Genomic DNA, 57,671 nt, shown 5'->3' on the forward strand with positions numbered 1-57,671 from the left:
GCTGAACCATTGGGTTTCTGTAAGAATGATAGCAACTTGGACAAATTTCGTCGGTTGGAAAAACAACCGGTCACCGACTATTACGAGGACTGTGCCGTGATCGACTCAGACGGTTTCAGACCCAACGTCGGAATCATTCTGGCCAACCACAGGGGTGAGGTTCTCTGGGCGAGGCGAATAGGGCAGGACTCCTGGCAATTTCCGCAAGGCGGCATTAATCCGAATGAGTCGCCTGAAGAGGCCTTGTACCGGGAGCTGGAAGAGGAAATTGGCCTCAGTGCTAATGATGTGGAAATCATCACGTGCACAAGAGGGTGGCTAAGGTATCGGCTGCCCAGAAGGATGGTACGCCACAATTCGCACCCGGTATGTGTGGGGCAAAAACAGAAATGGTTCCTGCTGCGGATGTTGTCACCAGATGCGCATGTTCGCGTAGATGGTACAGAGTCACCTGAATTCGACGGTTGGCAGTGGGTGAGCTACTGGTACCCGTTGGGACAAGTGATTGCGTTCAAAAGAGAAGTGTACAGGCGCGCGCTGAGAGAACTGGCCCCCAGACTGTTTCACAATATGGAACAGTGGCAGAAAGGAGAGTCAAACCGGCGTTTGAAGGAACATCAATAATTATGGACTAGTCCAATGCTCGGCATCTTGCGAAGTATCGTACAAGAGGTAAACAGCGCCCGTGATCTGAACGAGGCACTCGATATCATTGTTTCGCGAGTGCAGAAAGCCATGGGAACCGAAGTCTGTTCGGTTTACCTGCTGGACCCCGCCTCGAATCGTTACATTTTGATGGCCACCGAAGGTCTGTATAAAGACGCGGTGGGCCATGTCAGTCTGGCCCATTCCGAGGGCCTTGTCGGGCTTGTAGGCTCCCGAGAGGAGCCGATCAACCTCGAAGATGCGCCCTCTCATCCCCGTTATCGTTACTTTCCGGAAACCGGTGAAGAGCGATTCAGTTCGTTCCTTGGGGTGCCTATCATTCACCACCGTGTCGTATTGGGTGTTTTGGTGGTGCAGCAACGCGAAAATTCCCGCTGTTTCGATGAGGGCGAAGAAGCCTTTTTGGTGACGATTTCAGCCCAATTGGCGGGTGTTATTGCGCACAGTGAGGCGACCGGAGCGATCAGTGGTTTATCGTTAACCGGTGAAGAGACCCATGACGTTTGCTTTAACGGGGTGCCAGGTGCGCCCGGTGTCGCCATCGGCACCGGTACGGTGGTCTATCCATCAGCGGATCTTGATGTTGTACCAGAGAAGCCCGCTGACGATATAGATCGCGAGCTGGAGCTCTTTTGGAGCGCGGTTCAAGCTGTAAAAGAAGACATCGAGCGTGTTGCCAATCGCTTGGCTTCACAGCTTCGGCCAGAAGAGCAAGCGCTGTTTGACGTATACCTGCGGATGCTGGATGAAAGCGCGCTTCCTGGCGAAGTGGTCAGTAAAATTCAGGAAGGCACTTGGGCACAGGGTGCCTTGAAGCAGGTGATTCAGCAGTACATTCGTCATTTTGAGTTGATGGACGATTTGTACCTGCAGGAACGTGTCGTCGATATCCGGGATCTGGGCCGCCGCCTGTTGTCGCACATGCAGGAAGGTGAGCAGAAGCATCTGGAATACCCAGAGCGCACGGTTCTGGTGAGTGAAGAACTTACGCCGGCCATGTTGGGCGAAGTGCCGAAAGGGCAGTTGGTGGGGCTGGTCTCGGTAAAAGGCTCCAGTAACTCTCACGTCGCCATTCTGGCACGGGCCATGGGCGTCCCGACTGTAATGGGGCTGGTGGATATACCCGTCAACCAGCTGGGTGGTCGTGAGCTGGTGGTGGATGGCTTCGAAGGTCAAATTTTTGCGTCGCCTTCCGCCGATCTTCGGGCGTTTTATCAGGCCATATGTGAAGAAGAGGATGAGCTGTTCCGAGGGCTGGAAGAGCTGCGGGATAAACCATGCGAAACGTTGGATGGGCATCGAGTGCCTTTGCTGGTGAACACCGGCCTGATGACCGATGTGGTGCGCTCACTCTCTCATGGTGCCGAAGGCATCGGACTTTACCGTACCGAAGTGCCGTTCATGATCAAAGATCGTTTCCCGTCCGAGCAAGAACAGCGGGAGTACTATCGGGAGCAGCTTGAAGCCTTTGCTCCAAATCCGGTCACCATGCGAACCCTGGACATCGGCGGTGATAAAGCGCTGACCTACTTCCCGATTCAAGAAGAGAACCCGTTCCTGGGTTGGCGGGGTATCCGGGTAACGCTGGACCACCCGGAAATCTTTTTATTGCAGGTTCGGGCTATGCTCAAAGCCAGCGAAGGCCTGAACAACCTGCAAATTATGTTGCCCATGATCAGCAATGTCTCCGAGGTGGAGGAGTCTCTGCACCTGATCTACCGTGTTTATCACGAGGTACGGGAAGAGGGGTACGATGTTCACATGCCCAAAGTGGGCGTGATGATCGAGGTGCCGGGGGCGGTATATCAGATTCGCGAGCTGGCGGATCGAGTGGATTTCGTCTCGGTAGGTTCCAATGACCTCACCCAATATCTGCTGGCGGTTGACCGTAACAACCCGCGGGTTGCTCAGCTGTATCATTCGTACCACCCGGCGGTCTTGCAGGCGTTGGTTCGTATTGCGCAAGACACCCATGCGGTTGGTAAACCGGTGGGAATCTGTGGCGAGCTGGCGGGCGACCCGGGCGGTGCTTTGCTGCTGATGGCTATGGGTTACGATTCGTTGTCGATGAACGCGGCCAGCCTGCCGAAAGTAAAATCGGTGATTCGCAGCGTCGATCGGGAATGGGCCGTTCAGTTGTTGCAAGACGTTTTGCTGCTGGATTCGCCGCATGTCATAAAAAGCTGTGTCGATCTGGCGCTCAGAAATGCAGGCTTCGGCCGATACCTTCGTCCCGTTAAATCGGCCGTGAGTGAACAGGCTGTGATTTAAGCAGTGTTTTGGCGGTTAGTGTGTTTACTCTAAAAGCGATTGGTAGCTTTGTACTGTTAATCTTAACTGTAGTACCTACAAAGGATAGTTGATGACAGACGTGACCGAGCTCAAGCCAATACCCAAAATAGGTCTCGCCCTGGGGGGCGGAGGGCCGTTAGGTGGTATTTACGAGATCGGCGCGTTACGGGCTCTTGATGAAGCGCTCGATGGTCTCGACTTCAATGAGTTGAATGTCTACGTTGGCGTAAGCTCAGGCTCGTTTGTAGCTTCCCATTTAGCCAATCAGGTAACCACTGCGCAGCTATGCCGGATTTTTGTGCGTAACGAGGCTGAGGTTCACCCTTTTCATCCGGATGTATTCTATCGTCCTGCGCTTCGTGAGATCGGCAGTCGTCTATTGGCGGTACCAAAGCTCCTTAGCACAGCGGTTAGTCGGTTTATTAACAATCCCTATGATCAAAGCCTATTGGAAGCCCTGACCATTCTGGCTCAGGCTGCCCCTGCGGGGTTGTTTGATAACGAAGGTCTGCATGACTACTTGCGCCGAGCCTTTACCATGCTGGGTCGCACCAATGATTTCCGGCAACTAAAGCGCAGTCTGTACATCGTGGCGGCGGATGTGGAAAGTTCCGATGCCGTGTGTTTTGGCGCGCCCGGTTTTGATCACGTGCCCATCTCCAAGGCCGTTCAGGCCAGCACGTCTTCCCCAGGCTTGTATGTCCCAGTAGAAATCGATGGCCGTTATTATGTTGATGGCACTCTGAGAAAAGGCCTGCATGCGTCAGTAGCTTTTGAAGATGGCGCTGATCTGGTCTTTGCGATCAACCCGCAAGTGCCCATCGATGCAAGCGCGGCTGTACGTGCGGGCTCTTTGAAAGCGGGTGACCTGACTCACTCCGGTATGCCGAATCTGTTGTCCCAGACCTTCCGAACCATGGTCTATTCGCGGATGCAGTCGGGCATTGCTCAGTACGCCAGAGACTATCCGGATAAAGAAATTTTGCTGTTTGAGCCCACACGGGACGACGCCAAGTTGTTTTTCTCCAACGTGTTCAGCTTCCAGAGTCGCCGAATGGTGTGCGAACACGCCTATCAGATGACACGTCGGGATCTTCTGAATCGTGCGGATGAACTGGAGCCGAAACTGGCTCAATACGGTATCAAGCTACGCAGGGACCGGCTGGAAGACGAGCAGCGCACCATCAGCACCAGCCTATACGGTGAACTGCTGCCATTGTATGTGGCGAAAGGCCGGAAACAACAGGCTAAGAAAGGTCGGTTGGCAACAGGGCTGAGCAACGTCACGCATCTGTTTTCCAAGGCGCAATAGCGCGTTAAAGCGCGGCGATACAAAAAAGCCCGGATGATGGATGTCATCCGGGCTTTTTTGTTGAGGGAGGAGGCGATTACAGAATGAACCGGCTCAAGTCCTCGTCTTCGGCAAGCTCGCCCAGTTTTTCGTTAACGTACGCTGCCGTTACTTCAAAACCGTCGGTTACCTGATCGCCGGCCTCGAATGACAAGCTTTCCAGCAAGCGCTCAAGCACGGTGTGCAGGCGGCGGGCACCGATGTTCTCGGTGGTTTCGTTCACCTTGCACGCGATCTCTGCAATGCGGGCAATGGCGTCCTCGGAGAAGTTCAGCTTCACGCCTTCGGTGCCCATCAATGCTTCGTACTGCTGTACCAGAGAGGCATCCGGCTCGGTCAGAATCCGCTTGAAGTCATCGGGTGTCAGCGCCTGCAATTCAACCCGGATAGGCAAGCGGCCCTGCAACTCGGGAATCAAATCAGATGGCTTGGACAGGTGGAAAGCGCCAGAGGCGATGAACAGAATGTGATCCGTTCGAATCGCGCCGTATTTGGTGCTGACGGTGCTACCTTCAATGAGGGGCAGCAGATCACGTTGAACGCCTTCACGGGACACATCCGACGAGGTGTTTTCGGAGCGCTTGGCCACCTTATCGATCTCGTCCAGGAACACGATGCCGTTCTGTTCAACGGCCAGTAGTGCCTTCTGTTTGATTTCTTCCTCGTTCACCAGCTTGGCGGCTTCTTCTTCCTTCACCCGCCTCATGGCGTCAGCCACCTTCATCTTGCGGGTTTTGCGCTTGTCCGAGGCCATGTTGGAGAACATGCTTTGCAGCTGGTTGGTCATTTCTTCCATGCCCGGAGGTGCCATGATTTCCACGCCGGGACCGCTGCTGCTCAGGTCAATGTCGATTTCCTTGTCGTCTAGCTGGCCTTCGCGAAGCTTCTTGCGGAACATCTGACGGCTGGCAGAATCGTTGTTGGGGGCGCTGTCTTCATTGAAATCACGCGCTGGCGGCAGCAGGGCGTCCAGAATGCGATCTTCGGCAGCGTCCAAGGCCTGGTTCTCGTGGCGTTTCATCTCCTGCTCACGGAGCATCTTAACTGCCATATCCGCCAGATCTCGGATGATGGATTCCACGTCGCGGCCCACATAACCCACTTCGGTAAACTTGGTGGCTTCCACCTTCAGGAAGGGGGCGTCAGCCAGTTTGGCCAAGCGCCGTGCGATTTCGGTTTTGCCCACACCGGTGGGGCCGATCATCAGAATGTTTTTCGGGGTAATTTCATCACGCAGGCTGCTGTCCAGCTGCATCCGGCGCCAACGATTGCGCAAAGCGATGGCTACGGCGCGCTTGGCTTCTTGCTGGCCCACGATGTGTTTATTCAGTTCGTGAACGATTTCACGGGGAGTCATTGCAGACATGGTCGCTCCGGTCAGTCTTTGATGGGCAGCACTTCCAGAGTGCGATTCTGGTTGGTGTATATGCAGATGTCGCCTGCTATTTCCAGAGCCTTCTCGGCAATTTCGTGCGCACTCAGATCGGTGTTTTCAAGCAGCGCGCGGGCGGAAGCCTGAGCGAAGGGGCCACCGGAACCAATGGCAATCAAACCTTGCTCTGGCTCGATGACATCGCCATTACCGGTAATAATCAGTGAGGCGGTCTTGTCAGCTACGGCCAGTAAGGCTTCCAGCTTGCGTAAAGCACGGTCTGAACGCCAGTCTTTGGCGAGTTCTACCGCCGCTCGGGTCAGGTTGCCTTGATGCTTTTCAAGCTGGGCCTCGAAGCGTTCAAAGAGGGTAAAGGCGTCTGCGGTGCCGCCGGCGAACCCGGCAATCACCTGACCGTTATACAGTCGGCGAACCTTGCGGGCATTGCCTTTCATGACGGTGTTGCCCAGTGAAACCTGGCCATCACCTCCCATGGCGACTTCGTCGTCACGACGGACGGAAACAATCGTAGTCATTTTGGCTCCAGTTGCCTGATGAAGATTGGTATTCAGACGTTATGGAGGCGCTTGGGGTGAATTCAACCTTTCTTTGGAATCTTTCGAACCAGAGGTTGGATATTAATGCCGACCAGCTTGTCGACGGCGGAGTTCATCTGGCTTCGTGAGGTGAATGGGCCAACATTCACGCGGTACCACTCGCTACCGTTATCCTGGACCACGTGCTGAACGTGAGCGCGCAGGCCTTGGAAAGCGATTTGGGCACGCTGGCGTTCGGCGTCTTGTTTGCTGCGGAACGAACCAGACTGAACCACGTAGTCGTAAGCCTGCTTGGCCGGTCCGGGTGTGTACTCGTCGACCTTCGGCGGAACCACTTCAGACTCCGGTAGCATTTCGTAGAACCGGAAATCGCGTTCCTTGCGGGATGTTTGCGCGGCGGGTTGATTCTTCGTGGCTTTGGGTTGTGTTTGTTGCACCTGTGAGGGCGGCTGCCGAACTTCCTGACCCGTCGGCAGCGTGTTTAGGTACACAATGAAGCCAATAAAGCCGCCCACAGCGGCCAGAGATAAAATCCATTTCACAGACAAACCGCCCTGTTGAGAGTGCGAAGGTGCACTGCGCTTCGGCTTAGCCTTGTTGCCGGGCTGGGCTGATCGCTTTCTGGGCGCGGCAGCACCTTTGCCGGAAGGGCGGTCTTTCTTGGCATAATCTCTGGCCATGAGCTGCTTACATCTCCTCTGGGGCGCTTACGCCCAGCAGGCCCAAGCCGTTCTCGATCACCTGACGTACAGCCAGATACAAGCTCACTCGTGCGTCGCGGAGTGCTGTGTCTTCGATCAGCACCTTGTGGGCGTTGTAGTAGGTATGGAACTGACCGGCGAGATCACGCAAGTAGTGCGTCAGGTGGTGCGGTTCGCGCTGAGCCGCGGAATTGGCAATCAATTCCGGGTATTTCGCCAGCTGGTTCGCCAGTTCCTTTTCTTCGTCCAGCGTCAGCAGGCTCAAATCACCCACACATTCTGTACGGCCACGCTGAACAACCTCGGTTTCCAGCTTACGCAAGACGCTGCAGATCCGAGCGTGGGCATATTGGATGTAATAGACCGGGTTTTCATTGGTCTGGGAGCGAGCCAGATCGATATCGAAGGTCAACTGGGAGTCAACACGGCGTGCCGCCAGGAAGAATCGAGTGGCATCGCGGCCCACTTCGTCGATCAAGTCGCGCACGGTCACGTAGCTGCCGGCTCGTTTGGATATTTTTACTTCCTGCCCGGAGCGAGTCACCATGACCATCTGGTGCAGCACATAATCAGGCCAGCCCTGCGGGATGTCGGCGTTCAGCGCCTGCAAGCCCGCGCGAACCCGCGTGACGGTGGAGTGGTGGTCAGCACCTTGTTCGTTGATCACGGTGGTAAAGCCACGCTGCCACTTGTCCAGGTGGTACGCCACGTCTGGCAGGAAGTAGGTGTAGCCACCGTCTTTCTTGCGCATAACGCGGTCTTTATCGTCACCGAATTCGGTGGTTTTCAGCCACATGGCGCCTTCGTGTTCGTAGGTGTAGCCATTGGCTTTCAAGCGCTCAACGGTGGCATCTACTTTGCCGTCTTCGTACAAGGACGATTCAAGGAAATAGACGTCAAACTGAACGCCGAAGGCTTTCAGATCAAGATCCTGTTCACGGCGCAGGTAAGCAACGGCAAATTCGCGAATGGCTGCCTGGTCATCCGGGTCTGCCTTGGCAGTCACTTCCCGGTCGTCCGCGACCACGGTTTCACCGGCCAGATAGGCGTTGGCTACATCAACTATGTAGTTGCCCCGGTAACCGTCTGCCGGCCAGCTTTCGTGCTCTGGCGTCAGGCCTTTAACCCGGGACTGAACCGACAGCGCAAGGTTGTTGATCTGGGCACCGGCGTCGTTGTAATAAAACTCACGAGTGACATCGTAACCGTTAGCTTCCAGCAGGCGGGATAAACAATCGCCGATCGCCGCACCACGGCCATGACCCACATGCAGCGGGCCAGTGGGGTTGGCAGAAACAAACTCCACCTGGACCTTCTCGCCTTTGCCGTTGTTGTTACGGCCGAATTGTTCTGCTTCATCCAGAATCGTGTTCACGACGCCGAATGCGCTGGCGGTGCTCATGAAAAAGTTGATGAACCCGGGCCCGGCAATCTCCACTTTCGCAACGGCACCACTTTCCGGCAACGCAGCGATCAGTGCCTCGGCCAGCTTGCGCGGAGGGCAGCCGGCGGCTTTGGAGGCAACCAAGGCGATGTTGCAGGCGTAATCCCCGTGGGACTTATCCTTGGTGTTGCCAACCTGTGGAGTAAAGGTTTGGTCAGCCGGCAGGGAACCTTCGGATTGAAGGGTGGCCAGTGCAGACTGGAGAAGCTCGGATACGGTCTCTTTCATGCGTCAGATGACTCGGTTTTCAGAAGAGTGGGTGTCAGGGCAGGGCGCCCGTTGAAAATAGAAGAGGCGTATTATCGCGGAAAGTTGGAGTGTAAGCAAAAAGCATGCGGGTATCACCTAGTCCTCATTAGCCGGTTTCCTGAGGGTCCACATCCACCATCCATTTGGTGTTGCTGGGCAGCTTGGTTTGATCCAAGTGTTGACACAGGTAGGTGAGTAGTCGGTTGAGCTGTTTCCGGTAATCGCTGACCAGAATGAGCTGCGCGCGGTGCCGATCGGCTTTTCTGGCGATTACCGCGGGCAGTGGGCCCCAGATTTCAACGCCGGGCACTTTGGCCAAAGGTTTCAGGGTGTCGAGTAGCTGTAAGCTGTTCTGCATGGTGTCAGCTTCTGCTCGGAGGATGGCCATGGCGCGAAAGGGGGGGAGTTGGCCTGATTCCCGCTCGGCCAGAAGCTGGTCTGCAATGGCCGGGTAGTTGCCCTGGCATAAGGCGTTCAATAGCGGGTGGTCGCTGTGACAAGTTTGAATGAGTACTTTGCCCGGCTTGTTGCCCCGGCCGGCGCGGCCGCTGACTTGCAGCAGGGTTTGAATCATTTGCTCCGGGGCGCGGAAGTCCACGCTGAATAAGCCGCCGTCGGCGTTCACGACGGTGACCAAGGTTACGTTCGGGAAGTCGTGCCCTTTTGCCAGCATCTGGGTGCCAACCAAGATGCAGGGCTCGCCGCTGTTTACCTGCTTCAGTATGGCTTGAATGCTACCTTTGCGTTGGGTGCTGTCCCGGTCTACCCGAACGATGGGGGTGCCGGGGAATTGTTCGGCCAAGGTTTCTTCGGTGCGTTCGGTGCCTTGGCCGACCGGTTTGAAGTTTTCACTTTTGCATTTTGGGCAGGCGTGGCTTGCCGCTGTTTGGTAGTCGCAGTGATGGCAGCGCATGGCCCGGTCCCGCCGATGGTAAGTCAGGCGGGTGTCGCATCGAGGGCATTCTTCCATGTGGCCGCAGTCAAAGCACATCATGATGGGGGCGAAGCCGCGGCGATTCACGAATACCAGTGCTTGTTCGCCCCGGTCCAGTGCTTCTTTTATCCCGGTCAGTGCGGGGCGGGCCAGCCCTGCTTCCAGCGGGCGACTGCGAATATCCAGCAGTGTGAGTTCGGGAGGTTTGGCGTTGCCGGCCCTCTGTTCCAGTCGGGCAAGGTTGTATTTGCCTTGGCTGGCGTTGTGCCAGGATTCAAGGGAAGGCGTTGCCGAACCAAGTATGACCGGGCATTGGTTCAGGTGAGCGCGGTACACGGCTACATCACGACCGGAGTATCGAAACCCTTCGCCTTGCTTGTAGGAACTGTCGTGCTCTTCATCCACGATGATGGTGCGAAGGTTGATAAATGGAAGCAGTACGGCCGATCGGGTACCAATAAGGATGATCGGTTCGCCGTTGCGAATTTTTAGCCAAGTGCTCAGGCGTTCGCTGTCGTTAAGGGCGGAGTGCCATACCTGAATACGATTGCCGAAGTAGCGGCGGAATCGGGCGACTGTTTGTGGGGTCAGGTTGATCTCCGGTACCAGTACCAACGCTTGTTCGTCGGGCTGCAACCGGGTCTTTAAATAGTGCAGGTAAAGTTCGGTTTTGCCGCTGCCGGTGATGCCGAACAATAAACTTGCTGAAAACTTTTTGGTGTCTGCCGGCAGCTCTTCGGCGGCCTTCTGCTGGGCTTCGGATAGAATAGGTGCAGGGAGCGCCGCCTCTGGTATGTCGGGTTTTACGTTTGTGGCTGCGCTTTGCTGGATTAGTTCTTTTTGTTCCAGTGAGCGAATCTGGGCTCGGCTGTACCCGGAATGAACCAGTGCGCTGGTGGTGATGCCGGGAGAGGTTTTTATCGTGTTAAATAACGCGACCTGCCGATGGGCATTTCCGGGCAGTGCGGCTTCGTCTGTAGCGGTCTGCCAATGCTCATCTGGCTTCAATGCCGCAGGTCTGCCGCGCCGAAGTGCCGGGGGCAGGGCGGTAGACAGGCATTCTCCGAGCGGGTGCTGGTAATAATCGCTGGCCCAAGTGAGTAAACGAAAGGTGCTGTCCGGCAGCGCGGCCCACGGCTCGAGTGCCCCCTGTATAGGTTTCAGGGTGATGCCTTCCGGAGGTTGTACATCGGTTTCAACCACGAGACCGGTCAAAGTCTGGCGGCCGAAAGGCACTTTTACTCGTTGGCCCGGAGTTAGTTGCAGATTGTCGGGAATGTGGTAATCGAACAGCCGGCGCAAGGGGCGGTTCAAGGCGATGCGTGCGGTTCTGGGCTGTGTCACGGTATCTGCGTATCCTGAAAATCGGTGTTTTAGCGCCGGCTGATGGTTTTGAAGCAATAGACACTGCGGAAGATACTTGCCTGTGGCCAGCTTTGCCAGTAAGATTCGCGGTCTGTTTCTGGCCGGGCGTGGTAGTGCACGGTCTTTCAATTGATTCAAAATTGCGGTGCCTGACCCAAAAGCGGTTTATCCGGCGGTGATCAGGTAGCGGCATGCCCGAAAGAGGTTCGCCATGAAAGAAGGTATTCATCCTAAGTACGAAGACATCACTGCTACCTGTTCTTGTGGTAACGTGATCAAGACCCGCTCTACTGTTGGTCACGACCTGCAGCTGGACGTATGCTCCCAGTGCCACCCGTTCTACACTGGCAAGCAGAAGGTAATGGACACCGGTGGTCGTATCGATAAGTTCAACAAGCGTTTCGGTGGTCGTATCGGTGCTAAGAAAGACTGAGCTTAGCCGAAATCTAAAAAAGCGCCTTCGGGCGCTTTTTTTGTGCCTGGAATTTAGGCAGCAATGCTGTTTATAAGCAAAATGCCCTATTGACTGGTTATAAAATATTCGGGTTTAGCTTGTCGTTTTTTGATGGGCGCGCCATAATGTCGCGCTCCGTCGACCTGAGGTCAGGCGGCTTTTACTTTTAAACGTGACAAACGGAACAGTGGCAATGTCTCAAGATTTGAAAGAAGCAGCCCTTGAATATCACGCCAAACCGCGGCCGGGTAAGCTGAGTGTAGAAGTCACTAAGCCTACTCAAACAGCTCGCGATCTTTCTCTGGCGTACAGTCCTGGAGTTGCCGAGCCGGTCCGCGAGATCGCGAAGGACCCCGAGAACGCATACAAATACACAGCCAAGGGTAACCTGGTTGCCGTTATTTCTGACGGTACCGCTATCTTGGGCCTGGGTAACCTCGGGCCTCTGGCGAGTAAGCCGGTAATGGAAGGCAAAGGCGTACTGTTCAAGCGCTTTGCTGGAATTGACGTGTTCGATATCGAAGTCAATTCCGAAAGCCCGCAAGCGTTTATTGAAACTGTTGAGCGTATCGCGGACACCTTTGGTGGTATCAACCTGGAAGATATCAAGGCGCCTGAGTGCTTTGAAATTGAGCGCGCGCTGATCGAAAAGTGCAACGTGCCCATCTTCCACGATGACCAGCATGGTACTGCGATCGTAACTGCGGCTGGCATGATCAATGCCCTTGAGCTGCAGGGCAAAAACATTGAAGACGCGAAGATCGTTTGCTTGGGCGCTGGCGCAGCAGCCATTGCCTGCACGAAGCTGCTGATCAGCTGTGGTGTTCGCTCTGAAAACATCTACATGCTCGACCGTAAGGGTGTGATCCACTCTGGTCGTGATGATCTGAACCAGTACAAAGCGATGTTTGCAAACGAGACAGACAAGCGCACGCTGGATGATGCGATCGATGGCGCAGACGTATTCCTGGGTCTGTCCGGTCCTGATCTCCTGTCAGCTGAGCAGCTGAAGAAGATGGCTCCGAGCCCGATCGTCTTTGCTTGTTCCAACCCGGATCCGGAAATCAATCACGCGCTGGCTATGTCTACCCGTGATGACCTGATCATGGCCACTGGTCGTTCGGATTACCCGAACCAGGTGAACAACGTGCTGGGCTTCCCGTTCATTTTCCGTGGTGCTCTGGACGTTCGCGCGACCTGCATCAACGAAGAAATGAAAGTGGCGGCGGTCAACGCTATCCGCGAATTGGCGAAAGAGTCCGTGCCTCAGGAAATTTGTGAAGCCTACGGCGTAGACAGCCTAGAATTCGGTAAGGACTACATCATTCCCAAGCCGATGGATGTTCGCTTGCTGGAAGTTGTACCTGCTGCGGTAGCTCGCGCTGCTGTAGATTCTGGTGTGGCAGGCCTACCTTATCCTGCGCACTATCCGCTGAAGTCTATGGACGACATCATCTAACTCCGATGTAGTTCAGCTTCATGCACACAAAAAAACCGGCGGTGATCCCGCCGGTTTTTTTTGTGGTTGTCAGTTCTGCTTTGTGGCTTCCAGCTTAGAAAATCTCCCGGGAAAAACTTTCCGGGGCGCCGCCTGAAGGGCCGCTTAGCTCGTCGGGGGTCAGCGGGGCTGGAGCGTTCTCTTCTTTGAACAGCTCAAAAACACCCTCTTCATCTGGGTGTGCACGTGCGCCGGTTTCCGGGTTAATACGAATGTTGGCTAGACCGTTGGGCCGGGGCATTAGCGAGGGCGGAGTGTCGGCCAATGCAACCTTCATATAGTCCATCCAAATGGGCAGTGCCGTACTGGCGCCGTATTCTCCGCGACCCAGCGGTGCCGGTTGATCAAAGCCCACATAAACCGTAGTGGCTATGCTGTGGTTATAGCCCGCGAACCAAGTGTCTTTCTGTTCGTTAGTGGTTCCGGTTTTGCCTGCTAAATCGCTTCGCCCCAGTGCGTTGGCGCGGCGGCCGGTGCCCTGGCGAATCACGTCTTGCATGATCGAATGCATGATGTAAACGGAGCGGGTGTCTGCCAGCTTGCGCATGACTCTGGGGCTTTCAGAGTTTCGTGAAGCCGGAAGGGTGATGCCGTCTGTTTCCGGTAGGGGTTCGTTGGTGTCCCTGCTTTCGTGAGCAGTATTGTATTGCTCTTCAAGTTGGTCGCAATTGCGGTCGCACAGAATGGTTTCCGGTGCTTGGTAAATGATCGTGCCATCGGATTCGCGAATGCTTTCGATCAAGTAGGGTTGTACGTCATAACCGCCGTTGGCGAGAACCGCAAAGCCGCGAGCCAGGTCCATAGGCGAAAGTAGGCCGCTTCCCAATGACAGTGACAAGTTTGCGGGCATGTTGTCGGTAGGAAGTTTGAGTTGCTTCAAGTAATCCAGTGTGGTCTGGATGCCCAGATCGCGCAGCAACCGAATCGATACCAGGTTGCGCGAGCGATATAGGCCCTTGCGCAAGGTGGTTGGGCCGTAGAACTGGCCTGAGGCGTTTTGTGGGCGCCAAGCAGTTTCAAGATCGGAGTTGTCGAGTACGATTGGCGCATCGTTATAAATGGTGGCTGGGGATCGACCATTCTCCAGCGCGGCCAAGTAAAGAAAGGGCTTGAATGTGGAGCCCGGTTGGCGCTTGGCTTGCGTGGCGCGGTTGTATTTGCTTTGACCAAAGCTGTAGCCCCCGGTGAGTGCTTCAATGGCGCCAGTCTTCGCGTTCAGGGAAATCAGAGCGCCTTCAACATTCGGTAATTGAGCCAGAGCAACATTTTGGGAGATGTTTGTTGCGTCTTCAGAAGGCTCCCCGGTTTCGAGAGTTTTCACATAAATGACATCGCCAACGCTGACAACGTCAGAAGGCTTTTTGGGTTCAGGGCCGGTGAGGCTTTCGGTCCGGTGTCGGCGCGCCCATTTCATGGTTTCAAATGCCATAGTGGCGGGGCCGTGGGCTCGTGTGTGGGTCTGAACTTCACCGTTCTTATCATCGACCGCAGTGACAATGGCCGGCAGTAAACGCTCTACGCTAGGGAAGTTGGCGAGTTCTCCGGAGAGTTCGGCGGGCGATAGACCGTTGATGTCAACTTGCGCAATGGCGCCAAGGAAGCCATGGCGGCGATCGTAATTTTCGAGGCCTGCTCTTAGTGCGTCGGTTGCAGTCTGCTGCTTCAGACTATCGACGGTCAGGGTGACGATATAGCCATCGGTATACGCAGTGTCGCCGAACCTTCGGACGATTTCGGACCGTGCCATCTCAGCGATATAGTCGGCGTCGACGTCTGTTTCCCGAGCGTTGTAGGTGGCGGTGATTGGTGCCCCGGCGGCCAGTTCACGAGCGTCGCTGGTAATAAACCCTAAGCTTTCCATGCGCCCCAATATCCAGTTACGACGCACAAGCGCGCGTTCGGGATCGGCAATCGGGTTATAAGCGGAGGGCGCTTTTGGGAGGCCGGCGAGCATGGCCATCTGTGCGAGAGATAGCTCATTAACGGGTTTGTCGTAATAGACTTGCGCGGCAGAGGCAATGCCGTAAGCACGGTTGCCCAAATAAATCTTGTTGAGATACAGCTCAAAGATATTCTCTTTGCTCAGTTCGCGCTCAATTTGAATGGCTAGAAGTATCTCGCTGAATTTCCGAATGAAGGTGCGGTCGCGTGACAAAAAGTAATTTTTTGCAACCTGCATAGTGATGGTACTGCCCCCGGATTGAATCGATCCGGTAGAGACCAGTTCGATTGCAGCCCGTGTCAGGCCTTTGATGTCTACCCCGAAGTGTTCGTAAAAACGGGAGTCTTCAGCGGCCAGAAAGGCTTGTAACTGAAGTGTAGGGATCTGTTCGATTGTGACCGGCGTCCTTCTCTTTTCGCCGAATTCTGCTATTAATTCGTTGTCACTACTGTACACCCGCAGAGGCGTTTGCAGTTTGACGTCGAGAAGTTGTTCGACAGGAGGCAGGCTTGGTCGCAAATAAAGATACAGGCTTGCAGAAATTATGACGGCGACACTCAGGCCGGTAAGAATGATCCAGGCAAAAACACGAGATGTACGCATCAAATGAGACATTTTTTTCTGACATCTGTTAGATATAGGTCTATTATTTGAGAAATTGCTTTAGGAAGGTTTGGCGGCCTTCCTGGGGGCAACATCTCCCGTAAATTCGAGAGATTGCATTGTAGACGGAATGAATAAGAAATTCTCTTACATATAAAATAGATAACAAGCAGGGAAACTGCATAAAACTAAGAGAGCGATCTCGAAACCTCTGCCAAGAATGGGCAAGAGATCGAGGGGCTCCAACGCCGGGTGTATTCAACCAGGTATAGGGTGAGCGCGTGTTCGGATTGATAGGAAAAAAATCCAGTTCTGTTCTTGGGGTTGACGTTAGCTCCAGTTCGGCAAAACTCCTCGAGCTGTCAAAGCAGGGCGACCGTTACAGGGTCGAAAGCTACGCTGTTGAGCCTCTTCCGGCCAACGCAGTTGTCGAGAAAAACATCACAGACGTAGAGGCGGTGGGCGAAGTGCTCAAACGTGTTGCGTCTAAGTCCCGCACTAGTGCCAAACAGGTGGCTGTTGCAGTCTCCGGTTCGGCGGTCATTACCAAAGTCATTCAAATGGATTCCGGTCTCAATGAATTTGAGATGGAAGATCAGATTGCTTTGGAAGCGGATCAATACATTCCATATCCCCTTGATGAAGTGGCGATCGATTTCGAAGTGCAGGGGCCATCCGAGAGCAATCCGGATCAGGTCGATGTGCTTCTTGCGGCTTGTCGGAAAGAAAATGTCGACGTTCGGGAAGATGCTCTCGAAATAGCGGGGTTGAACTCGAAGGTTGTTGATGTCGAAGCCTATGCGCTTGAGCGAGCCTACGAGCTGATCGAGCCGCAGCTGGATTCTCAGGGTGAAGAGTTGGTGGTGGCTATCGTCGACATTGGCGCAACCATGACCACCCTTAGTGTATTGGCAGAAGGTAAGACCGTTTACACCCGAGAGCAGATATTTGGTGGTAAGCAGCTTACTGAAGAAATTCAGCGCCGGTACGGTTTGTCGACAGAAGAAGCCGGGCTGGCCAAGAAGCAAGGTGGTTTGCCGGATGATTACGAGACCGAAGTACTAAATCCATTCCGGGAAGCGGTTGTCCAACAGGTCGCACGTGCGCTGCAGTTTTTCTTCGGCGCCAGCCAGTATAACGCCGTGGATTACGTGGTTCTGGCAGGCGGTACCGCTTCGATTCAAGGCCTTACCGAAATGGTCGAAGAGAAAACAGGGACTCCGACGCTGGTTGCTAACCCGTTCGCCGATATGGCGGTGGGGTCCCGGGTGAATGCATCCTCGCTGAGCAATGACGCTCCATCGTTGATGATTGCCTGTGGTCTGGCAATGAGGAGTTTCGACTGATGGCAAAGATTAACCTCAGACCCTGGCGCGAAGAGCTGCGCGCGGAAAAGCAGAAACAGTTTGTCGTAATGATGCTGGGCGCTGTGATTATTGCGGCCGGCTTAGTGTTTCTGTGGAAAACGGATACGGATAACCGAATCGCTTACCAGCAGTCTCGTAATGCCTATGTTGAGACTGCAATGAAGCAGCTTGACAAGCAGATTAAAGAAATTGAAAACCTCAAACGTCAGCGTGATGAGCTGCTGGCGCGGATGAAGGTTATTCAAGATCTGCAAGGCAAACGGCCGGTGATTGTTCGGGTATTTGACGAGTTGGTTCGAACGCTTCCGGATGGAATGTTCTTTACCGATCTTAAAAAGACGGGCGAACGTCTGGATATCGTCGGCATGGCGGAATCTAACAGTCGGATTTCCAATCTGATGCGTCAGTTTGAAGAGTCCGGATGGTTTACGGGGCCAAACCTCAGTAACGTTTCTGCCGCAGACAATCGTCGCGCTGGCTACAGTCAGTTCAATCTATCGGTTCAGCAGAAAACGCCAGAGCCCGAAGGGGAGGATAAATAATGAGCCTCGCGGACTCACTGAAAAGTCTTAACGAATTCGATATCAACGATCTGGATGTCAACAATGCCGGCATTTGGCCCGCACCTATCAAGGCGATCGTGTTTCTCTTGGTGTTTGGTTTGATTCTGGGCGGCGGTTATTGGTTTTTTATCAAAGATCAGTACACACAATTGGATCGAGTAGAGAAAAAAGAACAAGAGCTGAAGCAAAAATACGAGCAGAAAGCCTATCAGGTTGCCAATCTGGAAGTCTTCAAAGCTCAAATGCTTGAAATGGAAGAGACCTTTGGTGCACTGGTTCGCCAGTTGCCGAGTGAAACAGAGGTGCCGGGCTTGCTAGAGGATATTACCAACACGGCGCTTGGCAACGGCCTGAGTTTGCAGGAAGTGAAATTGCAGCCAGAACGAAGGAGAGATTTTTACTCCGAACTTCCTATTAATGTGCGGGTTTCAGGTTCGTATCACGAACTAGCCTCGTTCGTGAGCAGCGTGGCAAGTCTGCCACGCATTGTTACGCTGCACGATTTGACTATCAAACCAATCGGTGGAAGTGGCGAGCAACTTGATATGCAAGTTGTGGCCCGTACCTACCGTTACCGGGCTGGAGAATAAGCATGGCAAAGATGCATGCAGGAAAAGCCTGGCTGGGTGTGTGTCTGGCGTCATTGCTGACGGCTTGTTCCCAGGGAAATGGCTTCTCGGATTTGGACAAGTTTATGGCGGATACCCGGGCGAAACCCCGGGGGCACGTGGAGCCTTTGCCAGAGTTCAAGGCCTATGAGGCCTTCAGCTATTCGGCGGCCGACCGCCGAGCACCGTTTGAGCCGCCAGTTGATGTTCAGCTCACCATGGTTGATGAAAAGCCTGTCACTGATGTGGAGCCGGATCTTGATCGTCCGAGAGAAGTGCTCGAGAACTTCGATCTGAAGTCGCTGAACATGGTGGGAACTTTGGAAGGTGCTGGCGGAAGCCTTTATGCGTTGGTACGGGATGGCTCGTCGGGCATTCATCGTGTGCGCGTCGGAAACTACATGGGGCAGAACTACGGCCGTATCGTAGGTGTCAGTCAAACTCGCATCGAACTGATTGAAATCGTTCCGAATGGCCGGGGTGGATGGGTTGAACGCCCGCGCTCTTTGTCTTTGGATGAGGGCTCAGGAGCGGCAGGATGATGAATATAAGAAACGTGCAAGAAAAAACAGGTTTAGGGTCGAGGCTAGCGATGTTTAAAAAACTTAATGTCTCCGTAGGTATCATTGCCGTGGGGTTATGGAGCAGCCTGGCCAGCGCGGTCACGCTGCAAGACGTATCGTTTTCGTCGCTGCCGGGTGAACGCTTGGAAGTGACGATGGAGTTTGATGGCACTCCGCCAGAGCCGACGGGGTATACCATTGAGCGGCCGGCGCGGATTACCGTTGACCTGAAAGATACAACGAGTGCGATTAATCAGCGCAGCATCCCACTGGGCTCCGGTAATGCCCAGAGTGTGACCGTTGTGGAAACGAAAGATCGCACCCGTTTGATCTTTAATTTGATTGAACTGGTTCCGCACGAGACGACACGCAATAACAATTCGCTGGTTATGACGATCGGGGGTGCCGCGTCATCGGTAGCTGCGACCTCCTCTGCGCCACAAACAACCGTCTCGGCGCAGTCTGGCGCAAACGCACTGGCAGGTATTGATTTCCGAAGAGGGAAGACCGGCGAAGGGCGTGTGATTGTAGATTTAGGCAGCAGCTCTTCTGCGGTTAACCTGACGGAGCTAGGTGGACGTATTCGCCTGACTATGCCGGATCTCAATGTGCCGGTTGATTTGCGTCGTCGTCTGGACGTGACTGACTTTGCTACGCCGGTCACCCGTATCGATACCTTTATGGAAGACGGAAATGCCGTTGTAGAGATTCGTCCGGAAGGGGATTACGACTACATCGCCTATCAATCTGGCCGTGAGTTCACGGTGAGTGTGGAAAAAATCTCTCAAGAAGAGGCGGAAACGCGCCGCGAAGAGAAGTTCCCGTACTCTGGTGAGAAGTTGTCTCTCAACTTCCAGGACATCGAAGTTCGTTCGGTGTTGCAGTTGATCGCGGATTTCACCGGCTTGAATTTGGTGGCCAGTGATACCGTGGGCGGTAGCATCACATTGCGCTTGCAGAACGTACCGTGGGATCAGGCGCTGGATCTGATCTTGAAAACCAAAGGTCTGGATAAGCGTCAGATTGGTAACGTGCTGCTGGTGGCACCGGCGGAAGAAATAGCGGCTCGTGAGAAGCTTGAGCTGGAAACCAATAAGCAGATTGCGGAGCTGGCTCCGGTTCGACTGGATATTATTCAGGTCAACTACGCGAAGGCTGACGAAATCGTTAGCTTGATCCAGGCGGATGCAGAGTTGATTTCATCGCGTGGCTTCGTGTCCTCTGATACGCGCACCAATACCATTACGGTTCGTGAAACCGCGGATAAGCTTGAAGAGATTCGTCGGCTAGTCAGTACTTGGGATGTGCCTGTGCGTCAGGTATCGATTGAAGCCCGTATTGTTCGTGCACAAACCAACGTTGCTGAGGATCTCGGTGTTCGCTGGGGTGGCGGTGCGTTTGATACAAAGGGTGATAACTTAGTATCGGTAGGTGGATCTCTGGACACTCTGGGTGAGGCGACCGATATCGCGAATGGTAGCGGAAACAGCTTTTCCTTCCCGGGAGCTTTGGTTGCAGACCTTGCGGTTACTGGCGATGGCGCATCCTCCTTCGCCATCGGCTGGGGTAGCGATGACTTCCTGGTGGATCTGGAGCTTTCAGCGCTTGAAAGCGATGGTCGCGCTGAAGTTGTATCGCAGCCTCGTGTTGTGACGGCTGACCGCCAAAGCGCTTCGATCAAGTCCGGTGAGGAGATTCCATACCAAGAAGCTTCCTCCAGCGGTGCAACCTCGGTGTCGTTCAAAGAAGCGGTACTTTCGTTGGAAGTAACGCCGCAGATCACTCCGGATGACAAGATCATTATGGATTTGGTGGTGAACCAAGACTCTCGTGGTGAGGTGACAGCGGGCATCCCGTCAATCAATACCAACGAAGTTACTACGCAGGTTCTGGTCGCGAACGGTGAGACGGTGGTTCTGGGTGGTATCTTCCAGTCGGAAGTTGCAACTCAAACGACAAAAACCCCGTTCCTGGGTGATATCCCTTACTTGGGCCGGTTGTTTAAACGCACCGAACATATCGATGAGCGCAGTGAACTGTTGATCTTCATCACGCCGAAGATTATCAAGAGCGACTTGATCCAGTGACAGGCTCCTGACCTAAAAGCCGCCGCTAATACCGGCGGCTTTTTTGTGTCTGTGGCTTGGCGAGGTTATGGAATGGCGCGCCCTGTGCTATTCTCATCCGCCTGAAAAATTGTTGAGCGGAAAGTTATGTCTTTGCCCAAACGTGTTGTTCTGGTTGGGCCCATGGGGGCCGGAAAAAGCACTATCGGCCGTTTGCTTGCCAGAGAGCTCGGTTACCGTTTTATGGATTCGGATCGAGTGATCGAGGAGCGGTGTGGGGCAAATATCCCGTGGATTTTTGATGTTGAAGGTGAAACTGGCTTTCGGCAAAGAGAAACCGCCATGCTTGACGAGATGGCTGCCGAATTTGAGGTGGTCTTGGCTACAGGTGGTGGTGCAGTGATGCGCCCGGAAAACCATCCCTTGTTGCGTAAAGACGCTGTGGTTGTCTATCTAAAAACCTCGATTGAACAGCAGGTTGAGCGAACAAGAAAAGATCGCAACCGCCCCCTACTCCAAAATGATGATCCCGAAGGGGTGCTACGAAAATTGTTTGCGATCAGGGACCCTCTGTATACCCAGTTGGCCGATATCGTGATGTATACCGACCGAAAAAGCCCGCGGCTCGTGGTCCGGCAATTGGTGAACAGAATCAGTCCGAAAACCCCAAGGCATAGAAGGCAAAGGCGGAAGGAAGGTCGTCAGCATGTACAAGGTACTGAAAGAACTCAAAGTTGATCTTGGTGAACGCAGTTACCCCATCGTTATTGGATCGGGGCTGCTGGGCTCTTATGATCTGACGCCATGGGTGGGTGGCGCTCAGGTGATGATTGTCACGAATGAGACGGTTGCGCCTTTATATCTGGAAAAAGCGAAAGCGTGTTTTCCGGGAAAACAGATTGATGTGGTTACGCTGCCAGATGGCGAAGAGCATAAAAACTGGCAGACGCTGAATCTGATCTTCGACGGTTTTCTGGAAAATCGTCACACCCGCCATACGACCATTGCGGCGTTAGGTGGTGGCGTGGTCGGCGACATGGCAGGTTTTGCTGCTGCGTGTTACCAGCGCGGGGTACCGTTCATTCAGATTCCGACTACGCTGTTGTCGCAGGTGGATTCATCTGTCGGTGGTAAAACTGGCATTAACCATCCTTTAGGCAAGAATATGGTGGGCGCGTTCCATCAGCCGCAAGCCGTGCTGATAGATACCGATACGCTCGTAACCCTTCCGGCCAGAGAAGTGTCTGCCGGGCTGGCTGAAGTGATTAAATACGGTTTAATCCGCACACCGAAATTCCTTGGGTGGCTGGAAGATCATATCGACGCGCTGCGCGCTTTGGATGCCGTGGCTCTGGGCGAAGCGATTTACCGCTCCTGCGAGTGCAAGGCCGAAGTGGTATCTCTGGACGAAAAAGAAGGCGGCTTACGTGCCATTCTTAACCTCGGCCATACCTTTGGCCATGCTATCGAAACCTTTGCAGGTTACGGCAACTGGTTGCACGGAGAAGCGGTCGGAACCGGGATGATGATGGCAGCCGACTTGTCGGTTCGGGAAGGATACATTAACCCCGCTGACAAAGACCGTGCGGATGCATTAATTCGGCGTGCGGGTCTGCCGGAAAAAGCACCGGTCGGAATGTCGAAAAATGATTTTATGAGTCTGATGGCTGTGGATAAGAAAAATGTTGATGGCCACATCCGCTTGGTGCTTTTGCGTGAGTTGGGGGATGCTTGGGTTACCTCGGACTACAAGTCAGAGAATTTGCGTGCGACCTTGCAGGCGTTTATCTGTTAACCGGTTTATATCCAGAAAACAATAATACAGGGATGAGGTGTGGCTCAGGACACTTTTAGCAGTCTTGATGGCGGTGGGTTGTTCCCGCGGCTGCAGCAGCGCTACGGCTTGAGCGAGAACCCGCTTGAGATGGATGTGCCTTTTTTTCCAGGGGCTATGCGGCAGCACGCTTTGGAATCTCTCCGCCATCTTTGTGGTTTTGGTGATATGGCGCTGGTTGTAACGGGTGCGCCTGGGGCAGGTAAAACGCGAGTACTGGCAGAGTTGGTTCGGAGTGAGTCGGGAAGATTGGACTTCCATCGAGTTCCGGTAGCTGCCCTAACGAGTGCCTCTGCGTTGGCCCGTGAACTGAAACGCTTGTCTCGCTCTGCTATTCCTGAGGACTTTGAGCCCCGCGAAGCGGTTTATCGTTATTTTTCTTGGTCAGAAAGTCGTGTCGAGCGTGGGCAGCGCCAAGTGCTCTTGGTTGATGATGCAGACCGATGCCCGCCGGATGTTCTGAATCTTATTCTTTCCGCCTTTGTTGCGGCTGACCGCACGGCAGCCGCCGTGCCGGTGTTTGTTGGCAGCGAGGTCGTCGAGCAGGTGCTTTCTTCTGAGCCTGATGCGGGATACGTACATCATCTCGCGCTGCCCCCTTTGGCGAAAGAAGATGTCTTAGCCTATTTAGAACTTCGCGTTAATAAAGCCGGCGGCCCGGTGGATGAGTTGTTGTCTTCCTATCGCTTAAGGCAGATTTATGCCCTAAGTCAGGGCAACTTTGGCCGCTTAAAGCGAGTGACACCGGGCGTTTGGCTCGACATGGTGGCAGGCTCTCATGCGGTGTCCCGTTTTAGTTTCCCGTCTGTTCAAAGTTTTCGTTGGCTGGCACTTGCCGTGTTGTTGCTAGGCCTTTCGTGGTGGCTGGTATCTCAGCAGTATGATCAGGCTGTAGAAAACCTGCCGGATCAAGTGGTTGCGCCGGAACGGGTGCGCAAAAGCATTACTATAGGGCCGGAGACCGGGAAAGAGGAAGTTGAACGCCCTGTGGTTGCAGAGCTTGATGCGACATCATTCGCCGAAGAGTCTGTAACTAGAGTGACAGAGCCGCGCGAGACAGTAGAATCCGAGCAGCCTGATGTCCTAGAAATTCCGTCGGAACCTGCGGACGCTGTTGATGAGCCAGAGCCAGAGCCAGAGCCAGAGCCAGAGCCAGAGCCAGAGCCAGAGCCAGAGCCAGAGCCAGAGCCAGAGCCAGAGCCCACATTTATCCCTGTTATGCCGGAGCGCTTTGTGGCTTTGGAGCGCTTGCAAAAAAGCCAAGGCTGGACACTCCAGTTAGTTGCGGGACGCTTGGAGCAGACGGTTCTTAACGTAATTGGTCGTTTGCCGGAAAGTGAAGCTTTACGGTATACCGTAGGCGAGCGTGAAGGAGAGCCGTGGTTTATGCTCGTGTACGGTAGCTACGCGACCCGAGAAGAGGCAAAAACTGCCGTTTCGACCCTTCCTGAGGCGTTAAAGGTAGATCAGCCCTGGGTTCGGTCATACGAAAGCTTCTAATCGGGTGCCTTGCACCATATCGGTGCATTGAGTCTTCCGCTCTTACGGAAAATTTAAAAACCTCTTGCGTGATCGTTTGTCATACGTATAATCCCTTCCCCCTTTTTTAAAGTGTTAGCACAATTTATGCACTGTCATGGTGCGAAATGTGTTAGCGGGAACGTTTTTTACGTGAGAGAACGCTTATGACAACAGGCTTGTATCATCCCGATGAATTCAGGGACAACTGCGGTTTTGGCCTGATAGCCCACATGAAGGGCGAGGTTAGCCATAAGCTGTTGGAAACAGCTATCGAATCACTCACCTGTATGACTCACCGGGGCGGCATCGCTGCCGATGGAAAAACCGGTGATGGTTGCGGCCTGCTGTTGCAGAGCCCTAAGGCCTTTTTGGTTAAAGCTGCTGAAGCAGCGTTTGGAAAAAAACCTGGCGACTTATTTGCAGTTGGCCAGGTTTTTTTAGCCCAAGAGGAAGCCAAGGCTGCCGCCGGCCGCGCTGCGATTGAACACAGATTGATCGAGCAAGGGCTCGAGGTCATGGGCTGGCGCGAAGTGCCTGTTGATGACAGTTGCTTGGGTCCCATGGCAAAGGATTGTTTGCCACGGATTGAGCAGGTGTTTGTCGAGCCCGGCGATAAAGCAGAGAAGGAATTTGCTATCAGCTTGTTCCTCGGCCGTCGTTATGCTGAGCGAGATATGGCGGACGATTCGGAGTTCTACATCTGTAGCCTCTCTCATCGCACATTGGCCTATAAAGGTTTGATGATGCCGGCTGATTTGGCCAACTTCTATAAAGATCTCGGCGACCCGGATCTGGAAACTGCCATTTGCGTGTTTCACCAGCGCTTTTCCACAAACACTATGCCCAAGTGGCCGCTGGCTCAGCCGTTCCGCTATCTTGCGCACAACGGTGAGATCAACACCGTTGATGGTAACCGTAACTGGGCTATCGCCCGTGCGGCTAAGTTCAGTTCGCCAGATCTGCCGGATCTGCAAACCTTGCAGCCATTGGTTAACCTGGCTGGGTCGGACTCTTCCAGTATGGACAACATGCTGGAAATACTGCTCGCCGGTGGCGTCGATCTGTTCCGTGCCGTGCGAATGATGATACCGCCTGCCTGGCAGAACGTTGATACCATGGATTCGGAACTGCGTGCTTTTTATGAGTACAACTCCATGCACATGGAGCCGTGGGATGGCCCTGCGGGTCTGGTTATGTCCGACGGTCGCTATGCACTTTGTATGCTCGACCGAAATGGTTTGCGCCCGGCACGTTGGGTGATCACGAAAGATGATTTCATTACTTTGGCGTCGGAAGTAGGCACCTACGATTATGCGCCAACTGACGTTGTTGCCAAAGGCCGGGTAGGCCCCGGTCAGATGCTGGCGATTGATACGGAAACCGGTGAAGTGTTGCACACACCGGATATCGATGCGCGGCTGAAAAGCGCACAGCCGTACAAGCGTTGGTTGAAGGAAAACGCACTGCGCGTGGAAACCACGCTGAATCAGGAATCGCCTGAATTCAAGCTGATGGGCCCGGAAGAACTGCTGGTTCAGCAAAAGATGTTTAACGTCTCCTTCGAGGAGCGTGACCAGGTGCTTCGGCCTTTGGCGGAAGGCGCCCAGGAAGCCGTCGGCTCCATGGGTGACGACACGCCTATGGCGGTGCTCTCAAGCAAGGTGCGCCACGTTGCGGATTATTTCCGTCAAAAGTTTGCGCAGGTCACCAACCCGCCGATTGACCCACTTCGTGAGACCATCGTGATGTCTCTCGAAACCTGTTTGGGTGCAGAGAAAAATGTCTTTGAGGAAACCGCAGACCATGCGAATCGTGTCATTCTGACGACGCCGGTACTGTCGCCCGCTAAGTTCCTCAGGCTCTCTAATAATCAGCGTCCTGGCTTTGAAGTTGGTCGTGTTGCCCTGAGCTATCGTCCGGAAGAAGGGTTGGAGCAGGCGATTGTTCGGGTATGCGAAGAGTCTGCGGCTGCGGTTCGTGATGGCAAGGTGTTGCTGATCCTGAGTGATAAAGACTTGGTGGAGGGTGAATTGCCGGTAAACGCTATGATGGCCACCGCCGCAGTTCACCACCATCTGTCGGCTAACGGCTTGCGTTGCGATACCAACCTGATTGTTGAAAGTGGTTGGGTGCGAGACCCGCATCATTTTGCGGTACTGTTTGGCTTTGGCGCCACCGCGGTCTACCCGTACTTGGCCTATCAGGTCATGAACGACCTGATTCGCACCGGCGAGTTGATGATGGATCCGCTCGAAGCCAAGAATAACTACCGCAAGGGTATCAACAAGGGCTTGTTGAAAATCCTGTCCAAGATGGGTATCTCAACCGTTGCTTCCTATCGTGGCGCTCAGTTGTTCGAGGCGATCGGTCTTGCTGACAGCGTCGTTGACCTGTGTTTCAAAGGTGTGCCTAGCCGTATTCAGGGCGCCGATTTCGGTGACTTCCAGCAGGATCAGGAGCTGCTTGCTTCTTTAGCTTGGAAGCCTCGTAAGCCGCTGTCTCCCGGTGGTGTGCTGAAGTACATCCATGGCCAGGAATACCATGCGTTCAACCCGGACGTGGTCGGTAAGCTTCAAGATGCGGTGATCAGTGGTGACTACGGTCATTACAGAGAGTACGCAAGCTTGGTCAATGAGCGCCCGGTCGCAACTTTGCGTGACCTGCTGGTGTTCAAAGATGGCATCGAGCCAGTCGATCTCGCGGATGTGGAGCCGGTGGAAAATATTTTCCCGCGCTTCGATTCGGCGGCTATGTCGCTGGGCGCGCTGTCTCCTGAGGCTCACGAAGCTTTGGCGGTGGCGATGAATACCCTCGGCGGCCGTTCGAACTCCGGCGAAGGTGGTGAAGATCCCGCGCGCTATGGCACTAACAAGCGCTCAAAGATCAAGCAGGTTGCCTCTGGCCGCTTCGGTGTAACCGCTGAGTACCTGCGCAGTGCGGACGTTATGCAGATCAAAGTCGCTCAGGGCGCTAAGCCGGGCGAAGGTGGTCAGCTGCCGGGTGGCAAGGTGAACGACCTGATCGCTCGTCTGCGTTACTCGGTGCCGGGTGTGACACTGATTTCACCGCCACCTCACCACGACATCTATTCCATTGAGGATTTGGCTCAGCTGATCTTCGATTTGAAACAGGTTAATCCCGAGGCTTTGGTTTCGGTGAAGCTGGTGTCTGAACCGGGCGTAGGCACGATCGCAGCCGGTGTCGCCAAGGCTTATGCCGATCTGATCACGGTATCCGGTTACGACGGTGGTACTGCGGCCAGTCCGTTGACCTCCATCCGTTATGCGGGCTCTCCGTGGGAGCTCGGCTTGACCGAAACGCAGCAAGCGCTGCGCGCTAACGACTTGCGTGGAAAAATTCGCCTGCAAACAGACGGCGGTATCAAAACCGGTCTGGATGTGGTGAAAGCCGCGATTCTGGGTGCGGAAAGCTTCGGATTTGGTACAACGCCAATGGTTGCTCTGGGTTGCAAGTACTTGCGTATTTGTCATCTGAACAACTGTGCTACCGGTGTCGCGACGCAGAACGATTACCTGCGAGAAGAGCATTTCAAGGGTACGGTTGAGATGGCGATGAACTTCTTCCGCTTTGTCGCGGAAGAGACGCGCGAGTGGATGGCCAAGCTGGGTGCCCGCAGTCTGGAAGAGCTGGTCGGGCGCGTTGATCTTCTCGAGCGCCTGCCGGGTAATACTGAGCGCCAGAAGAAACTCGACCTGACCCGTTTGCTGGAAAACGATCTTATTCCAGCGGAGAAGCCTCAGACCTGCCAGGTAGAGCGTAATGTGCCGTTCGACCAGGGTAAGTTGGCCGAGCAAATCGTGAAAGACACAACCGCGGCGCTCAGCGAAAAATCCGGTGGCGCCTGGACCTACAAAGTGACTAACTGTGATCGTTCTATCGGCGCACGTCTGTCAGGTGAAATTGCCGCTCGTTACGGAAATAAGGGCATGTCTGATGCCCCGATCACCCTGGACTTGACGGGCACTGCCGGTCAGAGCTTTGGGGTGTGGAACGTTGGCGGCCTGAACATGGTTCTGCACGGCGACGCCAACGATTACGTGGGCAAAGGCATGACCGGCGGTAAGCTGGTGATCAAGCCACCTCGTGGTAGTGACTTCAAAACCCAGGAAACGTCCATCGCAGGTAATACCTGCTTGTACGGCGCAACCGGTGGTAAGTTGTTTGCGGCTGGCACCGCGGGCGAGCGATTTGCGGTTCGTAACTCGGGAGCTCACGCTGTAGTGGAAGGCGCAGGCGATCACTGCTGCGAATACATGACGGGCGGTTTGGTGACGGTTCTGGGTGAGACAGGCTACAACTTCGGTGCGGGTATGACCGGTGGTTTCGCCTATGTTCTGGATATGGACAACACCTTTGTCGACAAGTACAACCACGAGTTGGTTGAGATTCAGCGTATTGCACGGGAAGACATGGAAGCCTACCGAAACCACCTTCGCGGTGTGATTCGGGAGCACATTTCGGAAACCGGAAGTGCTTGGGCTGAACATCTTCTGGATGATTTCGACGATTACATTAATCGGTTCTGGCTGGTTAAACCAAAGGCAGCGAATTTGCGCAGCCTGTTGGCCAGCACGAGAGCTCGTCCCGAGTAAGCGCCGGGAAACTGTTAGTTGGGCTGCGCCCGGTGCGTGGCCCGCGTCGAAATCGAAAGTATGAGAGCAACACTATGAAAGAACGACTTCATAATGATTTCCAGTTCGTCGAAGTAGGGCGGGTTGACCCGAAGAAAGTTCCGGCGAAAAAGCGGAAGAAAGAGTTTGGTGAGATTTATCACCCGTTTACAGAGACCCATGCGGGATCTCAGGCACACCGTTGTCTGGAGTGCGGTAACCCATATTGTGAGTGGAAGTGCCCGGTGCACAACTACATCCCGAACTGGCTGAAGCTGGTATCGGAAGGCAACATCATGAAGGCCGTAGAGTTGTGTCACCAGACCAACTCACTACCCGAAGTCTGTGGTCGTGTATGTCCTCAGGACCGCTTGTGCGAAGGCGCCTGCACCCTGAACGACGGCTTTGGCGCGGTTACAATTGGCTCGGTGGAAAAGTACATCACCGACACCGCCTTTGCGTTGGGCTGGAAGCCTGACATGTCCAAGGTGAGCTGGACGGATAAGAAGGTTGCTGTAATCGGCGCCGGTCCCGCCGGCCTTGGTTGTGCTGATGTATTGGTGCGCAACGGTGTGAAGCCCGTTGTGTTCGATATCTACCCGGAAATCGGTGGGCTGCTGACCTTTGGTATTCCAGAGTTCAAGCTGGAAAAGAGCGTGATGGCCCGTCGCCGTCAGGTATTCGAAGAAATGGGCATGGAATTTCGCCTGAATACGGAAGTCGGTAAGGATGTTTCGCTTAAGAGCATTCTTGAAGAGTTCGATGCGGTGTTCATGGGCATGGGCACCTACACCTACATGAAAGGCGGCTTCCCCGGTGAGGATTTGCCCGGTGTTTACGACGCGCTGCCGTACCTGGTTTCCAACGTAAATCGTCGCCTGGGCTTCGAGAAGAAATCAGCAGATTTCATTGATCTGAAAGGCAAGCGCGTGGTGGTTCTGGGTGGTGGTGACACCGCCATGGACTGTAACCGTACGTCCATCCGCCAGCAGGCAGAAAGCGTGACCTGTGCCTACCGCCGCGACGAAGCCAACATGCCGGGTTCCCGCCGCGAAGTGGCTAACGCTAAAGAAGAGGGCGTGAAGTTCCTGTTCAACCGCCAGCCGGTGGAAATCGTGGGTGATGGCAAAGTTGAAGGCGTCAAAGTGGTTACTACTGAGCTGGGTGCGCCCGATGAGAACGGCCGTCGTCGTCCGGAAATCGTGCCTGGCAGTGAGGAAGTAATTCCTGCTGACACCGTGTTGGTAGCCTTCGGCTTCCGTCCGAGCCCGGCACCTTGGTTTGAAGACCTCGGGGTGAATACCGATGAATCCGGTCGTGTTACGGCGCCAGAGAAAGCTGAGCTCCCGTTCCAGACCAGCAACCCGAAGATCTTCGCCGGCGGCGATATGGTTCGCGGTTCGGATCTGGTGGTCACCGCTATTTGGGAAGGTCGACAGGCGGCAGAAGGCATCCTTGATTACCTGGATGTCTGAGTAAACGCTTGATCGGTGTCAGAAGGGCGGCTTCCTGAGGGAACGCCGCCCTTTTTTATTGTCGCAAACGGGGTATCATTGGCTCCCATTGTCTCTGACCCATAAACGATGAGAAGACTGTAACTATGACTGAGTTGAAGAACGATCGCTTCCTGCGCGCCCTCATGCGCCAGCCCGTGGACCGTACCCCGGTTTGGATGATGCGTCAGGCGGGCCGTTACCTGCCGGAATACCGCGCAACCCGGGCCCAGGCGGGTGATTTCCTCAGTCTGTGCAAGAACACGCCGCTGGCCTGTGAAGTCACGCTGCAGCCTTTAGAGCGCTACCCACTAGACGCGGCAATCCTGTTCTCCGATATCCTGACCATCCCCGATGCGTTGGGATTGGGTCTTTATTTCGAGACGGGCGAAGGCCCCAAGTTCCGTAAAGTGATCCGTTCTGAAGCCGACGTAGATGCACTGCCGAACATGAAGGCCGAGTCTGATTTGGATTATGTGATGAATGCGGTATCCACTATTCGCCGTGAACTGAATGGTCGCGTTCCGTTGATCGGTTTCTCCGGTAGCCCGTGGACACTGGCCACCTACATGGTAGAAGGCGGCTCCTCCAAGGACTTTCGTGAAACCAAGAAGCTGGCTTACGGTCAGCCGGAAGTGATGCACCGTTTGCTGGATCACCTTGCGGATTCGGTGATTGACTACCTGAACGGCCAGATCAAAGCTGGTGCTCAGGCGGTGCAGATCTTCGATACTTGGGGCGGTGTGCTCAGTGGTTGGGCTTATGACGAGTTCTCACTGCGCTACATGAAGAAGATCGTAGATGGGCTGATTCGTGAAAACGAAGGTCGCCGGGTTCCGGTGATTCTGTTCACCAAGAATGGCGGCCAGTGGCTGGAGTCGATTGCCGATACCGGTTGTGATGCTGTCGGTCTGGACTGGACCACCGACATTGGTAACGCCCGTGCTCGAGTGGGTGACCGAGTTGCCCTCCAGGGCAACATGGACCCCACGATGCTGTATGCGCCTAAGAAACGTATCCGTGAGGAGGTGGAAGATATTCTGTCTCGTTATGGGCAGGGCACCGGGCACATTTTCAATCTCGGTCACGGTATTACTCCGGAAGTGGATCCGGAGCACGCAGGTGCGTTCATTGAAGCTGTTGTTGAGTTGAGTGGGAAGTATCATCAGCAGTAATTGAGGTTTGGGGGGTTGTCGTCCGCTAGCTTGCAAGTTATGTATTAGTGGCTCGGCGGGACGGCCTCAAAAAAAACGCTACAAGCACATCCATGTGCGCTTCTTTCCGGCCATCCTTGGCCTCCGAAATTTTTGGAGGCCGTCCCGCCAAGCCACTTCTTGCATCACGGTTTTTGTCCGCAATTAAGCGATTTTGTTTCTCGCCATTCAGCACGATGGATTCCCCCTTGTGCCCGGTCTATAGTCATAGCAGATCTATTCAAGACTCGGAGACACCCATTGGCTGCGCAAAACCCTGAAAACCGCCGCTTCCACCGTATTAGTTTTGACGCTCCCTGTGAGCTGCACTGGCAGGATCAGGTGTGGTCGACTGAGGTATTGGATATTTCTCTCAAGGGTGCTCTTGTGGAGCGATCAGAAGGGTGGAGCGTACCGCTGAACGAGCCCTGCGAGCTCGTCGTGCACTTGAACGGTCATGAGGCCGCTATCGTTATGGCGGTAGAGTTGATGCACGTTGAAGGGCATCGTCTGGGTTTTCGGTGCCAGTACATCGATCTTGAAAGCGCGATGCATTTAAGGCGATTGGTGGAGTTGAATCTGGGCGATCCAAACCTGTTAGAGCGAGAACTTGCGCATCTGATCGAGTGACACCCGAACGAAAGATTGAAAGTCCGATTTGCAGGCGCGATTTAAAGCTCTTCCAATGCAGAAAGCGCATCCGATAGCTTGGTAACAGGAAGCACCTTCATCCCATCGATTGGCTTCCGCGGAGCGTTGGCTTTGGGAACCAATGCCCGAGTGAAACCATGCTTGGAAGCCTCGTAAATCCGCTCCTGCCCACTGGGCACCGGGCGAATCTCACCTGAAAGGCCAACTTCCCCGAAAATCACCAAATCCTGTGGCAGAGCGCGGTTTCGGAAAGACGAGACAACGGCAGCCAGCAACGCCAAATCGGCACTGGTTTCATTGACTTTCACCCCGCCAACCACGTTCACGAACACATCCTGATCCGCCACATGCATGCCGCCGTGACGGTGCAGAACAGCTAACAACATAGCCAGACGATTCTGGTCCAAGCCAACCGCAACTCGTCTGGGGTAGCTGCCCTGAGCCATGTCCACCAATGCCTGAATCTCCACTAGCATCGGCCGAGTGCCTTCCCAAACGACCATCACGACACTGCCCGGAGCCGCTTCCTCACCCCGATTCAGGAAAATGGCGCTGGGGTTCTTTACCTCTTTCAGACCCTGTTCCAGCATGGCGAAAACGCCTAACTCATTCACCGCGCCAAAGCGGTTCTTGATGCCCCGCAGAGTGCGGTAACGGCTGTCGCTGGAGCCTTCCAGCAGGATCGAGCAGTCGATCATGTGTTCCAGCACTTTCGGGCCGGCCAGGCTGCCGTCTTTGGTGACGTGGCCAACCAAAAACAGAATGGTGCCGGTTTGCTTGGCGAAGCGGGTCAGGTAAGCCGCGCTTTCGCGCACTTGCGAGACGGAGCCGGGTGCGGATTCAATGTCGGCAACGTGCATGACCTGAATACTGTCCACCACCAGAATGCGGGGCTTTTCAGCTTCGGCCACCTGCATGACCCGCTCCACACTGGTTTCCGAGAGCATTTTCAGATCTTTGGTGGGCAAACCAAGGCGCTTGGCGCGCATGGCAACCTGTTGCAGTGATTCTTCACCAGTCACATACAGGGCAGGGTGCTGGGCTGCCAGTTGGCACACGGCTTGAAGTAACAGCGTACTTTTACCGGCGCCGGGGTGGCCGCCCATCAAAACTGCTGAGCCTTCGATCAGGCCGCCACCGAGAACGCGGTCAAACTCCTGCATGCCGGTGCTGATGCGTTCCTGTTCCGCAAGGCTGACTTCGTCCAGGCTTTTAACCTCGGACAAACTGCCCGCGTAGCCCTCGAAGCGAATGCCTCGAGCGCCTTTGGCGTTGTTGCCGGATATGCCGCGTACTTCGCTGATCGTATTCCAGGCTTGGCAGGCCGTACATTGCCCCTGCCATTTGGAATAGTCAGCGCCGCACTCCGTGCAGACATACGCGGTTTTGGTTTTGGCCATTACGCTAGCTTCTTATACTTCATGCGCTTGGGCTGCATGGCAGAATCCCCTTTGCGCTTCTTGAAGTCAGCGTCGTATTCCGTGAAGTTGCCATCGAAATAGACCACTTCGCCGTCATCTTCGAACGCCAGGATGTGGGTTGCCACACGGTCAAGGAACCAACGGTCGTGCGAGATTACCAAGGCAGAACCGGGGAAGTTCAGCAGCGCTTCTTCCAGTGCGCGCAGGGTTTCTACGTCGAGATCGTTGGTAGGTTCGTCCAACATCAGCACGTTGCCGCCCTGTTTCAGCAGTTTGGCAAGGTGCAGGCGGTTACGCTCACCACCGGACAAGTCGCCAACGCGCTTTTGCTGGTCGGAGCCCTTGAAGTTAAAGCGGCCAACGTAGGCGCGTGACGGGGTTTCGTAGTTGCCGACTTTGATGATGTCGTTGCCATCGGACAGCTCTTCCCAGACCGTCTTGCTACCATCCAGATCGCGCATCTGATCGACATACGCCAGTTCAACGGTTTCACCAACGGTGATGGTTCCGGAGTTTGGTTGATCCATGCCCGCAATCATTTTGAACAGTGTGGATTTACCGGCACCGTTGCCGCCGATGATGCCCACGATGGCTCCAGGAGGTACGGTGAGAGAGACATCTTCGTACAATAGACGGTCGTCGAAGGCTTTGCTGATGCCTTCGACTTCAATCACCTTGTCGCCCAAGCGCGGTCCGGGTGGAATGTAGAGTTCGTTGGTTTCGTTGCGCTTCTGGAATTCTTGAGAGCTCATTTCCTCAAAGCGTGCTAAACGGGCTTTGCTCTTGGATTGGCGGCCCTTGGCGTTAGAACGTACCCATTCCAATTCCTGCTTAACAGCTTTCTGGTGGGCTGCTTCCTGCTTGGATTCCATTTCCAGGCGTTTTTCTTTGTTCTCCAACCACTGACTGTAGTTGCCTTCGAACGGAATGCCTTGGCCGCGGTCCAGCTCAAGAATCCAGCCGGCGACGTTGTCCAGGAAGTAACGGTCGTGGGTGATCGCAACCACGGTGCCTTCGTAGTCGTGCAGGAAGCGCTCCAGCCAGGCTACCGATTCCGCATCCAGATGGTTGGTAGGCTCGTCCAGCAACAGCATGTCTGGGCCAGACAGTAGCAGGCGGCATAGGGCTACTCGACGGCGCTCACCACCGGACAGAACCTTTACTTTTTGATCCCAGGCCGGAAGGCGCAGGGCGTCGGCGGCGACTTCCATCTTACGTTCGATGTCGTGGCCGTCGGTGGCTTGAATGATAGCTTCCAGCTTGCCTTGTTTCTTGGCCAGTTCGTCAAAATCGGCGTCGGGCTCGGCGTAAGCTGCGTATACCTGATCGAGTTCGGCCAAAGCGTTGTGTACGTGTGCAACGGACTCGTCCACGATTTCTTTGACGGTTTTTTCTTCGTCAAGCTCGGGTTCCTGAGGCAGATAGCCGACATTGATGCCGGGCAGCGGGCGCGCTTCACCGATGTAGTCCTGGTCGACACCGGCCATGATGCGGAGTAGGGTGGATTTACCTGAGCCGTTCAGGCCAAGCACGCCAATTTTGGCGCCAGGGAAGAAGCTGAGAGAAATGTCTTTCAGGATTTCCCGCTTGGGCGGTACTACTTTGCCCACGCGGTTCATGCTGTATACGTAAGACCCTGCTGCGCCTGTTTTGTTACCTTTTGACAATTTAAATACCTTTTAGATTCGATTATTCGGGGCTGCCTGTGAATTCAGCAACAGGTAGCTGCGTAACGTTGGTGGTCGCGAAAAGCCATAAAGCACTGGTGTGAAAATAGTAACTGTTGGTGATTTATGACTTTATCAATTAAGGAAAATAGGTTGGGCAATGAGACCAGAGTTAAGCTTTTGCTTCAAGGCTCTGTGCCGGTCTATTGACTCTGTCTCTATGTCAGCAAGAAAATGCGGGTTCGGTCGCCGAGTGCTCAGCAGCGTTTTCCTAATGATCAGGTTCCGTGGATTGCTGAAATAGGGCGTAATCGAAATACTTTAGGATAATTCCTGAACCCTCAAGTTTTGACATTTTCCTGATAAAACCGCCACAAAGCCGTGACACACAGTGGTTCATCATACCCACTCAATGTCAGATCGACTTTTTGAGTCGTAAATGTGGTGGTTATTGTCATGAACACACTCCTATCTCGCCAGCTTCAGGGATTTGTGGCGGCCGGTGGCCTTGCCACGCAGTTGCACTGGCTGGTAATGGCCGCCTTAATCGGCGTCGGGCTTGACCCTGTGCTGGCAACCGCTAGCGGAAGCGTGTCTGGTGCGGTTCTGAATTATAGCCTTCAGCGACGTCTTGCGTTCCGCAATGCCGGCCCTCACAGGGTTACGTTGTTCCGCTATATCAGCGCCTGCCTTGGTGCATGGGTCTGCAACCTCGGCTTCTTTTTCCTGCTCAGTAACCTTCTTGCACTTCCTGTCACTCTGTCACAAATCGTCACCACAGCGCTTGTCGCTGCACTGAATTACATCGTCTACCAGAGGCTGGTTTTCCATGAACAAACGCTTTGAGTTACCGGTTGGGCCTTTTGATGGCTCGTTTGATAAGCCACTGTTATCACTGGTGGTGCCGCTCTATAACGAACGTCCGATGCTGCCTCTTTTCTTTGCACGGGTGTTGCCTGTGCTTGCCACTCTGGATCTGCATTGGGAAATAGTGCTGATTGATGATGGCAGTGACGACGGCAGCGCTCAATACATTGGCGGTTTGATTGAGCGAACACCCGGCATCCGGCTGATCAAGCTGAGCCGGAATTTCGGCAAAGAGGCCGCAATGACAGCGGGTCTGGAACATGCTAGCGGCGATGCGGTGATCGTATTGGATGCAGACTTGCAAGACCCGCCGGAGCATATTCCGGCAATGGTTGAGTGCTGGCAGTCGGGTGTCGACGTTGTTCTGATGCAGCGGCGCTCACGGACGGGCGAAACCGCATTCAAACGTTGGAGCGCGCATCTGTTCTACAGACTGCTGAATCGAACCAGCCGAACAAATATTCCCGTCGATACTGGTGACTTTCGGTTAATGAGTCGTAAGGCTGTTGACGCGTTGTTAGTGCTGACGGAACGCAACCGGTATATGAAAGGACTGTTTGCCTGGATTGGTATGCCTACTCAGGTTATTCAGTACGATCGCGAGCCCCGAGCGGCGGGCGAAACAAAATGGGATTACCCCGGGCTGGTCGGGTTGGCGCTGGAAGGTCTGACTTCGTTTTCTGTATCGCCATTGCGCTGGGCAACATTGATCGGGCTAATCGCGGCCAGCATGGGCGCGGCTTTCGGAGTGTGGATTGTGGTCAAGGCATTAATGCTGGGTGATGCCACCAGCGGTTACCCCTCACTGGTGGCGATGATCAGCTTCCTCGGCGGTATTCAGCTGATGAGTGTGGGTATTGTGGGGGAGTACGTCGGCAAGACCTACATGGAATCAAAGCGGCGCCCGGTGTACTTGGCAGATGAGGTGATCGAAAACCTGAATGGCACACGTCAACAGGAACACCGTAAAACAACGAGGGTGCGGCATGTCAAAGCGGTTTAACGTTTGGCTGTTGATGCTGGTTGCAGTGCTGCTTAGCCGCTTTATTGGTATGGCTCTTTTTCCCTTTTCTGATACCACTGAGCCGCGCTACGCGGAAATTGCCCGCCTGATGGTCGAAACCGGTGACTGGATTACGCCCTGGTTCGAGCCCGGCGTTCCTTTTTGGGGTAAACCGCCCCTGTCGTTTTGGGTGCAGGGGCTGGCCATCAAGGCATTCGGTGTTACCGAGTTCTCGCTGAGATTTCCGTCTTGGCTGGCAACGCTTGCCATGGTGTGGCTGGTTTGGCGACTTGCGCTTCAAATCTGGAGTGTCCAGGTGGCTCGATGGAGTTGCCTGGTTTTCGCAACCATGGCACTTACTTACATCAGCGCCGGTGCGGTCATGACGGATGCCTTCTTGGCGCTGGGGACGACCCTGGCTCTTGTCAGCTTTTGTCTGGTGGTGGCCGGAGAGGGTGGGCTGTGGCGGTGGCTTTTTTTTCTTGGAATTGTGATCGGCCTTCTGTCTAAAGGGCCGTTAGCTTTGGTTCTAATCGGAATTCCCATCGTACTTTGGTTGTCCCTTTCCTGGAGGGGGGCTCTCAATAATCTGCAGCGCCTGCCCTGGCGGCGGGGGACCTTGATGACGGCGGTTCTGGTTTTCCCCTGGTACCTGTTGGCTGAACTCAAAACTCCCGGATTTCTGGATTACTTTATCGTAGGAGAGCATATTCGCCGGTTTCTGGATCCGGGATGGGTGGGCGATCTCTACGGCAGTGCCCATAATCAACCTAAAGGCATGATCTGGATGTTCTGGTTGTGGGCCTCGTTCCCTTGGGGCATCGTTGCCTTGGTCAGTCTGGCGGTTGCATGGTTCCGGGGGAAACGCCGCGGCATTGTGAGCAAGACATTATCAGACCCGGGCGCCAGCTTTTTGTTGGTCAGCGCGTTGGCTCCCATGCTGTTTTTTACGCTGGCCGGCAATACACTCTGGACATACATTTTACCGTCGTTACCGTTTACGGCTATTTTGATCGGCCGTTGGGCGTCGGAATGTCAGTCTTTCCGATTGGCCCGGGTTCGGGGTGGTTTGGTTGCTTTGGTCCCGGTTTTGTTGACCGTGTTCGTGGGGCTGACTGCCACCGGTTGGCAGTCGCTCAAGACAGAGAAAGAACTGGTGGGCTATTATCAGCTGACTCGGACAGCCGATGACAGCCCGTTGATTTACCTGGATGACCTGCCTTTTTCAGCCCGTTTTTACTCAGGTGGAACAGCTCTGGAAGAAACCGAGAGCGATTTGAGCAGCTTGCAGTCGGCCGAGACGTATCAGCATTTGTATGTTGCGGTTCCCCGGAGTTGGCCGAAAGAAAACGTAGCAGGCTTCGCGACTTCTGCTCGAAAAGTTATGGAAAATAGACGTTATCAATTGTTGGTCATTGCCGGAATGCGCGATGATCAGCCATCGGTGCTTGACGCTAACGGAGTACGCTTGAGTGACATCTAATCAACCACCGCTCAGACTATTAATTGTTGAAGACCAGGTAGACCTTGCGGAAAACCTGTTCGAATTTCTGGGCGAAGATCGCTACATACTGGACTTTGCAGCTGACGGCTTGACGGCGTTGCATTTGCTGGCCACGCAAAGTTACGACGTTATCGTACTCGACCTGATGCTGCCCGGCGTCAATGGCTATGATATTTGCCAACGTATCCGCAATGACCTGCAGTGCCAGACCCCCGTTATTCTGATGACAGCGCTGAGCGGCCTGCCTGACAAGGAAAAAGGGTTTGATTGCGGTGCAGATGATTACCTCGTGAAGCCCTTCGAGCTGCGTGAATTGCAACTGCGGGTTGAAGCCTTGCATCGACGCTATGCGCCACAGAGGCCGATCCTGTCAGCGGGTGATATTCGGTTCGATCCGGGCACGCTGGAAGTGGAATTGAACGGATCGAAAACGGCTTTGTCCGGGACACCTGCCCGCCTGTTTGAATTGCTGGTTCGTGCATACCCGAGTTTTCTCAGCCATGAAGCGCTGAGTGATGCACTTTGGGGTGCACGTCATGGGGGAATGGAAGGAAACAGTCTTCGTACTCACATCTACACGCTTCGAAAGTCGCTGCAGGCCGGTCTGGGCAGTGGGCTGGTCAAAACGGTTCATGGTCGAGGGTACAGTTTGGAAGTCCCTGCGGGCACCTCTGCGATAAAAGCTCCTGAAACGCCATGAAATCATCTTTGAGTGCACGTCTAACCCGTACCCTGTTTTTCCTGATTGCCGCCACAACTGCAACCTCAATGTTTATTGTCGAGCTGTTCGTCCATGATGTTGAGGACACCATTCTTAGTCTTGAACTGAAGGCCGACGCCGAATTTTTTGCCGCGCAGCTTCAGAGCGGGACTTTTCAACCCATAAAAACGGCCCAGCTGGAAGCCGTTTTTCTGTCTGAAGGCGAGGCAGAGCTTTTGCTTCCGGAATATTTCCGTAGCCGCTCGCTGCCATTTTCCGACGAAATCAAGATCGGCGAGACAACGCTGTTAATCCTCGGTGAACAGCTGGAACAACCCGACGGCAAGCTCTTCCTGGCTCAGGACATTACCATCATGGAGAATCGTGAGTCCCTGGTGCAGATCGCTCTTGTTGGCGTAGCGGGCTTCATGCTTCTTGTCGGCTTTTTTGTTGCGCGAACCGGAGCGCAATACCTGGTGCGCCCCTTCAGGAGGTTAACCCGCGAAGTTATGAGTACGAGGCCAGGGTCGTCCATGGAGCAAATTGATACGGGCTACCGTGATCAGGAATTTTGCGACATCGCCGAGGCGTTTAACCGCTTTCTGTCCGAGCTTGAACATCACATTGAGCGAGAGAAATCGTTTGTGAAGTTGGCCAGTCATGAGCTGCGGACACCGTTGGCCGTGATGAGTGGGGCTTTGAATGTGCTGGAACAACGGCAAACTTTGTCGCCGGCAGATCAGAATACCCTTGCCCGTATTCGCCGCGCTATGCAAACCATGCGCGACGATACCGAGGTTCTGCTTGAACTTGCTCGCAGTGAAGCGTCCGAAATTGATGCGAGGACCATTGTGTTGCAAGAGGTGGTCCAGAATACGGTCGATGATCTGGAGCATAGCAACCCGGATCATGCCGGACGCATCACGGTTCACAGCAGTGGACATGGGTTGAAAGTCGAAACTCATCCCGCCCTGGTGCGGATGTTAATTCGCAACTTGTTGCAAAATGCGCTTCGACACACCCGTGCTGCAGTCGAAGTTCGGATGATCGAAAACAAAATTACGGTGAGAGATTTTGGGTCCGGATTGCCCATTCTAGTAACTGAGCATCTAAAAGCCTCCAGAGCACCGAGTGCTATTACCTCTGCAACCGGCGAACTCAGCAACACTACCTTTGGGTTGCTGATTGTTCGACTGGTTTGTGAACGGTTAGGCTGGGACCTGGAGATAGCCCAGTCAGACAGCGAAGGCACGGAGTTTGTGATTCACGTTCATAAACTGGTTTGATCGTGTTCGTTAGATAGCCCATAGGCCTGTTCCCGGTACAGTTTCAGGGGCAGGAGCGCATGGGCCAATGCTTTTCTTGTGGCCGCCTCTTCGGGTGCGTCTGATAAATATCGAGTGCTCCGGGTTTGTGGCGAGTAAACCCCTGCTAAAGGTTCTTGGTCGGGGCGCAATACCGTAACGTTGAGGTCACTGTCCATCCAGGCGTAGTAATCGTTGAACTGCATAATCGCCCGGCCGGGTGCGTTCGGAAACCTCACCAGATCACGCCCTACCATAGGATGCTCACTGGTAATGCCCATGAGTGAAAGCAGCGTCGGTGCAAGATCAATCTGGCTCGCCATTGTTTCGATGCGCCGGCCTTCGATATCTGCCCCGAGTATCAGTCCCGGAATCTGGAAATTCTTGATAGGAACCAATTCATCGCCCCAGACCCGGGCATCATGGTCAGCGACGATCAGGAACAGAGTGTCTTCCCAATAAGCGCTGTTACGCGCGGTGTTTATGAATTCACCCAAAGCATGATCCGCGTATTTCACAGCATTGTTGACGGTGTTTTTCTCTTCGTCGTACTGTTCGATTCGGTTGTCGGGGTATTCAAACGGTGTGTGATTAGAGGAAGAAAAAACCAACCGGAAAAAGGGTTTTTCGGAGTCATGAAGCTTTTGCAGGTCTTCTTGGGTTTTTGCAAATAGGTCTTCATCACTAACACCCCAGCTTCCGGTAAAAGTAGGGTTGGTGTAGTTCTGCTGGTCCAGGATCTTGTCAAACCCATTGCCTGAGAAAAAGCTGCGCATATTGTCAAAATGCGCTTCGCCACCGTAGATAAAACCCGTGTCGTAGCCTTTGTTTTTTAACAGCCCGGCCAGTGTGAAAAAACCGGTTTGAGACAGAGATAGCTTGACCACACTGCGGGCCGGAGAGGGCAAAAAGCCGGAGACTACAGCCTCGACACCCCGAACAGACCGTGTGCCCGTTGCATACAGATTCTCAAACCACCACCCAGAATCTTGCAAAGCCTTCAAACGAGGAGTGACTGGCGTGCCGCCCAAGGATTCAACAAACGTTGCGCCCAGGCTTTCCTCCAGAACGATTACCAGATTGAGAGGGTGCGGTCGCTTTTGAACAGGGGTTTGCTGATGCAGAGTTGGAAACTGCCTGGAACTGAATTCAGCATCACTAAGCCATGGTGCGCTCCTGACCTCGCCCAGTATTTCGGACATCTCTAACTGGCCGTAGCTGGCACTCGCATCATCCTCATGTTTGAGGTTGTAGATTGCAAAAGCCACGGACCAGGTAGAGTTGATAATCAATGAGTTCACGAGCGCATCGGAGGTCAGTGCAAACATCGCCGGGTTAGCAGGGCGATGGCCAGTAGTGGAACGTACGCTCATAAATACAGTAAGAACCACGATGGGCCATACCAAAACCGCTTTACGATAGCTTCCCGTAGAGGTCTCCCGTGCCCACGGACGCATTAACCAGGCGAACAGAATGGTCAGTGAAACACACAGAAATATCCCAATGGCTACGGTAGGCAGGTAGCCCTCCCAAAGCATGCTCAGCACTTCTTTGGGGTAATTCAGATATTCGATAAACAAACGGTTGGGCCGGGTATCATACTCGGCGATGAAGGTCGGCGTGGAAAGTTCCATGAAAAGAAACATGAAAACCACGATCAGTGCCCAAAGGCCTGTCAGTCGCTTCCAGACCGGCCAACTGAAACGATGGCCCATAATAGGCAAGAGCAAAACCAAGGGTGCCGCGGCCATGCCCGCCATGATCAGATCCACTCGTAACCCGTGAAGAAAAATGCCGGGCCATATGGATGTCTCTGCAACCCGGTCGAATTGCCATGCCACCAACAGTGTTCTGGATAAACTACCGATGAGAAGTATCGCGACAAACAGCATTAATATCGGAGCGTAGGCGCCGGCCCAGCTGAACCCTCGATACATGCGTTCCGGAAAAGAGTGATGTCTGGATGAGAGGGATGAAGTCACATCTGTACTCGCATTTGGAGAATTCGCCTGAGCGAATTGTTAATGGGAGTGCACAATATAAAAGGGGGCGTGTCAGCGCCGGGTCAGGGAAACATCAAGAAATTGTCAAAATTCTTATCGCCAGAACCGACCAAAGCGTTACGTAAATTAGTTGATCGTTTAGTTTCGGAATGTCGTGCAGTTCGGTTGGTCCAAATAGGTAGAATTTGGAGTTCATGCACTCGCTCAGCTATCGAAACCGGTCGAGGATAGGCGTTGGGTGGAAACCGGGATTGCCTGCGTGTCGGTATCTGCGGACGGTATAAAGGATGATTTTTGACCCGCATTCGCGATAGAATGACGGCCCAATTTTTCAGGGGTTGCGGCATACACAACGGTAAGCCGGACCAGCCATTCAGACAGGGGCAGCACTCCATGTTTAATCGTGATATGAAAATCGCCGGTTTCGATGACGAACTCTTGAACGCCATGCAGGCGGAAGAGAAGCGCCAGGAAGCGCACATCGAGCTGATCGCGTCCGAAAACTACACCAGTCCTCGGGTTATGGAAGCTCAAGGCAGCGTGCTGACCAACAAGTACGCCGAAGGCTATCCCGGTAAGCGTTACTACGGTGGCTGTGAGTTTGTAGACGTGGCTGAGCAGCTGGCTATTGATCGCGCCAAAGAGTTATTTGGTGCTGCCTACGCAAACGTTCAGCCGCACTCCGGGTCTCAGGCCAACTCTGCCGTTTTCATGGCGCTGGTTCAGCCGGGCGATACCGTTCTGGGCATGAGTCTGGCCCACGGTGGTCACCTGACTCACGGTGCCAGCGTCAACTTCTCCGGTAAGATTTATCACGCTGTACAGTACGGTCTGAACCCGGAAACTGGCCTGATCGATTACGATGAAGTGGAAGCCCTGGCGGTTGAGCACAAGCCGAAGATGATCATTGCCGGTTTCTCTGCCTACTCTCAGGAACTGGATTTCGCACGTTTCCGCGAGATTGCTGACAAAGTCGGTGCTTACCTGTTTGTGGATATGGCGCACGTAGCGGGCCTGGTTGCAGCGGGAGTGTACCCGGACCCGGTTCCTCATGCTCACGTGGTTACTACCACCACTCACAAGACCCTGCGTGGCCCTCGTGGCGGCCTGATCTTGGCGTGTGACGACGAAGCGCTGCAGAAGAAGTTGAACTCTGCCGTGTTCCCGGGTGGTCAGGGTGGTCCTTTGATGCACGTGATTGCAGCTAAGGCAATTTGCTTCAAAGAAGCCATGAGCGATGAGTTCAAGGCCTATCAGCAGCAAGTAGTGAAAAACGCTGCCGCCATGGCCAATGTGTTCATCGACCGCGGCTACGACGTAGTGTCCGGTGGCACCAAGAACCACCTGTTCCTAGTTAGCCTGATCAAGCAAGACATCACCGGTAAAGATGCGGACGCAGCGCTGGGCCGTGCCCACATCACCGTGAACAAGAACGCGGTTCCGAACGATCCACGCTCTCCGTTCGTGACCTCTGGACTGCGTGTAGGTACTCCGGCAGTGACCACTCGTGGTTTTGGCGAGCAGGAATGCCGTGATCTGGCTGGTTGGATGTGCGACATCCTCGACAACCTTGAAGACGAAGCCACCATCAACCGTGTACGCGAGCAAGTCGAAGCGGTGTGCGCGCGTTTCCCGGTTTACGCTTGATTTGCACTGAGTGAGTCTGCCCGGGAGTCCTGTTGGGGCTTTCCGGGTCCTTTTTTTCGGAGCGTCTGAACTATGCATTGTCCTTTCTGTGGTGAAGCCGATACCAAGGTGATTGATTCGCGTCTGGTGGCCGAGGGTGATCAGGTGCGCCGCCGCAGGGAGTGCTTGTCCTGTCGTGAGCGGTTTACAACGTTTGAAACGGCAGAGCTGGTGATGCCACGCGTGGTCAAGCAAGACGGCACCCGGCAACCTTTCGATGAAGAAAAGTTGCGGGCCGGCCTGATGAAAGCTCTGGAAAAACGCCCGGTCAGTATTGAAGCGATCGAGGCAGCGCTGAACAGAATTAAATACCGACTGCGAGCTACCGGCGAGCGTGAAGTGAAGTCGATGCAGTTGGGTGAAGAGGTGATGACCGAGCTGCGCCAGCTGGACAAAGTGGCGTACGTTCGTTTTGCTTCGGTTTATCGAAGTTTTCAGGACATCAACGAGTTCAAAGAAGAGATTGAGCGTTTGTCCCAAGGTAACGGCGATGCTGCAGACGTGGCTCGCGCGTTGGCTGAAACCCCTACAGGGAAAGGTAAGGTATGATTTCAGACCGCGACAGGGCAATGATGGCTCGGGCTATCCAGTTGGCCTGGCGAGGTCGTTACTCCACGCATCCGAATCCGCGAGTGGGGTGTGTGATTGCCAGGGGTAATCGCATTGTCGGTGAAGGCTGGCACGAACGAGCAGGAGAAGCGCATGCAGAAGTGCATGCGTTGAGTCAGGCCGGGCAGGAAGCTCGGGGCGCAACGGCGTATGTGACATTGGAACCGTGCAGTCATTATGGCCGCACACCGCCTTGTGCGAAGGCGTTGATGGAGGCCGGTGTTGCGCAAGTCTTTGTGGCGACGAAAGATCCGAATCCGTCGGTCTCTGGCCGGGGTCTTGATATGCTGCGAGATGCGGGCATAAGGGTAACCGAAGGCGTGCTGAGTGAAGAAGCCGCGCGCCTGAACCCGGGTTTTATGAAACGGATGAATACCGGGCGGCCGTGGGTGCGCCTGAAAATGGCGGCCAGTCTGGATGGCCGCACGGCCATGGCTTCCGGCGAAAGTCAGTGGATTACCGGGCCAGAGGCTCGCCGCGATGTGCAGCGGCTACGGGCTATGAGCGATGCTATCCTCACGGGTGTGGGTACTGTATTGGCAGACGATCCGTCCCTGACGGTACGCCTCGATGATATGGGCGACCTGGGGGATGCGGCGGCACCGTCTCGCCAGCCGCTGCGGGTGATTGCGGATCGTGACGCTCGCACGCCAACCTCGGCCCGAATTCTTCGGGGCGGCAACGTTCAGGTGTTCTGTGCCAGCTCCACTTGGACAACGGCCCCAGCGCAGGATCTAGCCGCGCTGGGTGTAAGTATTGCCGGCGTTGCCTGGAGAGATAACGGGGTAGACGTAGCTGAGTTGCTGGATGCGCTCGGAGAAAAAGGCATCAACGAATTACTGGTAGAGGCCGGACCAACGCTGGCGGGTACCTTTATCACTGAGAATTTGGTAGACGAACTTTGGTTGTACCAAGCCCCGGTTTTTTTGGGGAGTACAGGGCGGCCAACGGCTCATCTGCCTATTGAAGTTATGGCTGACAAAGTGCAATGGAAGGTGCTGGATCGCCGTCAGGTGGGCGAAGATCAACGATTGATCCTCGCTCGCAGTTAATCATTCAATTCATTCCTCTGGGTTGTTATTGCTGACAGCCAGGGTGACAGGGTGCAGAACCGTATGGCACTGAACAGCATTGAAGACATCATCGAAGATATCCGACAGGGTAAAATGGTCATCCTGATGGATGATGAAGACCGCGAGAACGAAGGTGATCTGGTGATGGCTGCAGAACATTGCACGCCGGAAGCGATCAACTTTATGGCGCGCTTTGGCCGCGGTCTCATTTGCATGCCGATGACCCGGCAGCGCTGTGAGCAGTTAGGCTTGCCGTTGATGGTTCAGCAGAACGCGTCAGGCTTTGGCACCAAGTTCACCTTGTCGATTGAAGCACGTGAAGGTGTGACCACAGGTATTTCCGCAGCGGATCGTGCCCGTACGGTACAGGCAGCAGTGGCGCGTGAAGCCAAGGCATCCGATCTGGTCCAGCCGGGGCATATTTTTCCGCTGATGTCTGATCCTGGTGGTGTGTTGAGCCGGGCTGGTCATACCGAAGCTTCCTGCGACCTGGCGTCTCTGGCTGGCTGTGAGTCGGCAGGTGTCATCTGCGAAGTCATGAACGACGATGGCTCAATGGCCCGCCGTGAGGATCTCGAAAAATTCGCGGAAGAGCATGATCTCAAGATCGGCACCATTGCGGATTTGATTCATTACCGCACCATGAACGAGAAGACGGTCGCTTGTGTGGAAGAGAATGAGCTGGATACCGAATACGGTGTCTTCAAGCTTCGCACATACCGGGACAATATTCAGGGCTCAACTCACCTCGCGATGGTGATGGGTGACATTGATGCGGACGATCCGGTGCATGTTCGTGTTCACATTACTGATACCCTGCGTGACCTGTTGGGCGCGCGCCGGAAGGATTCCCGAAGCTGGCCTCTGCATCACGCCTTGGAAAAGGTTGCGAATGAAGGCAAAGGCGTTGTGGTGCTTTTGAACAGCGCAGAAGACAGTCGAAACCTTGAAGATCGCATTCAGGAATTTTTTGATGAAGGCCGTGGATCCTCAGGTAAGGGCAGCTCTGGTGTGTATTTCACTGTAGGCACCGGGTCTCAGATTCTGCGTGACATTGGCGTAGGCAAAATGCGTTTGTTGAGCCCGCCCGTGAAATTCTCGGCTATCTCCGGTTTCGACCTGGAAGTTGTTGAATACGTACCTTATACCCCCGAATGATAAATCTGGCTGTAGCCTGACTGTGCTGCAGCCCGCGAAGGAGCCCGAGATGGCAGATATCAAAGTAATTGAAGGTGATTTTACCCAGTGCAGCGGACGCTACGCTCTGGTTGTTGGCCGTTTTAACGGTTTTGTGGTCGAAAGTCTGGTGGAAGGCGCGATCGATACACTGCGTCGTCATGGCATATCCGAGAGTGAAATCACGGTCATCCGAGTACCGGGTGCTTATGAAATGCCGCTGGCTGTTAAGCGAGTAGCAGAAACCTCTGACTATGACGCCATCATCGCGTTAGGCGCAGTTATCCGTGGTGGTACGCCGCACTTTGAGTATGTGGCTGGCGAAGCGTCCAGTGGTTTGGGCGCGGTGAGTCTGGAAACCGATGTGCCAGTGACCTTTGGTGTGCTGACTGTAGATTCTATCGAGCAGGCTATTGAGCGTTCAGGAACGAAAGCTGGCAACAAAGGCGCGGAAGCAGCAATTACTGCCCTGGAAATGGTCAGTTTGTTCAAGAAGTTGGGTGAGTAATGAGCGAAGCAGGCGATAGCAGCCCCCAACCGGGGAATACGAATAAGCCCAAGGCCGGCGACCGTCGTCGCGCCCGGGCGTTAGCAATGCAGGGGTTGTACCAGCGGCACTTCAGCAAAACCCCTATTTCGGATATTGAAGCCGAGTTCATGGTTGATAACGACATGAGCAAAGTGGATATCATGTATTTCCGGGACGTTTTGAGGGGCGTACACCGCGAGCAAGCCGAGTTGGATCGGCTGCTGGAACCCTTCTTGGACCGTCCTATGAAAGAAGTGGACGCGGTCGAATTGGCTATCGTTCGTTTGGGTGCCTATGAGTTGAAACACCGTATTGATGTGCCTTACAAAGTGGTGATCAACGAAGGTGTCGAAATGGCTAAGCGTTTTGGCGGCACTGAAGGTCACAAGTTCGTGAACGGTATTCTGGACAAGCTCAGCCGTCGCCTGCGGCTGGCTGAAATTCGTCCACGCTGATTCATGGGTGAATTTGAGCTGATCCGTCAGTATTTTCAGCCGTTGGCTGATAAAGCACGGCAAGGGCAGCTCATTCTCGGCCCCGGTGACGACTGCGCTATTCAGCGTCTCCCACCGGGGCGAGATCTGGTGTTTTCGGTGGACACTCTGGTAGAGGGTGTCCACTTCCCTCCGAACTATCCTCCTGAATATCTTGGTTGGCGCTCGTTAGCTGTGGCCGTCAGTGATTTGGCCGCTATGGGTGCAGACCCTGTCTGTTTTACGTTGGCGCTCTCATTGCCTCACGCAGAGCCGGAATGGCTGGCAGGCTATTCTCGGGGGCTGGCCCGAGCCAGTGACGCTTTTGGTATTGCTATTGCGGGTGGAGACACCACGCGCGGTCCACTGACGATTACGCTTCAGGTGCACGGTACGGTTGAGGAAGGGCTGGCCCTGCAACGATCCGGAGCGCGTGTCGGTGAAATTGTTTGTGTAACCGGGCCGTTAGGTGATGCCGGTGCTGCTCTGGACTTTCTGGATAGTTCGGAGCCGACATGCGATCAGCAGGCGGTGCTTTCGCGCTACCATTATCCCGAGCCTCAGTTGCAGCTAGGTGCAGCCTTAGCCGGTAAAGCCTCATCGGCCATCGATATTTCTGATGGCTTGCTCTCGGATTTGCAGCACATTCTGGAAGCGTCCGGAGTGGGGGCCGACCTCGACGCCAACAAGATCCCGTTATCAAACGCCTTGGTGGCATTGAAGGGGGGCGAAGCGTTAGGCTTGGCCTTGAGCGCGGGTGACGATTATCAGTTGTGCCTGACTATTGCTGAGGATAGGTTGCTGGAGCTGGATTCGCAAGTTCGTAATCAGTTAACTGCTATTGGGCGAATAAGTCCCGAGCTGGGTTTAAGAGTGGCAAATGCAGAATCTGCTGGCCCCCGTCAGGGATTTGATCATTTTGGGAGGTTTGATTGACGGACAATAACGTAATGCAAGAACCGCACAACGTGAAGGCCATTCTACCTCCGGGCTTTTTGCGTAACCCGGTGCATTTTCTGGCTTTTGGTTTTGGAAGCGGAGCTGCGCCTAAGGCGCCGGGCACATGGGGGAGCCTTGCGGCTATTCCTTTGTGGTATGGCTTTGCATGGATGCCGCCGATTGCATACTGGTTGATTGTTTTAACCGCTTTTGTTGTCGGTATCTGGTTGTGCGGAAAAACCGCCGACGATTTAAAGGTTCATGATCATGGCGGCATCGTCTGGGACGAGTTCGTTGGAATGTGGATTGCGCTTGGCCTGTTTCCAGATCAGATCTACGGCGTGCTGATGGCGTTTATGCTATTCCGGCTATTTGATGTACTTAAGCCTTGGCCGATCAGTTGGTTGGATGCTCGCATGCCCGGTGGCTTGGGAATCATGTTTGATGATGTTGTGGCTGGATTTATGGCATTAGGTTGCCTGGCCGCTATAGACCGTTGGGTAATGCCTTTCATTGTTTGAGGGGCATTACGGAGGGGGCGGAGTCGGCGTTAGTGGAGTTGTTCCTCTGGCAACAGCTTAACGACGTGAAGAAAGCGTTTCAGACCGATTTCGGCGCGCTCTTTCGAAGCAAAGGGGCCGCTGTCGAAGCCTTCGCGCGTGGTGAAGTACCATTTACTTCCTACACAGAAGAAGCGACTGCTGCGAAACGGTGGTGGTGCATTTTCGCCAGCCCGTTGTTGGGTTTCCATAATCCCTCCTTGTGCGATTTTTTTCGGTTCGGGCATCGTATTGTTTGGCGTATCCTGTTTAGAATTAGCCCAGTTACGGCCGATTTCAATGTTTTTCTCAAAAAGGATGTATAAATGAGTATGTGTCACGTTGGTGGTTTTTTCAAATTGGCGCTGGGTGTGCTGAGTTTGTTGGTCGCGGGTTGTGCTTCTTCTTTGACGACGATTGATACGTGGGACGGCGATTTACCTGCAGCGACCGAGCGTGCCGTGCTGAAAGCGCCCGGCACGATTCAGGTGACGGAGGTTAATGGCAAGGCCATGACCAATTTCCTGATGGATGACTTGGCGCTTGATTACGGTCTTCTTCCGGGTGGCAATGAAGTTGTGTTCACCTACAAGACCATTTGGGCGAAGTCTGGTGTTGTGGACAATGGCGAATCGAAAGTTCATGTGGTCGAAACCGATCCGCAGGTGGTTCGTTTTGACGCCGAGCCGGGTGTGACATACCAGTTTGCGTTCGATAAGCCCTCGACGCGCCGTGAAGCTGAAGCCTTTAGTGAAGACTTCTCCGCGACAATCGTAAATGCCGCCGGTGAGGCTGTTGCCGAGGCGAAAATCTGGCAGGGGCCGACCAAAAATCGAACTCCAGTGTCGGGTGGTGCGAGCAACTATGCGGCGGGATCTGGCGATACGCTTGAGGCATTGAAACAGTTGTGGGCTGAAGCGACTGACGAGGAAAAGAAAACCTTCCTGCGTTGGGCGTTTGAATAACTCAGAGAGGCAGCGCTAGCCGAAATGGCTAGCGCTTAAAGCGAAGTGGGCGTTTCTTCAGCAGGTTTTCAAGGTAGCTGAAGATGTCATTGGTCAGGCCTTTAGAGTTGGGGCTGGCGTCGTCGATGATTGCTGCCCCGGCGGCTTCTGCCTGCATTTCGATAGCTTCAAGACTGTCGTAAACCAAGCCTTCCAGACTCGCTCCATCGGGTGCCACATCAGGGCAGAGAGTGAAGTTGAGCGTTACCATCCCCTCGTAGCTTACTGCAACAATCACCAGTCCCATGCTATCAAACAGAGGCGCGCTATTGTGCTGTTGGACCAGTTTGGCGCCTTGCAGATACATGGGGACTTGGGGGCCGGGCACGTTGGTGATCGGAAGGTTGAACAGTGGTTGATAACGCTGGGCGACCCGGAATTCTGAGTAGAGGCGAGCTGACAGCGCCAAGAGCGTGGATGGCAGCAGCTCGGTCAGGCGGTCGGCGGCAATGGCCTCTCGATAGGATTCCGTTTCAACAGCGTTGTGGTGAATGCGTCGAATCCTGATCGCTGGGTCGGTCTCGTTTGTCGCGAGGTTTAGCAACATCGCCGACATTTGGTTGCCGGTGGCGCGCCTTAGACTGCTCGACCTCACTGAAATCGGGGTCATTGCGACCAGCGATTTTGTGCTTTTCTCGCCCTGAGTATTCAAGTATCTGTTCAGCGCTTCCGCGCAGATTCCCAGCACCACGTCATTCAACGTAACATCACCCAGCTGCGCCTTGATGGTTTTCAGTCGGGAAAGTTCAACGCTGGCGGAGACAATCTTCCGGTTGCCTGTGATCTGTTGATTGAACGGACAGTACGGAGCCGTAAAGAGTGATGTTGGCAGCGGGAGCTTGTGGATCTGCTTTTGAATAAGCCCTCGGGCCGTGGCTTCGACGGTATTGTACGCCAAGGATGCAAATTGTATCGGTGCTTTCAGTATGTTTGCGCCGGCCTGCAGGAACACGCGTTCTTCTGAGGGTTCTGGTCGTGCTTGCCAAGGGTGGGGTGGGTTGATGGCTCTGGGTGCCGGGGTATATTCCAGCAGCTTACCCATGATTTCCTCGCCGCTGAAGGCGTCAATAGAGGCGTGATGTAGTTTAACAATCAGTGCAAATCCGTCTTTGTCACCGTCTGAGGAGTCGAGTTTAAAGCCGTCGACAAAGGTAATGTGCCAAAGAGGGCGGTCGCGTTTGAGCGGTTCTTCCAGGATCTTGGCGGCAAGGGAGTTAATGCAGGTCTGTTTGCCTGCGTCTCCCAGGGATACGTATGCCAGATGGCGCTCGATGCTGAATTCGGCATCGTCAACCCAGTAAGGGCGTCCGAGTCGCAGCGGGATTTCTTTGAGTTTCTGGCGAAAGATCGGGGCAACGTGCAGTCGGCTGCAGAGGAAGTTGACGAAGGTGGCATATGAAACGGGAGTTTCTAGGCCGCTTGCGTCAAAAAGGTAAACGCCTCCGATGTGCATGGGCGTGGTTTCTGATTCAAGGTACAGAAACGACGCATCCAGTTCCGACAGCTGCTGCATGCAGAGAGCTCCCTTATAGGTGATGTGTGACCAAGTGGGCGGCAGTATAGCGTAAAGTACGTTACACCTTGGTTGGCCCCAAGGTCTTTAGTCATACTGCCTTCCGGTCAGTTCTCCAGCTCTGTCTGCGCAAACGGGTTGACGGTGCCGTCAGCTTACGCGTGCGACGGCAACTTCAGTGAGGAGCTCCAGGGCTTTACGATAAGGTGATTCCGGCAAGCAATCCAATAGGTGGCGTGCGGTATCTGCCTCCTCTCTCGCCTTGTTCATGGTGTACTCAATGGCGCCGGACTTTTTGACGATGTCCAGAACTCTTGGGAGATCATCCAGGCCGCCTTTGCGAATTGCTTGGCGAACCAGTTGGCGCTCGTCCGCTGTGGTGTTTGCCATGGCGTGAATGAGCGGGAGCGTGGTTTTGCCTTCGGCCAAATCGTCACCGACGTTTTTGCCCATGGCTTCGGCGTCACCTTGGTAGTCCAATACGTCATCCACCAGTTGAAACGCCAGGCCCAGATGTTTGCCGTAATCTTTCAGTGCCGTTTCTTGCTCATTGGTAGCGCCAGCCAGCAGAGCCCCGGTGTGGGATGAGGCCTCGAACAGCATGGCCGTTTTATTATGGATGACGACCATATACTGCTCTGCAGTCAGATCCGGGTTTTTTACGTTCATCAGTTGCATCACCTCACCTTCGGCGATGACCGCGGTGGCGCGAGAAAGAACGTTCATGATGGGAAGGCTTTGAAGCTCCACCATCATTTCGAAAGCGCGGGCATAAAGGAAATCACCTACGAGGACGCTTGGGGCGTTGCCCCATTTTGCGTTGGCGGTGCTGCGGCCCCGACGCATGTCGGACGTGTCGACAACGTCATCGTGTAGAAGGGTGGCTGTGTGCAGAAACTCGATCACAGCGGCCAGCTTCAGGTGGTCGTCCTTGCTATAACCTGCGGCTTGGCTAGCGAGCAAAACCAGTAAGGGTCTCAGGCGCTTACCGCCGCTTTCGATGATGTATTGGGCGATTTTCTCGACCATCGGGACATCCGAGGCAAGCCGCTGGATAATCAGATCATTCACGCGGCTGAAGTCTTCCGCTACGGTGTCATGGATGCGCTGGGCTGTCATGGGGCTGGTAAGTCCCTTGCTGGTATGTTCGTTGAGTTTTCGGGCAGGACGCGGCAATGCTAGGTATTGCTGCCTGGAGTGTCAACTTGAGTCGTAAACTCTCTTGTATTGGTCGGCGGCTTTTCGTACAATCACGCGCCCAACTCATCCCAACCTGCGCTCCCTGCAATAGGGTTGCCAAAGCGCTTCCCTTAGAACCAGGTGGATAAGAGCAGGGATGGGTCAATCGCGGAGACAGAAAATGTACGCAGTTATTGTTAGCGGTGGTAAGCAGCACCGTGTAAAAGAAGGCGAAACACTGAAGCTGGAAAAGCTCGAAGTTGAAACCGGTGGCTCTGTTGAGTTTGATCGTGTTCTGTTGGTAGCCAATGGCGACGACGTTAAAGTCGGTGCTCCAGTTGTTGATGGTGCTAAAGTGACTGCGGAAGTGGTTAGCCACGGTCGTCACGACAAGATCAACATCATCAAGTTCCGTCGTCGTAAGCATTCCATGAAGCGTCAGGGCCACCGTCAGTGGTTTACTGAAGTTAAGATCACGGGCATTCAGGGCTAAGCTCTGAACATACCCCTTAAAGAAGGAGGCTGGTAATGGCTCATAAAAAGGCAGCAGGTAGTACCCGTAACGGTCGCGATTCCGAGTCGAAACGACTTGGTGTCAAGCGCTACGGCGGCGAGACAGTAACTGCAGGTAGCATCATCGTTCGTCAGCGCGGCACTCGTTTCCACGCTGGCAACAACGTAGGCCTTGGCAAGGACCACACCCTTTTCGCGAAAGCGGAAGGTCAGGTGAAGTTCGAAGTTAAAGGCCCGCAGAACCGTAAGTTCGTGAGCATCGTTCCAGCTGCGTAAGCAGCGGCGATCCGGTTCTGTCGAACCTTGGGTTTCCTGATATGCTGATCTGATCAGTTCTCAGGTAAATCCGGAGCCCCGCAAAGCTTCCATGAGGCTGCGGGGCTTTTTAGTTTATGCAAAGGCATTTGACGTATGAAATTTGTAGACGAAGCCACCATCATTGTTGAAGCGGGAAAAGGCGGTCACGGCTGTCTGAGTTTTCGGCGTGAAAAATATGTACCCAAGGGTGGTCCCGACGGCGGTGACGGCGGGGATGGCGGTTCCGTCTATCTGGTAGCGGACAGTAACCTGAATACCCTGATCGACTACCGTTTCCAGCGAAAGCACAAAGCACCGAACGGTCAGCCGGGTTCAGGTCGGAACTGTACTGGCATCAAGGGCGATGACCTGGAATTGCCGGTGCCGATTGGTACCACGGTGGTGGACATGGATACCCATGAGGTTCTGGGTGACCTTACCAAAGAAGGGCAGCGTCTTAAGGTGGCTCAGGGCGGTTTTCATGGCCTGGGGAATACTCGCTTCAAGTCATCGATTAATCGGGCGCCGCGTCAGACCAGTAAGGGCTCTGATGGCGAAGGCCGAAACTTGCGCTTGGAATTGAAGGTTCTGGCGGATGTAGGGCTGCTGGGGATGCCCAACGCCGGTAAATCTACGTTTATCCGATCCGTTTCGGCAGCTCAGCCAAAAGTGGCGGACTATCCGTTTACCACTCTGGTGCCCAACTTGGGTGTGGTGAGCGTTCAGGCGCACCAAAGTTTTGTGATTGCGGACATCCCGGGATTGATTGAAGGTGCTGCAGAAGGTGCCGGTCTGGGTATTCGCTTCCTGAAGCACTTGGTTCGTACTCGCTTGTTGTTGCATCTGGTGGATGTGGCACCCTATGACGGTTCTTCTCCAGTGGAAGCCGTCAAAGCGATTGCGTACGAACTGGAAAAGTTCAGTGAAACGCTGGCAAATCGCCCGCGCTGGCTGGTTCTCAACAAGGTCGACATGGTGCCTGAAGAGGATCGAGAGGTGCATTGTCAGGCGATTGTTGATGAGCTTGGCTGGGAAGGGCCTGTGTTCATCGTGTCTGCGCTTTCTGGTGAGGGTACGAAGCCTTTGGTTCAGGCGGTGATGCGCTGGATTGAGGAACAGGCTGAGGAAGAAGCTGAAAATCCTGAGATTGCTGAGCAGGAAGCGGCTCGTCGTCGTCAGATGGATGATGAAGCGCGCGCTAAGATTGAAGCCGATCGCAGCGCCCGCCGGGCTTCCGCTGACCAAGACGACGATGACGACTTTGACGACGACGATAATGATGTCGAAGTGGTTTACGCTCCCGAATAACGTATAACCCAAAGAGATACTGCTGCTGTCATGAGTGAACGCGTCCAGCTAAAAAAAGCCCGTCGATTGGTGGTAAAAATTGGCAGTGCTTTGCTGACCAATGATGGTAAAGGGTTGGATGTCGCCGCGCTGGGTCATTGGGTTGATCAAATCGCCGGGCTGATACGCAGTGGTGTTGAGGTTGTGGTGGTGTCGTCTGGCTCTGTGGCTGAGGGCATGAGCCGTTTGGGGTGGAGTGCGCGTCCACAGCATCTGCACGAACTGCAGGCCGCGGCAGCGGTAGGTCAGATGGGCCTGGTCCAAACCTGGGAGGCCCAGTTCAAGCGCCACGACATTCATACTGCCCAAATTCTTTTGACCCACGATGACCTTTCCGACCGAAAGCGCTACCTGAACGGTCGCAGTACGCTGCGCACGCTTCTGGATTATGGCGTGGTGCCGATCGTTAACGAGAACGACACCGTGGTCACCGATGAGATCCGTTTTGGCGATAACGATACGCTGGGGGCGCTGGTTGCGAATCTGGTGGAGGCGGACGGCTTGATCATTCTCACCGATCAGCTGGGCTTGTTCACCAAAGATCCGCGTAAGCACGAAGATGCGGAGCTGGTTACCGAGCGTAAAGCGGAAGACCCTGATCTGGATGCAATGGCTGGTGGTGGCGCTGGAGCCTTGGGGCGTGGCGGCATGCTGACCAAGTTGCGAGCGTCAAGATTGGCGGCTCGTTCCGGTGCTTTTACGGTGATTGTGGGTGGCCGCATTGAGGATGCTATTTACCGCTTGAGACAGGGTGAGGCGATTGGCACCTTACTGCTGCCGGAGCAGGGCAGGCTGGCGGCTCGAAAGCAGTGGATTGCCAGTCACCTGCAGACTCGTGGCACGTTGGTGTTGGATGATGGTGCGGTGACGGTGTTGCGTCAGGGTGGCCGCAGCCTGCTGCCGGTTGGTGTTAAAGCGGTGAGTGGGAAGTTCCGTCGCGGCGAGATGGTAATGTGTGTCGATCTGGCTGGGCGTGAAATCGCGCGGGGATTGATTAACTATGATGCCGATGAGGCGGGTGCAATCGCCGGCCATTCCAGTGATCGCATTACTGAGTTGTTGGGGTATGTGTCCGATGAGGAGATGATTCATCGGGACAATCTTGTGGTTGTCTAATGCCTGGGTAGGTTTTGGCAATGTTCAGACATAAAAAAACCGGCTCGAAAGCCGGTTTTTTTATGTTCGCAAAATTAGGCGGTTTGCAGAGCCTTGATTTTTGCGTTCACACGGCTCTTATGGCGAGCAACTTTGTTCTTGGCGAAGATGCCTTTGTTGACCATGCTGTCCAGAATTGGCTGAGCCTGCTTCATGGCAGCTTGGGCTTCTTCGTAGTTGCCGGCTTTGATCTTGGCGTCGACCTTCTTCATGTAGGTACGTGCCATGGAACGAAGGCTGGCGTTGTGCTTGCGGTTTTTCTCGTTTTGACGAGCGCGCTTTTTGGCTTGCGGGGAATTTGCCACCGTAAAACTCCTGAATTCGTTGCTATAAAAACGGAATATGTTTAGATCGCGGGCGCGCCATAACGAGCGCGTCGATATAAATGACGCGGAACTATGCCGCCGTAAGCTTGAAATGTCAAGGTTGTCGGCGCAGTAATCCCCGCGTGGTAAAGGCCTGTGATACACTCGCGCATCGCTGCACGGGGCATACTGCGGCGCTAAGGCCCGCCCTGTGGAATACCGAAACGCCGCTCAGGCTTGAACTCTGGATTTGGATTCTCGCAACATGTCTTCGGAACCGCAACCAACACAAGCGCCGTCCCCCATAAAAGAGCCGCCTAAACCGCCCGGGTTACTGCGTTCGTCGGGTGTGGTCGGGGTTATGACCATGTTGTCTCGGGTGCTGGGCTTGGTGCGGGATATGGTCATCGCCCGCTATTTTGGTGCTGGAACCGCCGCGGATGCCTTCTTTGTAGCGTTCAAGATTCCTAATTTCCTGCGTCGGCTGTTTGCTGAGGGAGCCTTCTCTCAGGCGTTTGTTCCGGTATTGTCGTCCTATCGGGAAAAGGGTGATATCTCCGAGGTGAAGCGGTTGGTAGATGCAGTCGCCGGTTCTCTCGGATTGGTGCTCTTGGCGGTGACCCTGCTGGCTATGCTGGGAGCACCTGTGCTGACGGGTGTCTTTGCTCCCGGGTTTCTTGAGGATGATGCGAAATTTGCGCTGGCCAGCGATATGCTGAGGATCACCTTTCCGTATCTTCTATTAATATCGCTCACCGCGTTTGCTGGCGGAATTCTCAATAGCTACGACCGTTTTGCGGTGCCAGCGTTCACGCCCGTGTTGCTAAATCTGGCGATGATTGCCGCGGCCATTTTTCTTGCGCCTCTGATGAGCGAGCCTGTGATGGCGCTCGCATGGGGTGTGTTTATTGCTGGTGCTTTGCAGCTGTTCTTCCAGCTGCCTTTCC

Annotated in this window: 49 protein-coding genes (1 of these 49 only partly in view); 36 read left to right on the forward strand and 13 right to left on the reverse strand. The window is 54.3% G+C overall.

Annotated elements, in window-relative coordinates:
- Positions 1-96 precede the first annotated feature (96 nt).
- The 3 genes from VOI14_RS09775 to VOI14_RS09785 all read left to right on the forward strand — a co-directional run bounded on the left by VOI14_RS09775 (position 97) and on the right by VOI14_RS09785 (position 4,270).
- Complete coding sequence (locus tag VOI14_RS09775; protein ID WP_323751937.1) at positions 97-624, forward strand: RNA pyrophosphohydrolase; 528 nt, start codon at positions 97-99, stop codon at positions 622-624.
- Between the two features lie 15 nt (positions 625-639).
- Positions 640-2,937 (forward strand): phosphoenolpyruvate--protein phosphotransferase, encoded by a 2,298-nt coding sequence (gene ptsP / locus VOI14_RS09780; RefSeq protein ID WP_323751868.1) that lies wholly within the window; start codon positions 640-642, stop codon positions 2,935-2,937.
- Between the two features lie 91 nt (positions 2,938-3,028).
- Positions 3,029-4,270 (forward strand): patatin-like phospholipase family protein, encoded by a 1,242-nt coding sequence (locus VOI14_RS09785; RefSeq protein ID WP_323751869.1) that lies wholly within the window; start codon positions 3,029-3,031, stop codon positions 4,268-4,270.
- 76 nt (positions 4,271-4,346) lie between these two features.
- On the opposite strand, the gene hslU is transcribed toward VOI14_RS09785, so the two are convergent.
- The 5 genes from hslU to VOI14_RS09810 form a co-directional block, all read right to left on the reverse strand.
- Positions 4,347-5,675: an ATP-dependent protease ATPase subunit HslU gene (gene hslU, locus VOI14_RS09790; RefSeq protein WP_323751870.1), complete on the reverse strand. Its 1,329-nt coding sequence runs from the start codon at positions 5,673-5,675 to the stop codon at positions 4,347-4,349.
- 11 nt (positions 5,676-5,686) lie between these two features.
- Positions 5,687-6,217 (reverse strand): ATP-dependent protease subunit HslV, encoded by a 531-nt coding sequence (gene hslV, locus VOI14_RS09795; RefSeq protein ID WP_114335860.1) that lies wholly within the window; start codon positions 6,215-6,217, stop codon positions 5,687-5,689.
- A gap of 62 nt (positions 6,218-6,279) precedes the next feature.
- On the reverse strand, positions 6,280-6,918 hold the full coding sequence (locus VOI14_RS09800; RefSeq protein ID WP_323751871.1) for an SPOR domain-containing protein: 639 nt from the start codon (positions 6,916-6,918) through the stop codon (positions 6,280-6,282).
- Positions 6,919-6,925: 7 nt separating this feature from the next.
- Positions 6,926-8,611, reverse strand: a complete 1,686-nt coding sequence (gene argS, locus VOI14_RS09805; RefSeq protein WP_323751872.1) for an arginine--tRNA ligase — start codon at positions 8,609-8,611, stop codon at positions 6,926-6,928.
- Between the two features lie 127 nt (positions 8,612-8,738).
- On the reverse strand, positions 8,739-10,910 hold the full coding sequence (locus VOI14_RS09810; RefSeq protein WP_323751873.1) for a primosomal protein N': 2,172 nt from the start codon (positions 10,908-10,910) through the stop codon (positions 8,739-8,741).
- A gap of 232 nt (positions 10,911-11,142) precedes the next feature.
- Here VOI14_RS09810 and rpmE point away from each other — a divergent pair, with 232 nt between their 5' ends.
- Together rpmE and VOI14_RS09820 are read left to right on the forward strand one after the other, a co-directional pair.
- Entirely contained in the window at positions 11,143-11,364 is a 222-nt protein-coding gene (rpmE, locus tag VOI14_RS09815; RefSeq protein ID WP_114335865.1) for a 50S ribosomal protein L31, read from the forward strand.
- Positions 11,365-11,578: 214 nt separating this feature from the next.
- A complete protein-coding gene (locus VOI14_RS09820; RefSeq protein WP_323751874.1) occupies positions 11,579-12,844 on the forward strand; it encodes a malic enzyme-like NAD(P)-binding protein in 1,266 nt (421 codons plus the stop codon).
- Positions 12,845-12,938: 94 nt separating this feature from the next.
- On the opposite strand, the gene VOI14_RS09825 is transcribed toward VOI14_RS09820, so the two are convergent.
- Complete coding sequence (locus tag VOI14_RS09825; RefSeq protein ID WP_416361405.1) at positions 12,939-15,440, reverse strand: penicillin-binding protein 1A; 2,502 nt, start codon at positions 15,438-15,440, stop codon at positions 12,939-12,941.
- A gap of 269 nt (positions 15,441-15,709) precedes the next feature.
- On the opposite strand from VOI14_RS09825, the gene VOI14_RS09830 reads away from it, so the two are divergent.
- From VOI14_RS09830 to VOI14_RS09885, 12 genes are all read left to right on the forward strand, one after another.
- Positions 15,710-16,774: a pilus assembly protein PilM gene (locus VOI14_RS09830; RefSeq protein WP_323751876.1), complete on the forward strand. Its 1,065-nt coding sequence runs from the start codon at positions 15,710-15,712 to the stop codon at positions 16,772-16,774.
- Positions 16,774-17,337, forward strand: a complete 564-nt coding sequence (locus VOI14_RS09835; RefSeq protein WP_323751877.1) for a PilN domain-containing protein — start codon at positions 16,774-16,776, stop codon at positions 17,335-17,337. The genes VOI14_RS09830 and VOI14_RS09835 overlap by 1 nt, the downstream gene beginning before the upstream one ends.
- Positions 17,337-17,948, forward strand: a complete 612-nt coding sequence (locus tag VOI14_RS09840) for a type 4a pilus biogenesis protein PilO (RefSeq protein WP_323751878.1) — start codon at positions 17,337-17,339, stop codon at positions 17,946-17,948. The genes VOI14_RS09835 and VOI14_RS09840 overlap by 1 nt, the downstream gene beginning before the upstream one ends.
- A 2-nt stretch (positions 17,949-17,950) precedes the next feature.
- Entirely contained in the window at positions 17,951-18,508 is a 558-nt protein-coding gene (locus VOI14_RS09845; RefSeq protein WP_323751879.1) for a pilus assembly protein PilP, read from the forward strand.
- A 50-nt stretch (positions 18,509-18,558) separates the two neighbouring features.
- Positions 18,559-20,616, forward strand: coding sequence for a type IV pilus secretin PilQ family protein (locus VOI14_RS09850; RefSeq protein ID WP_323751880.1), 2,058 nt, complete (start codon positions 18,559-18,561; stop codon positions 20,614-20,616).
- A gap of 126 nt (positions 20,617-20,742) precedes the next feature.
- The gene (gene aroK / locus VOI14_RS09855; RefSeq protein WP_323751881.1) at positions 20,743-21,333 is read left to right on the forward strand and encodes a shikimate kinase AroK; all 591 of its coding nucleotides are present in this window, start codon (positions 20,743-20,745) and stop codon (positions 21,331-21,333) included.
- On the forward strand, positions 21,314-22,390 hold the full coding sequence (gene aroB, locus VOI14_RS09860; protein ID WP_323751938.1) for a 3-dehydroquinate synthase: 1,077 nt from the start codon (positions 21,314-21,316) through the stop codon (positions 22,388-22,390). Before aroK ends, aroB begins: the two co-directional genes overlap by 20 nt.
- 39 nt (positions 22,391-22,429) lie before the next feature.
- Positions 22,430-23,929 (forward strand): AAA family ATPase, encoded by a 1,500-nt coding sequence (locus VOI14_RS09865; RefSeq protein WP_323751882.1) that lies wholly within the window; start codon positions 22,430-22,432, stop codon positions 23,927-23,929.
- A 185-nt stretch (positions 23,930-24,114) separates the two neighbouring features.
- Positions 24,115-28,563 (forward strand): glutamate synthase large subunit, encoded by a 4,449-nt coding sequence (gene gltB, locus VOI14_RS09870; protein ID WP_323751883.1) that lies wholly within the window; start codon positions 24,115-24,117, stop codon positions 28,561-28,563.
- A gap of 74 nt (positions 28,564-28,637) precedes the next feature.
- On the forward strand, positions 28,638-30,056 hold the full coding sequence (locus VOI14_RS09875; RefSeq protein ID WP_323751884.1) for an FAD-dependent oxidoreductase: 1,419 nt from the start codon (positions 28,638-28,640) through the stop codon (positions 30,054-30,056).
- Positions 30,057-30,181: 125 nt separating this feature from the next.
- On the forward strand, positions 30,182-31,249 hold the full coding sequence (hemE, locus tag VOI14_RS09880; protein WP_323751885.1) for a uroporphyrinogen decarboxylase: 1,068 nt from the start codon (positions 30,182-30,184) through the stop codon (positions 31,247-31,249).
- A gap of 279 nt (positions 31,250-31,528) precedes the next feature.
- A complete protein-coding gene (locus VOI14_RS09885) occupies positions 31,529-31,897 on the forward strand; it encodes a PilZ domain-containing protein (RefSeq protein WP_323751886.1) in 369 nt (122 codons plus the stop codon).
- Positions 31,898-31,938: 41 nt separating this feature from the next.
- Here the strand turns inward: VOI14_RS09885 and radA are convergent, their stop codons facing one another.
- Both radA and ettA read right to left on the reverse strand, forming a co-directional pair.
- Entirely contained in the window at positions 31,939-33,318 is a 1,380-nt protein-coding gene (gene radA, locus VOI14_RS09890; protein ID WP_323751887.1) for a DNA repair protein RadA, read from the reverse strand.
- On the reverse strand, positions 33,318-35,006 hold the full coding sequence (gene ettA, locus VOI14_RS09895) for an energy-dependent translational throttle protein EttA (RefSeq protein ID WP_323751888.1): 1,689 nt from the start codon (positions 35,004-35,006) through the stop codon (positions 33,318-33,320). The genes radA and ettA overlap by 1 nt, the downstream gene beginning before the upstream one ends.
- A gap of 456 nt (positions 35,007-35,462) precedes the next feature.
- Here ettA and VOI14_RS09900 point away from each other — a divergent pair, with 456 nt between their 5' ends.
- Genes VOI14_RS09900 through VOI14_RS09920 form a run of 5 tightly spaced genes read left to right on the forward strand, consistent with a single transcriptional unit; the run spans position 35,463 to position 40,366 of the window.
- Positions 35,463-35,852, forward strand: a complete 390-nt coding sequence (locus VOI14_RS09900; RefSeq protein ID WP_323751889.1) for a GtrA family protein — start codon at positions 35,463-35,465, stop codon at positions 35,850-35,852.
- Positions 35,836-36,876: a glycosyltransferase family 2 protein gene (locus tag VOI14_RS09905; RefSeq protein WP_323751890.1), complete on the forward strand. Its 1,041-nt coding sequence runs from the start codon at positions 35,836-35,838 to the stop codon at positions 36,874-36,876. The genes VOI14_RS09900 and VOI14_RS09905 overlap by 17 nt, the downstream gene beginning before the upstream one ends.
- Positions 36,860-38,359: a glycosyltransferase family 39 protein gene (locus VOI14_RS09910; RefSeq protein WP_323751891.1), complete on the forward strand. Its 1,500-nt coding sequence runs from the start codon at positions 36,860-36,862 to the stop codon at positions 38,357-38,359. Before VOI14_RS09905 ends, VOI14_RS09910 begins: the two co-directional genes overlap by 17 nt.
- Positions 38,349-39,080, forward strand: coding sequence for a response regulator transcription factor (locus VOI14_RS09915; protein WP_323751892.1), 732 nt, complete (start codon positions 38,349-38,351; stop codon positions 39,078-39,080). The genes VOI14_RS09910 and VOI14_RS09915 overlap by 11 nt, the downstream gene beginning before the upstream one ends.
- Positions 39,077-40,366 carry a HAMP domain-containing sensor histidine kinase gene (locus VOI14_RS09920; RefSeq protein WP_323751893.1) on the forward strand — a complete coding sequence of 430 codons (1,290 nt, stop codon included), beginning with the start codon at positions 39,077-39,079 and terminating at the stop codon, positions 40,364-40,366. Before VOI14_RS09915 ends, VOI14_RS09920 begins: the two co-directional genes overlap by 4 nt.
- Here the strand turns inward: VOI14_RS09920 and VOI14_RS09925 are convergent.
- Complete coding sequence (locus VOI14_RS09925) at positions 40,351-42,366, reverse strand: LTA synthase family protein (RefSeq protein WP_323751894.1); 2,016 nt, start codon at positions 42,364-42,366, stop codon at positions 40,351-40,353. The genes VOI14_RS09920 and VOI14_RS09925 overlap by 16 nt on opposite strands.
- 414 nt (positions 42,367-42,780) lie before the next feature.
- Here VOI14_RS09925 and glyA point away from each other — a divergent pair, with 414 nt between their 5' ends.
- From glyA to VOI14_RS09965, 8 genes are all read left to right on the forward strand, one after another.
- Positions 42,781-44,034, forward strand: a complete 1,254-nt coding sequence (gene glyA, locus VOI14_RS09930; protein ID WP_323751895.1) for a serine hydroxymethyltransferase — start codon at positions 42,781-42,783, stop codon at positions 44,032-44,034.
- Between the two features lie 72 nt (positions 44,035-44,106).
- Positions 44,107-44,622, forward strand: coding sequence for a transcriptional regulator NrdR (gene nrdR, locus VOI14_RS09935; RefSeq protein WP_323751896.1), 516 nt, complete (start codon positions 44,107-44,109; stop codon positions 44,620-44,622).
- Complete coding sequence (gene ribD / locus VOI14_RS09940) at positions 44,619-45,734, forward strand: bifunctional diaminohydroxyphosphoribosylaminopyrimidine deaminase/5-amino-6-(5-phosphoribosylamino)uracil reductase RibD (RefSeq protein WP_323751897.1); 1,116 nt, start codon at positions 44,619-44,621, stop codon at positions 45,732-45,734. Before nrdR ends, ribD begins: the two co-directional genes overlap by 4 nt.
- Before the next feature lie 63 nt (positions 45,735-45,797).
- Positions 45,798-46,913 (forward strand): bifunctional 3,4-dihydroxy-2-butanone-4-phosphate synthase/GTP cyclohydrolase II, encoded by a 1,116-nt coding sequence (ribBA, locus tag VOI14_RS09945; RefSeq protein WP_323751898.1) that lies wholly within the window; start codon positions 45,798-45,800, stop codon positions 46,911-46,913.
- Between the two features lie 49 nt (positions 46,914-46,962).
- Complete coding sequence (gene ribE, locus VOI14_RS09950) at positions 46,963-47,439, forward strand: 6,7-dimethyl-8-ribityllumazine synthase (RefSeq protein ID WP_323751899.1); 477 nt, start codon at positions 46,963-46,965, stop codon at positions 47,437-47,439.
- Positions 47,439-47,915 (forward strand): transcription antitermination factor NusB, encoded by a 477-nt coding sequence (nusB, locus tag VOI14_RS09955; protein ID WP_323751900.1) that lies wholly within the window; start codon positions 47,439-47,441, stop codon positions 47,913-47,915. The genes ribE and nusB overlap by 1 nt, the downstream gene beginning before the upstream one ends.
- 3 nt (positions 47,916-47,918) lie before the next feature.
- Positions 47,919-48,869 carry a thiamine-phosphate kinase gene (thiL, locus tag VOI14_RS09960; RefSeq protein WP_323751901.1) on the forward strand — a complete coding sequence of 317 codons (951 nt, stop codon included), beginning with the start codon at positions 47,919-47,921 and terminating at the stop codon, positions 48,867-48,869.
- Positions 48,870-48,883: 14 nt separating this feature from the next.
- A complete protein-coding gene (locus tag VOI14_RS09965; protein ID WP_323751902.1) occupies positions 48,884-49,393 on the forward strand; it encodes a phosphatidylglycerophosphatase A in 510 nt (169 codons plus the stop codon).
- 29 nt (positions 49,394-49,422) lie between these two features.
- Here the strand turns inward: VOI14_RS09965 and VOI14_RS09970 are convergent, their stop codons facing one another.
- A complete protein-coding gene (locus VOI14_RS09970; protein WP_323751903.1) occupies positions 49,423-49,623 on the reverse strand; it encodes a DUF6316 family protein in 201 nt (66 codons plus the stop codon).
- 114 nt (positions 49,624-49,737) lie between these two features.
- On the opposite strand from VOI14_RS09970, the gene VOI14_RS09975 reads away from it, so the two are divergent.
- On the forward strand, positions 49,738-50,376 hold the full coding sequence (locus VOI14_RS09975) for a DUF2057 family protein (protein ID WP_323751904.1): 639 nt from the start codon (positions 49,738-49,740) through the stop codon (positions 50,374-50,376).
- A gap of 28 nt (positions 50,377-50,404) precedes the next feature.
- On the opposite strand, the gene VOI14_RS09980 is transcribed toward VOI14_RS09975, so the two are convergent.
- Both VOI14_RS09980 and ispB read right to left on the reverse strand, forming a co-directional pair.
- Positions 50,405-51,928, reverse strand: a complete 1,524-nt coding sequence (locus VOI14_RS09980) for a wax ester/triacylglycerol synthase family O-acyltransferase (protein ID WP_323751905.1) — start codon at positions 51,926-51,928, stop codon at positions 50,405-50,407.
- Positions 51,929-52,078: 150 nt separating this feature from the next.
- Complete coding sequence (ispB, locus tag VOI14_RS09985) at positions 52,079-53,047, reverse strand: octaprenyl diphosphate synthase (protein ID WP_323751906.1); 969 nt, start codon at positions 53,045-53,047, stop codon at positions 52,079-52,081.
- Between the two features lie 241 nt (positions 53,048-53,288).
- Between ispB and rplU the strand changes: the two genes are divergently transcribed.
- The 4 genes from rplU to proB all read left to right on the forward strand — a co-directional run bounded on the left by rplU (position 53,289) and on the right by proB (position 56,380).
- On the forward strand, positions 53,289-53,600 hold the full coding sequence (gene rplU, locus VOI14_RS09990; protein ID WP_114335893.1) for a 50S ribosomal protein L21: 312 nt from the start codon (positions 53,289-53,291) through the stop codon (positions 53,598-53,600).
- 35 nt (positions 53,601-53,635) lie between these two features.
- The gene (gene rpmA / locus VOI14_RS09995) at positions 53,636-53,896 is read left to right on the forward strand and encodes a 50S ribosomal protein L27 (RefSeq protein ID WP_305897896.1); all 261 of its coding nucleotides are present in this window, start codon (positions 53,636-53,638) and stop codon (positions 53,894-53,896) included.
- A 135-nt stretch (positions 53,897-54,031) separates the two neighbouring features.
- A complete protein-coding gene (gene cgtA / locus VOI14_RS10000) occupies positions 54,032-55,225 on the forward strand; it encodes an Obg family GTPase CgtA (RefSeq protein ID WP_323751907.1) in 1,194 nt (397 codons plus the stop codon).
- Between the two features lie 30 nt (positions 55,226-55,255).
- Entirely contained in the window at positions 55,256-56,380 is a 1,125-nt protein-coding gene (gene proB, locus VOI14_RS10005) for a glutamate 5-kinase (protein WP_323751908.1), read from the forward strand.
- Between the two features lie 74 nt (positions 56,381-56,454).
- Here the strand turns inward: proB and rpsT are convergent, their stop codons facing one another.
- Positions 56,455-56,724, reverse strand: a complete 270-nt coding sequence (gene rpsT / locus VOI14_RS10010) for a 30S ribosomal protein S20 (RefSeq protein ID WP_323751909.1) — start codon at positions 56,722-56,724, stop codon at positions 56,455-56,457.
- A 265-nt stretch (positions 56,725-56,989) separates the two neighbouring features.
- Between rpsT and murJ the strand changes: the two genes are divergently transcribed.
- Positions 56,990-57,671, forward strand: the start of a protein-coding gene (murJ, locus tag VOI14_RS10015; RefSeq protein WP_323751910.1) for a murein biosynthesis integral membrane protein MurJ. 908 nt of this gene lie beyond the right edge of the window; only the first 682 of its 1,590 coding nucleotides appear in the window; its start codon is at positions 56,990-56,992; its stop codon lies off the right edge, out of view.

The sequence above is a fragment of the Marinobacter sp. genome, from assembly GCF_034669625.1.
Classification (GTDB): domain Bacteria; phylum Pseudomonadota; class Gammaproteobacteria; order Pseudomonadales; family Oleiphilaceae; genus Marinobacter.

Bases quoted from the DNA above. Each gene is read 5' to 3' on its own strand.
- VOI14_RS09785 (WP_323751869.1), top strand. From the start codon at position 3,029: ATGACAGACGTGACCGAGCTCAAGCCAATACCCAAAATAGGTCTCGCC.
- VOI14_RS09820 (WP_323751874.1), top strand. From the start codon at position 11,579: ATGTCTCAAGATTTGAAAGAAGCAGCCCTTGAATATCACGCCAAACCG.
- VOI14_RS09875 (WP_323751884.1), top strand. From the start codon at position 28,638: ATGAAAGAACGACTTCATAATGATTTCCAGTTCGTCGAAGTAGGGCGG.
- VOI14_RS09850 (WP_323751880.1), top strand. From the start codon at position 18,559: ATGTTTAAAAAACTTAATGTCTCCGTAGGTATCATTGCCGTGGGGTTA.
- nusB (WP_323751900.1), top strand. From the start codon at position 47,439: ATGAGCGAAGCAGGCGATAGCAGCCCCCAACCGGGGAATACGAATAAG.
- hemE (WP_323751885.1), top strand. From the start codon at position 30,182: ATGACTGAGTTGAAGAACGATCGCTTCCTGCGCGCCCTCATGCGCCAG.
- VOI14_RS09800 (WP_323751871.1), bottom strand. From the start codon at position 6,918: ATGGCCAGAGATTATGCCAAGAAAGACCGCCCTTCCGGCAAAGGTGCT.
- VOI14_RS09900 (WP_323751889.1), top strand. From the start codon at position 35,463: ATGAACACACTCCTATCTCGCCAGCTTCAGGGATTTGTGGCGGCCGGT.
- hslV (WP_114335860.1), bottom strand. From the start codon at position 6,217: ATGACTACGATTGTTTCCGTCCGTCGTGACGACGAAGTCGCCATGGGA.
- hslU (WP_323751870.1), bottom strand. From the start codon at position 5,675: ATGTCTGCAATGACTCCCCGTGAAATCGTTCACGAACTGAATAAACAC.
- ptsP (WP_323751868.1), top strand. From the start codon at position 640: ATGCTCGGCATCTTGCGAAGTATCGTACAAGAGGTAAACAGCGCCCGT.
- VOI14_RS09965 (WP_323751902.1), top strand. From the start codon at position 48,884: ATGCAAGAACCGCACAACGTGAAGGCCATTCTACCTCCGGGCTTTTTG.
- gltB (WP_323751883.1), top strand. From the start codon at position 24,115: ATGACAACAGGCTTGTATCATCCCGATGAATTCAGGGACAACTGCGGT.
- VOI14_RS09840 (WP_323751878.1), top strand. From the start codon at position 17,337: ATGAGCCTCGCGGACTCACTGAAAAGTCTTAACGAATTCGATATCAAC.
- thiL (WP_323751901.1), top strand. From the start codon at position 47,919: ATGGGTGAATTTGAGCTGATCCGTCAGTATTTTCAGCCGTTGGCTGAT.
- VOI14_RS09910 (WP_323751891.1), top strand. From the start codon at position 36,860: ATGTCAAAGCGGTTTAACGTTTGGCTGTTGATGCTGGTTGCAGTGCTG.
- rplU (WP_114335893.1), top strand. From the start codon at position 53,289: ATGTACGCAGTTATTGTTAGCGGTGGTAAGCAGCACCGTGTAAAAGAA.
- rpmA (WP_305897896.1), top strand. From the start codon at position 53,636: ATGGCTCATAAAAAGGCAGCAGGTAGTACCCGTAACGGTCGCGATTCC.
- cgtA (WP_323751907.1), top strand. From the start codon at position 54,032: ATGAAATTTGTAGACGAAGCCACCATCATTGTTGAAGCGGGAAAAGGC.
- ribE (WP_323751899.1), top strand. From the start codon at position 46,963: ATGGCAGATATCAAAGTAATTGAAGGTGATTTTACCCAGTGCAGCGGA.
- VOI14_RS09975 (WP_323751904.1), top strand. From the start codon at position 49,738: ATGAGTATGTGTCACGTTGGTGGTTTTTTCAAATTGGCGCTGGGTGTG.
- VOI14_RS09825 (WP_416361405.1), bottom strand. From the start codon at position 15,440: ATGTCTCATTTGATGCGTACATCTCGTGTTTTTGCCTGGATCATTCTT.
- ribBA (WP_323751898.1), top strand. From the start codon at position 45,798: ATGGCACTGAACAGCATTGAAGACATCATCGAAGATATCCGACAGGGT.
- VOI14_RS09970 (WP_323751903.1), bottom strand. From the start codon at position 49,623: ATGGAAACCCAACAACGGGCTGGCGAAAATGCACCACCACCGTTTCGC.
- VOI14_RS09920 (WP_323751893.1), top strand. From the start codon at position 39,077: ATGAAATCATCTTTGAGTGCACGTCTAACCCGTACCCTGTTTTTCCTG.
- rpmE (WP_114335865.1), top strand. From the start codon at position 11,143: ATGAAAGAAGGTATTCATCCTAAGTACGAAGACATCACTGCTACCTGT.
- ribD (WP_323751897.1), top strand. From the start codon at position 44,619: ATGATTTCAGACCGCGACAGGGCAATGATGGCTCGGGCTATCCAGTTG.
- radA (WP_323751887.1), bottom strand. From the start codon at position 33,318: ATGGCCAAAACCAAAACCGCGTATGTCTGCACGGAGTGCGGCGCTGAC.
- nrdR (WP_323751896.1), top strand. From the start codon at position 44,107: ATGCATTGTCCTTTCTGTGGTGAAGCCGATACCAAGGTGATTGATTCG.
- argS (WP_323751872.1), bottom strand. From the start codon at position 8,611: ATGAAAGAGACCGTATCCGAGCTTCTCCAGTCTGCACTGGCCACCCTT.
- aroK (WP_323751881.1), top strand. From the start codon at position 20,743: ATGTCTTTGCCCAAACGTGTTGTTCTGGTTGGGCCCATGGGGGCCGGA.
- ispB (WP_323751906.1), bottom strand. From the start codon at position 53,047: ATGACAGCCCAGCGCATCCATGACACCGTAGCGGAAGACTTCAGCCGC.
- glyA (WP_323751895.1), top strand. From the start codon at position 42,781: ATGTTTAATCGTGATATGAAAATCGCCGGTTTCGATGACGAACTCTTG.
- VOI14_RS09835 (WP_323751877.1), top strand. From the start codon at position 16,774: ATGGCAAAGATTAACCTCAGACCCTGGCGCGAAGAGCTGCGCGCGGAA.
- VOI14_RS09905 (WP_323751890.1), top strand. From the start codon at position 35,836: ATGAACAAACGCTTTGAGTTACCGGTTGGGCCTTTTGATGGCTCGTTT.
- VOI14_RS09980 (WP_323751905.1), bottom strand. From the start codon at position 51,928: ATGCAGCAGCTGTCGGAACTGGATGCGTCGTTTCTGTACCTTGAATCA.
- VOI14_RS09845 (WP_323751879.1), top strand. From the start codon at position 17,951: ATGGCAAAGATGCATGCAGGAAAAGCCTGGCTGGGTGTGTGTCTGGCG.
- proB (WP_323751908.1), top strand. From the start codon at position 55,256: ATGAGTGAACGCGTCCAGCTAAAAAAAGCCCGTCGATTGGTGGTAAAA.